The organism is Lactobacillus sp. YT155 (assembly GCF_030504545.1).
In the GTDB taxonomy this organism is placed as follows: Bacteria; Bacillota; Bacilli; order Lactobacillales; family Lactobacillaceae; genus BQUT01.
In genome coordinates this window covers 1-57671 of record NZ_JAUKWP010000004.1, presented here as the reverse complement: position 1 = coordinate 57671, position 57671 = coordinate 1, and the positions used below count along the sequence as shown (strand labels likewise).

Sequence of the window (57671 nt, the reverse complement as noted above, 5' to 3'; positions counted from 1 at the left end):
TTTCTAAAATTAAAAGCGGAGACCGCTTTTTTTTTATGAGTATTATTCAATAATCAAGTGGTAATTATGGTAAAATATTCTTTAATAAAACAATAGGAGTTTTTTCTAAATGACAACTAATATTAAGTACAAACGAGTAATTTTAAAAATATCAGGTGAAGCATTAGCAGGGGACCAAGGATTCGGAATTTATCCTCCAGTAATCGCTTCAATAGCTAATCAAATAAAAGAAATCCATGATATGGGTGTCGAAGTGGCTGTTGTCTGCGGTGGTGGAAATATCTGGCGTGGTAAGACTGGCGCTGAACTTGGTATGGAAAGAGCTCAAGCTGATTATATGGGAATGATGGCTACTGTTATGAACGCTTTGTCACTTCAAGATGCCTTAGAGCATGCTGGAGTTCCTACAAGAGTTCAAACATCTGTTGAAATGAGGCAAATTGCTGAACCTTACATCAGAAGAAAAGCTATTAGACATTTAGAAAAAGGTCGTGTAGTAATCTTTGCTGGTGGAACAGGAAATCCATACTTCTCAACTGATACAACAGCTGTTTTACGTGCTGCAGAAATTGATGCAGATGTAATCTTAATGGCTAAGAATGACGTTGATGGAGTTTACTCAGCTGATCCTAAGTCTGACCCACAAGCTGTGAAGTATGAAGAATTAACTCACTTAGATATCATCAATAAACAACTTGGTGTTATGGATACAACGGCCAGTTCACTATCAATGGATAACAACATTACCTTAGTTGTCTTTAACATGAATGAACCAGAAAACATCAAAAAAGTTATCGAAGGTGAATCTATCGGTACAACAATCAAAGGAGAACTTAACTAATGGCAAATCCTGCAATTGATGAAGCAAAAACAAAAATGAAAAAGTCACAAGAATCTTTCCAAAGTCAATTAGGAAATATTCGTGCGGGAAAAGCGAATGCGTCAATTTTGAACCCGGTGACAGTTGAATATTATGGTGCGCAAGTGCCAATCAATCAAGTGGCTTCAGTGTCTATTCCTGAACCACGTGTTTTATTGATTTCACCATTTGATGAATCAGCTCTTGATGAAATTGAAAGAGCACTTAACATGTCTGACTTAGGATTAACTCCTGCAAATGACGGAAACAATATTCGTTTAGTAATTCCGCAATTAACAACTGAAAGTCGCCATGAATTAGCAAAAAAAGTTGGTCAAGAAGCCGAAAGTACTAAGATTGCTATTCGTAACATCAGACGTGATGCAATGGACAACTTAAAGAAACAAGAAAAAAATGGCGACATTTCTGAAGATGAATTACATACTCTAGAAAAAGATATCCAAAAAGTTACTGATGATGCAGTTAAAGGTGTTGATGCTATTTCTGCTGAAAAAGAAAAAGAAATTACCGAAGGATAAGCTACTTAATCTATATAGGGAGTAATTTTTATGGTGGATACTTTTGATGATAGTGATTATCAGCTATCAATGGATAACATTCCCAAACATATTGCCATCATCATGGATGGTAACGGTAGATGGGCCAAAAAACGCGGTCTTCAGCGAATTGCTGGACATAAGGAAGGCATGAATAACGTCAAAACCATTGCTATTACAGCCAGTGATTTTGGCGTTAAAGTTTTGACACTTTATGCTTTTTCAACCGAGAATTGGGGTCGACCAACTTCAGAAGTCAATTTTTTGATGAGACTTCCAATTGATTTCTTTAGTGTTTTTATGCCTGATTTGATGAAAAATAATATTAAAGTGATCGCTACAGGGTTAATTGAAAAAATTCCTAAGAATACCCGTCAAATCATTCAAAGAGCTATGGATGATACTAAAGACAATACAGGAATGATATTGAACTTTGCTTTTAACTATGGTGGACGTGCCGATATTTTGGAGGCTACTAAAGCATTAGCTCAAAAAGTAAAAGATAATGAATTTTCAGTAGACGCAATTGATGAAAAGATATTTGAAGATAATTTACTTACTAATGTTCTGGGAGAATTAGCTGATCCAGATTTGTTAATCCGCACTAGTGGAGAAACTCGAATTTCTAATTTCATGCTCTGGCAACTTGCTTATACCGAAATGGTCTTTAATGACAATCTGTGGCCAGATTATTCGAGTGAAGACTTGGAACATGATATTATTAAATATCAAAATCGTGATCGTAGATTTGGAAAATTGAATTAACTTGGAGATTTTTGAATATGAGAACAAGAATTATTACCGCAGTGGTTGCACTAGCAATATTTGTTCCAATTTTAATAATGGGTGGCTTGTGGATTGATTTTGCAGCTGCTGCATTGGCTTACGTCGGAATATCAGAAATTTATATTATGCGTAAAAGAATCATTGTTTCGTTTGATTTCTTTTTAACCACTCTTGGGGTTATGGCGTTAACAGTGCCATTGACCTTCTACCATGGTTGGTTGCCTGACACTTTTTCAAGATTAGACATTTTGTACATTTTTGCTGTACTACTTCTATTGTGGACAGTCTTTAGTAAAAACAAATTCAATTTTGAAGATGCTGGTGTATCAATTATTTCAATGGCTTATATTGGTACTGGATTCCATTACTTAGCTGCAATTCGTAATGTTCATGGAACCGACATGTATGGTTTCAAATTACTAATGTTGGCATTGTTGATTGTCTGGATCACGGACAGTGGGGCTTACTTCGTTGGTCGTGCCCTGGGAAAACATAAACTCTTCCCATATATAAGTCCGAATAAGACCTGGGAAGGTTCAATTGGTGGAACTATTATTGCGGTAGTTGTTGCCGTTATTTACGCACAATATTTCTTACCAAGTCTAAGTATGATTGAAGTTTTACCAATCGCTATTGTTTGTTCAATTGCCGGTCAATTAGGTGACTTAGTAGAATCCGCCTATAAGAGATACTATCGTGTAAAAGATTCTGGAAAAATTCTTCCAGGACATGGTGGAATTCTCGATCGTTTTGATAGTATGTTAATTGTTTTACCACTCTTCCATTTATTCGGATTAGTTTAAAAAGAGGTTGATATGTCAGCAATAATAACTTTTATTATCGTTTTTGGGGTAATTGTCACCGTTCACGAATTTGGACATTTTTATATGGCTAAACGATCCGGAATTTTGGTTCGTGAGTTTGCTATTGGAATGGGTCCAAAATTAGTTAATTTTAAGAAGAACGGAACCACCTATACACTCAGACTGTTACCACTTGGTGGTTATGTTCGTATGGCTGGAACTCAAGACGATGACGACGAGATCAAGCCCGGAACTCCTGCAAGTATTGCCATTAATGACCAGAATGTTGTTGAGAGAATTAACATCTCAAAGAAAAATCCCTACGTCAATGACTTGCCGGTTCAAATTGTTAAAGCTGATTTAGTAGACAAGCTAGAAATTGTTGTTTACGAAAATGGTGACGAGTCGCAGGAGAAAACTTACCACGTTGACCATGATGCAACAATTGTTGAAGAAGATGGTACTGAAGTATTGATTGCTCCTCGTGATGTTCAATTTCAATCAGCTAGCTTACTTAATCGGATTCTAACTAACTTTGCTGGTCCGTTTAATAATATGATCTTGTCAATTGTGGCTTACTTATTAGTCGCTTTCATGTTAGGTGGAATTCCTGAAGCGCATACTGATACTAATCAAGTTAATATTGCACCAGATTCAGCGATTCAAAAAGCTGGTGTTAAGCAAAATGATCGTATTTTAGAAGTGAATGGGAAGAAAACTTCAACCTATAATCAGGTTCAAAAAGCGGTTGCTAGTAACAAGAAAAAACAAGTTGAACTAGTAGTTAAACATAAAGATAATGTACGTCAAATTAAAGTAACACCACAAAAACAAAAGAATAGTGATAAGAAACTAATTGGTATTTCTCCCAAAACAACTGTTGATAGAAGTTTTGGTGCTAAACTCAAATACGGCTTTACTCAACCATTTGTGATTGTAGCAACCATTATTGGAATTTTAGGAAACATGTTTACCACCGGTTTTGATCTTAATCAATTTGGAGGTCCTGTGGCGATTTACTCACTGACTTCACAGGTCTCAACACAAGGGATAATCAGCATTATTAGCTTCATTGGAATGCTTTCGATTAACCTTGGCTTCATGAATTTGCTACCGATTCCGGCCTTAGATGGAGGTAAGTTATTACTTAACTTTGTCGAAGGAATTCGTGGTAAGCCAATTTCTGAAGAAAAAGAAGGAATTGTTAATCTAATTGGTGTTGCCATTCTGGTCACACTGATGATTGCTGTTACTTGGAACGATATTCAAAGATTTTTCATTCATTAAAAATAAGAAGGTATATTTATGCAACAATCAAAACTTTTTATCCCAACGTCAAAAGAAGTTCCCGCTGATGCGGAAGCTTTAAGTCATCAAATGATGCTTAGAGCCGGTTATATTAAACAGATTTCTGCCGGTGCCTATGCATATTTGCCGTTGGCTTATAAAGTCGTACAAAACATTGAAAAGATTGTCCAAGAAGAAATGGAAAAGATTAATGCTGTACAGATGGTTGTACCAGCAATTATTCCTGCTGAGCTTTGGAAAGAGTCAGGACGTTTCGACAGTTATGGACAAACTTTATTCAAAGTAAATGACCGTCATGATCGCGAGTTCATTCTTGGTCCAACTCATGAAGAAACAATGACCTTTATTGTACGTGATTTATTGAATAGTTATAAGAAGTTACCAGTAACCTTGTATCAAATTCAAGATAAGTTTAGAGACGAAGACCGTCCTCGTTATGGATTACTTCGTGGTCGTGAATTTATCATGAAAGATGCTTACTCATTCACTTCTAATCAAGAACAATTAGATGAGTCATTTAACGACATGGAGAGAGCTTATCGTAATATTTTTGATCGCTGTGGCTTAGATTATCGTGTAATTCTTGGTGATGCTGGGGCAATGGGTGGTAGTGATTCAAAAGAATTTTCTGCTCCTGCTGCTATTGGCGAAGATACAATTGTTTATACTGAGAATGGTGATTATGCAGCTAACTTAGAAATGGCCGCTAGCCATTTTTCAAAGAATGAAGCTGCTGAAGTTCAAGAATTAGAAGAAGTTGCAACTCCCGATGTGAAGTCAATTAGTGAAGTGGCAAACTTCTTAAATCTGCAACCAAAACAGGTTATTAAAGCAATGGCCTTTATTGCGGATGATGAACCAGTTATGGTCTTGATTCGTGGTGACTATGAAGTTAATGATGTTAAATTGAAGAACTTCTTGGATGCTTCTGAATTAATTGAAGCTACTGACGAAGAAATTGTTGCTAAATTCAATTCAACACCTGGATTTATTGGTCCTAAGGATACTGATGTGAAAGTAATTGCTGACTTAACTGTACAAGGTCTCATTAATGGTGTCATTGGTGCTAATAAAAAAGATACTCACTACATTAATGCTAACCTTGACCGTGATTATCAAGTTGAAGAATTTGTAGATGTCAGGGTTGTTAAAGAAGGTGAAACTGACCTTGATGGCTCAGAACAATTACAATTCACTAAAGGAATTGAAATAGGCCACATCTTCAAGTTGGGAACTAAATATTCCAAGAGCTTGAACGCTAATTTTTTAGATGAAAATGGTCGTCAACAGCCATTAATTATGGGTTGTTATGGAATTGGAATTAGCCGTTTACTCTCAGCAATTTGTGAGCAAAACGCTGATGAAAATGGTCTAGTCTGGAACAAGGCCTTGGCACCATATAATGTTCACGTAGTGCCTGTAAACACTAAAGATGAGACTCAAGTTCAATTAGCTAATGAATTGACCAATGAACTTGAAGATAAGCAATTGTCCGTCTTGATTGATGATCGTGCCGAACGTGCAGGAGTTAAGTTCGCTGAATCAGAATTAATTGGTTTGCCAATTCGTGTTACAGTTGGAAAAAAAGCCGGCGAAGGAATTGTTGAAATCAAAATTCGTAAGACAAATGAAGTAATTGAAGTAAACAAAGAAGAGGCAGCTAATAAAATCCAAGAGCTATTTGAGAATCTTAATTAGCGGATTTTACTAGCCCTTTTTTATAGGTTGGAGTGTAATATGACTGACAAAAGTGAATTGTTTCAAATTCTCTTGAAACAAATAAAAATTGAAGAGGCAATTAAAGCTAATTCCGCGTTTGATAATGGGGTAATTAGTTCTATTGATGTACATGAAGTTAGTCAATCTTGGACTATTAACTTTGAGTTTAACAATGTTTTACCTTATGTAGATTTTCAGATGTTGAATGAAGCTCTAACTGAGTCATTCGAAGACATTGTTGAAGTCGATTTTAATATTGCTACCCGTAATCCAGTTCTTACTCAAAAAGATATTTCTGATTATTGGAAATATGTTCTCACTCATTTAAGTGTGAAGTCACCACTATTATATGAATTGCAAAGCTATGATGGACCCAAGTTCGAGAATGATCAATATTTCTTGAGCGTTCAAAATGAAGTCATTAAAGATGCTTTAAAAAATGGTCTATTGTCTGAAATTCAGAATAAATACAGTGAATTAGGATTTCCTGATTTTACAATTCTTGTAAGTGTAGATGAAACTAGAACTCAGGAAAAAATTGAGGAATTAAGATCAAAAAATAATCAAGTTGAAGAACAACTACAAAAGAAACTTGCCGAAACTCAAAAGAAATCAAATGATAAACCAAGTACAAAGAACTTTGCTATTGGAAAGACAATTTCGGACAAAGCACCAGTTATGCAGATGGCAGATATTGTTGAAGAAGAATCTTCTGTGGTTGTGCAAGGGTATATTTTTGATGTTGATATTCGCAAGTTAAAAACTGGTCGCCAACTATTAATTGTTAAGTTAACTGATTACACATCTTCGTTCACTGCTAAGAAGTTTTCTCGAAATGGTGATGATGAGAAGATGTTCGAGCAGATTAGTAAGGGTAAATGGGCCAAAATTCGTGGTAGTGTTCAAGAAGATACTTATTCACGTGAATTGGCAATTAACGCCTTTGATATTAACCTGGTTAATCATGTCGAACGACAAGATACTGCTGAAGAAAAACGTGTAGAATTACATTTTCACACTAATATGAGTCAGATGGATGCTATTGCTAGTTCGGAAGATATCGTCAAAAGAGCAGCTGATTGGGGTCACTCAGCAGTGGCAGTTACCGATCATGCAACTGCTCAGTCATTTCCGTTTGCCTATAATGCAGGGAAGAAGAATGACGTCAAAATCATTTATGGTGTGGAAGTAAACTTAGTCGATGAAGGTAATCCTATTGCCTATAATCTTCGCGATGAAGTTTTAAAAGATACCGAATATGTAATCTTCGATACCGAAACAACCGGTCTTTCTGCGGTTTATGACACCATTATTGAAATTGGTGCTGTCAAAATGAAAGATGGCCAAGTAATGGCTCGGTTTGACAAGTTCATTAATCCTGGACATGAGTTATCGGAAACAATTGTTAATTTGACTAATATCACTGATGATATGTTAAAAGATGCTGATGATGAAGCTACGGTAATTAAAGAGTTTATGGATTTTGTCGGTGACGATGTCTTGGTTGGGCATAATGTTTCCTTTGATATGGGTTTCATGAATGCAACCCTTAGACGTGCTGGACTCAATGAATTAAGTATGCCGGTTATTGATACACTTGAAATCTCGCGAACGATTCATCCTGAGTACGGGAATCATCGTCTTGATACTTTGTCAAAGAGATATGACATCAAGTTGGAACACCACCATCGGGCTGATTCTGATGCTGAAGCAACTGGTTATGTAATGTACAAAATGTTAGATGAACTGGAAGAAAAATTCAGTTTAACTAACGTTTCACAATTAAATGACCATGTAGGTAATGAGGAATCTTACAAACAAGCTCGTCCAACCCACGCTATGTTATTGGCAAAAACTCAGGATGGTTTGAAGAATCTCTTCAAGGTTGTTTCAACTTCAATGGTTGATTACTTCTATCGTGTGCCACGAGTTCCTAGAAGGGTCTTAGATAAGTATCGTGAAGGTATTTTAGTAGGATCTGCTTGTGCGTCAGGCGAAGTCTTTGTATCAATGATGCAAAAGGGTTATGAAGATGCTCTAAAAAAAGCTCAATACTATGATTATATTGAGGTACTTCCTAAGAGTATGTATGAACCATTAATTGCTTCTGAAATGGTAGCTGATGAAGCTGCCTTAGAAGAAATTATGAATAACCTAGTAAAATTAGGTGATGAATTAGGCAAACCTGTGGTTGCTACTGGTGATGCTCACTACCTTGACTCAAAAGATAGCATCTATCGTGATATTGTTATTCACGCAGTTAAGAGTAATCCATTAATACGTCAAAAATTACCAGATGCTCATTTTAGAACGACTGACGAAATGCTTGAAGAATTTTCCTTTATGGGAGAAGACTTGGCACATAAATTAGTTGTTACCAACTCGAATTTAATTGCTGATGAAATTGCTGATGTTTCTCCGGTTAAGCATGAATTATATACACCTAACATGCCAGGTGCTGAAGACCAGATTAAGGAATTAACCTTGAATAAGGCTCATGAACTATATGGTGAGGAATTACCAGAATTAGTTCAAGAACGTGTTGATAAAGAACTTAGAAGTATTATTGGTAATGGATTCTCAGTAATTTACTTAATTTCTCAAAAATTAGTTGCGAAAAGTAATAAAGATGGATACTTAGTAGGTTCTCGTGGATCCGTTGGATCAAGTTTTGTGGCTACTATGACCGGAATTACTGAAGTTAATCCCTTGCCACCTCATTACAGATGTCCTAAGTGTCACTATTCAGAATTCTTCACAAAAGGTGAATATGGGTCTGGATATGACTTGCCAGCTAAGAAATGTCCTAACTGTGATACAGACTTGGATGCCGATGGACAAGATATTCCGTTCGAAACTTTCCTTGGATTCAAAGGGGATAAGGTTCCGGATATTGATTTGAACTTCTCTGGTGATTATCAACCAGTAGCTCATAACTATACAAAAGTATTATTTGGTGAGGATCACGTTTTCCGTGCGGGAACAATCGGAACTATTGCTGATCGAACTGCTTTTGGGTATGTAAAGAACTACGAAGAAGTTACCGATCAAAAATTCCGTTCAACCGAGATGGAACGTTTAGCGATGGGTGCAACTGGGGTCAAGAGAACCACTGGACAGCATCCGGCTGGAATTATTGTAGTTCCAGAGAACATGGATATTTACGATTTCACACCAATTCAATATCCAGCAGATGACCGAACAGCTTCATGGAAAACAACACATTTTGATTTCCATTCAATCCACGATAATATTTTGAAACTGGATATCCTTGGACATGATGATCCAACGATGATTCGTATGTTGCAAGATTTATCTGGAATAGATCCATTAACTATTCCTACTAACGATGCGGAAGTAATGAAACTATTCTCAGGAACAGAATCATTAGGAGTGACACCAGAACAAATTCAATCTAATGTTGGAACGCTAGGAGTACCAGAGTTTGGTACGAGATTTGTTAGAGGGATGTTGGAACAAACTCATCCATCCACTTATAATGAATTACTCCAAATTTCTGGACTTTCACACGGTACTGATGTGTGGCTTGGTAATGCCGAAGAGTTGATTAAAAACGGTATTACAACCTTGAAGAACGTTATTGGATGTCGTGACAATATCATGACTGACTTGATTCATTGGGAAATGAGTTCTCAAAGTGCGTTTGAAATTATGGAGAACGTTCGTAAAGGAAAAGGTATTCCTGAACATCTTCAAGAAGAAATGCGTGCTAATGAAAAAGTTCCTGATTGGTATATTGATTCTTGTTTGAAGATTAAGTATATGTTCCCGAGAGCTCATGCGACCGCTTATGTCTTGATGGCTTTACGAATTGCTTACTTCAAAGTACATCATCCACTTTATTATTACTGTGCCTACTTTAGTGTGCGTGCTGATGACTTTGACCTTGTTGCAATGTCAAAAGGTAAGAGTGCAGTGAAGAATGCTATGAGTGAAATCAATCAAAAAGGAATGGAAGCTTCTAAAACCGAAAAAGATTTGTTAACTGTGTTAGAGATTGCCAATGAATGTCTAGAGCGTGGTTACGAAATCAAGATGGTTGATATTAACGAATCAGAAGCTTTTGACTTCAAGATTATTGACGACCATACATTATTAGCACCATTTAGAGCAGTTCCTGGTTTGGGAGAAAACGTTGCTAAGCAAATTGTTGCTGCACGTGAAGAAAAACCATTCTTGTCAAAAGAAGATCTTTCTAACCGTGGAAAAGTATCAAAGAAATTGATTGAATATTTAACAGTAAATAATGTTATTTCTGATTTGCCTGATGAAAATCAATTATCGTTATTTTAATTGCAATCTACAGGGATTTACTGTATACTAATATTTAGTTTATAGGATTTACGAACGAGTGAGCAGAAATGCTCGCTCTTTTTATTGAAGAATTTTATAGCATGTTTATTTTGGAGGTTTGACTTGGAAGATGTAACACAAACAATTGAAAAAATGTTACTACCAATTCTTGATGCAGAAGGCTTTGACCTTGTTGATATCGAGTTTGTAAATGAAAGTAACAATTGGTATCTTCGCGTTTTCATTGATAAAGAAGGCGGAATTGATATTGATGAATGTGCCTTAGTAAGTGAGAAATTAAGTGAAAAATTGGATGAAGTTGATCCAATTGAACAAGCATATTTCTTAGAGGTGTCATCACCAGGTGCTGAACGGCCTTTAAAAACTGATCAGGATTTAGAAAAAGCCTTAGGCGAATTCATTCATGTTTCACTTTATAAAAAAATTGAAGGTACCAAGATCTATGAAGGCCATCTAGTTAAAGTGACTAAGGATGGGTTGGAATTAGACTATAAGGTTAAAAACATTAACAAACACATTACTCTACCAAGAGAAGTTATTGCTTCTACTAGATTAGCAATTGAATTTTAGGAAGGACACAAAAAATGAGTAAAGAAATGATTGATGCGTTAGATACGCTTGAAAAAGAAAAGGGTATTGCTAAAAGTACAGTTATCGAGGCGCTTGAAGCTGCTTTGAGTGCTGCTTATAAACGTAATTATGGTCAAGCAGAAAATGTAATCGTCGAATTTGATGATAAAAAAGGTAACATTCATGTTTATGCCGAAAAAGAAATCGTCGAAGAAGTTGCTGATGAAAGATTGGAAGTTTCTTTAGAAGATGCTTTAGAAATTAACAAAGGCTACGAATTAGGCGATCATATCAAATTTGAAGTTACTCCTAAGGACTTCGGACGAATTGCTGCTCAAACTGCTAAACAAGTAATTATGCAACGTGTTCGTGAAGCCGAGAGAAGCAACATTTATGATGAGTATTCACAATATGAAGGCGAAATCATGCAAGGGGTTGTGCAACGTGTTGATAACAAGTTCGTTTATGTGAACTTTGGTCGTATTGAATCAGTAATGGGAAAATCCGATCAAATGCCTAACGAAACCTATAATCCTCAAGATAGAATTAAGGTTTATGTAACTAAGGTAGAAAACACAACCAAAGGCCCACAAGTATTTGTTTCGAGAACCGATCCAGGTTTGGTTAAGAGATTGTTTGAACAAGAAGTCCCAGAAATTTTTGATGGAACCGTTCAAATCGTGTCAATCGCCAGAGAAGCAGGTGACCGTACTAAGATTGCTGTTAAGACTGATAACGAAAACATTGATCCGGTTGGAACTTGTGTCGGACCTAAAGGCTCACGTGTGCAAGCAGTTGTCGATAATCTTAGTGGTGAAAACATTGATATTGTTAAATGGGAAGAAGATCCTACTGATTACATCGCTAATGCACTTAACCCTGCTGAAGTTATCGCGGTGCAATTCGATGAAGATGATGATAAGAAGTGTTTAGTAATCGTTCCTGATTATCACTTATCACTAGCAATTGGAAAACGAGGACAAAATGCTCGTTTAGCTGCAAAATTAACAAGTTATCGAATTGATATCAAACCTGAATCAGAAGTTGAATTCGTTTCTGATGAAGAATTTGATGAAGAAGCAGACGAATAATAACTAAACTTTTTAGGTGGTGATGACAATGGTTAAGCAAAGAAAGATTCCAATGAGAAAAGACTTGCTAACTAACGAAATGTTTCCCAAAAAAGAAATGGTTCGCATTGTTAAGAACAAAGAAGGCGAAGTATCAATCGATCCTACAGGCAAAAAGCCTGGTCGTGGAGCTTATGTTGGTTTAAACTTAGAAGCTGTAAAGAAAGCCAAAGACAAGAAAGTGATTGAGAGAGTCTTTGAAACAGAGCTTGATAGTAGTTTCTATGATGAGCTAATTGATTATGTTGAACATCAAGCAGCGAGAATGGAATTATTTGGAGATATTGGTAAAAAACATTGAACAAACAAAAAATCATTAACTTTTTAGGAATTGCTACAAAAGCCTCTAAGATCATTACTGGTACCGAATTAGTAGGTAACGCTGTTGCCGGTGGCAAGGCTAAGTTAGTCCTAGTTTCGTTAGATATTAGCGAACGGTCTTTAAAAGACATCGTTAACAAAACTGATTATTACCAAGTTCCAATGTATCAAGTTTTAACTGATGAAGAAATCATGTTAGCTACAGGGAAGAATCGTAAATTAATTGCAATTACGGATGTTGGAATAGCAAAGAAATTCAAAGAATTAATTAATTAAGGAGTGTGAATGTATATGGCTAAAAAAAGAATTTATACGATCGCAAAAGAACTAGACGTTGACAACAAAGTGGTTGTTGATGCCGCTGAAAAATTAGGCGTTGATATCAAGAACCACATGTCTTCTGTTGATGAAAATGACGAAGCAAAGATTAAATCTGCTTTGTCAAAGAAAGAAGCACCAGCAAAAACAGAAAAACCAGTTAAGAAAGAAGCTTCAGATGCTAAAAAAGAAGCTCCTAAGAAGACTGAAGCTACTTCTGAGGCCAAAAAAGAAACCAAAGCTGATGATGATAAACCTAAGAAAACAAAGATTAAGGTTACTGCCATCAGACGTCCAGAAGCTAACAAGAAAAGAGTGGGTACCCAAAACAATCGCGGTAACAATAACAACCACTCCAATAACCGCAATAATTCGGACAACAACCGTTCAAATAATAACAGTCGTCCTAATAACAACAACAATCGCTTTAATAATAATCAAAGAACTAATACTTCAGCTCCACAACCAAGAACTGGTGGTGTAGGAGCTAAGCATTTAGCTGCTTTTAAAGAACACAAGGAACAGACTGTACATTCACAAGCTAACAATCAAACTAGTAAACCAAGAAACAATAATCACACTGCTAAACCAACTTCCAAAAAACCTGAAGAAAAGAAAGTTTCCACTCCAATTCCTTCAGCACCAATTCCTGTAGAAGAAAAGAAAAATAACAATAACAACCGTGAAGTAAAACGTGATTTCAACAAGAAGAACTTAGGTAATCCATTCGGTTCAAGAAAGAAGAAGAAGAACAAGAAGAGACAACAAACTCAAAATGTTGTTAAGAAGGAAATGCCACAAAGAAAAGAACGTCCACTTCCAGAAACACTTAACTATACCGTTGGTATGAATGCTCAAGATCTAGGAAAGATTTTGCATCGTGAGCCATCAGAAATCGTTAAGAAACTCTTTATGTTAGGGATTATGGTTAACCAAAACCAATCTCTTGATAAAGATACAATTGAATTGATTGCTGAAGATTACGGTATTCAATCAGAAGAGAAAATTGAAGAAGATATCGCTAACATTGATACATACTTTGATGCTGAAGATATCAATCAAGATGCTCTTGAATCACGTCCTCCAGTTGTTACAATCATGGGACACGTTGATCATGGTAAGACAACTCTATTGGATAACTTACGTAAATCACACGTTACTGAAGGTGAAGCCGGTGGTATTACTCAACATATTGGTGCTTACCAAGTTAAATTAAATGATCGTTTAATTACCTTCTTGGATACTCCAGGACATGCTGCATTTAGTAACATGCGTGCTCGCGGAGCCGACGTAACTGACATTGTTATCCTAGTTGTTGCTGCTGATGACGGAGTTATGCCTCAAACAATTGAAGCTATTAATCATGCTAAAGCTGCTGGTGATCCAATTATCGTTGCTGTTAACAAGATTGATAAACCAGGAGCAAATCCACAACACGTTATTGAACAATTGATGGAATATGAATTAATTCCTGAAAGTTATGGTGGAGAAACAATTTTTGTTAATATCTCTGCTAAAGAAGGTACTGGTGTTGATGAATTGCTAGAAATGGTACTTCTAGAAGCTGATGTGCTTGAACTTACAGCTGATCCAACACACCGTGCTATTGGTACAGTAATTGAAGCTCGTCTTGATAAAGGACGTGGACCAATTGCTTCACTATTAGTACAACAAGGAACACTTAAGACTGGAGATCCAATCGTTGTTGGTAATACCTTCGGTCGTGTTAGAACGATGACTAATGATCGTGGACGTACTGTTAAAGCCGCTGGACCATCAATGCCAGTTGAAATCACTGGTCTAAATGATGTGCCAGAAGCAGCTGATCGTTTCGCAGAGTTTGAAGATGAGAAGACTGCTCGTGCAGCTGGTGAAGAACGTGCTAAGCGTGCCTTGGTCGAAGAAAGAAAACGTACCAACACTGTTACATTGGACAACTTGTTCGATACCATGAAAGAAGGAGAACTTAAGAACGTTGACGTTATTATCAAAGCCGATGTTCAAGGTTCAGTTGAAGCTCTTGCTGGTAGTTTGAAGAAGATTGAAGTTGAAGGCGTCCGTGTTAATATCATTCATCAAGCTGTTGGTGCAATTAACGAAAGTGATATTACTTTAGCATCAGCAAGTAATGCGATAATTATTGGATTCAATGTTCGTCCAACACCACAAGCTAAGATTGAAGCAGAAGAAGAAAATGTCGACATTCGTTTACACCGTGTTATCTATAACGCCATTGACGAAATCGAATTAGCTATGAAGGGTATGCTTGAACCAGTTTACGAAGAAAAAGTTACTGGTACACTTACTGTTCGTGAAACTTACCATGTTTCAAAAGTTGGTACAATTGCTGGATGTATCGTTGACAATGGTTCAATTACCAGAGATTCGGGTGTTCGCTTGATTCGTGATGGAATTGTTATCTATGAAGGAAAACTTGCATCATTGAAACGCTTTAAAGATGATGTTAAAGAAGTTACTTCAGGATTCGAATGTGGTATCACTATTGAAAACTACAACGACATCAAGATTGATGATCAAGTTGAAGCCTTTGTAATGGAAGAAGTTTCTGTTAAATAAGGAGATAATATATGGTCAAACATCGAATCGGTCGAGTTGAACAAGAGATTCAAAAAGAAGTTAATGACATAATTCTCAAACGAGTTCGTGATCCACGAGTTCAAGATGTGACAATCACTGGAGTTCAAATGACTGGTGATTTACAAAATGCAACCATCTTTTTCAGTATCTTATCAGATAAAGCCAGCGAAGCTCAGAAAGCTCAAGAGGGCTTGGATAATGCTACTGGATTGATTAGACGGGAATTAAGTCAAAGATTAACTATGTTCAAAACTCCCGAACTAAAATTCAAGCAAGACGATTCAATCCGTTATGGAGAAAGAATTGATGAATTGATTCGTCAAATGCACGAAAAAGAGAATAAATAATAAAAAGACTACTATTTCAATTATGAAGTAGTAGTCTTTTTTTATACGCAACTATATACTGGGTCAACTATCATTGTATCCGCTTTATTTAGAGGTTATAATGCAACCGAGAGGATGTTGTTATTAGGGGAAAGTATTGATTGAAAATATGCAAACTATTACACTATACGTAAGTTGGCCAAATCCTCTCAAAAAATTGGGAAGTCGCTGTGATATTCTATATCATGGCGATTTTTTTATTCTTGATACTTCTCATAAGATATATTTTTGAAATGTTAGTGTTTATTTAAACGAAAAAAGTAGCGATTACTCGCTACTTTTTTATTATTTGTAATATGAATAAACTTTACCATGTGTTTTCTTTAGAAGTAATTTGGAAATGAAAGGAGATAGAAGACTATCAATTCCTAATACTTTTCCACATCCATCAAGTAATATCAATGAAGCTGGGATAAGCCAAAACAAATAGCCAAATCCGGAAGCTGTCCAGATGATAGAAAGAACAAACAAGATAATTCCACTGAGACTTGTAAGAGTACCGGTAAAAATTGTAATTCCTAATATTAATGCAATAAAACTAAAAGAAATTGAGGTACTAGTTGCAAGGTAAATTAAGTAACCACCAATTAATAGTCGTAACGGCAATGACCATAAAGCATTACCGTGAGTGTCAGTTAATTTTCCAAAAACTGTTCGTTCGTTTTGAGCATCAAAGAATTCGTGTTCAAGGTATTTGAATAAGTAATAAAAAGATGATAACTGAAGGAAAGTTTTGATATTGATCATATGCTTTAATAAAGTTGCCATAAATCCTGACAAATGAATGTTATTAAAAATATTGGCTACCGCATATTTAGAACCAATGCTGACCATAAAGCCTTGATAATTTGGGCTGAACTCGTGTTGCTTAGAATTATTGATTTGGGCTATTACATTTGCGGCTGCAGTTTCTGCACTTTCTTCTGCCGCTTGAACAATTTGTGGTTCGCCTTTACCATCATTGTTAGCACTATAAAGGTTAACATCTCCGATTGCATATAGAAAATCAGAGTCATTAATTTGCATGTACTTATTAACAATTATTCTATCTGCCTTGCCTTGCTCAAATCCCAGCATATTTGCGTCAGAGTTTGCTTTTACTCCTGCAGTCCAGATTAGAGTACTAGTTGGTAACTTACTTCCGTCTTTTAAGTCGATATAGTCTTTATGAACACCTATAACGCCCGTGTTTTTCATGACATTAATATTTTGTTTCTCCATATATCTTTCAGCTTTTATAGCATCTTTAGGGTCCAACATATTCATTATAGTAGGTGCCATTTCAATGAGATTAAGCTTTATTTCATCGGGATCAATCTTGTTTTCTTTTGCTAGAATATGCTTCCATTCAGCAAATTCTCCAATTGTCTCAGTTCCTGTGAAACCTGAGCCAACCACTGAAATCGTAAGGAGAGATTCTCTTTTCTTTGAATCTTGCTCAATTGCACCTTTACGTATAGTAGAAATGATATGCTCTTTAATTTCAATTGCTTGTTCCCATGAACCAAGAGTGAAACCAAATTCTTTTACACCTGGTGTATTAAAGTCATTTGGTTCTGAGCCAATACCAATAATTAAATAGTCGAAATTATATGAGTCATGTTCCCCAATAACTAACTTATTAGACTGATCTACTTTAATTATTTTATCGGTGATTAAGTGTACATTTTTTTGTTTGGAAAAAAGTCTCTGTAGGTCGTACTGAATTGCATCCTCTGGAACTCTGTTGGCAGCTACCTCGTGCAATTCTGTAAGATAAGTAAAGTAAGAATGTTTATCTATCAAAGTTATCTGGACGTCAGAATTTCTTTTAAATTTTCTGGCTAATTTTTTTGCGGTGAAGATACCGGCAAAACCGGCACCAACAATTAGTATATTTTTTTTCTTCATTGTGCATTCCCCTTTGTTAAAAAAATTTCAAACAGTTAGATTATAACGCTTTCAATTGTAAAAATAAAATTATATTTTATCATGCAATTCTTTCTACAAAGGGTTTACAATGCATTCCGGAGTGCTATAATCGACATTGTGAAATAAATATAAAAAGGGGTGCACTATGGACATAATTATTTTACTTATCATGACGTATTTATTCTATTTATTGGCAATAAAGCACGACACATCAAAGAAGATATTCGTACTTTTTAGTGTCGTTCTTGTACTAGTTATTATATTGTTTAAACTACATGCCACAAGTACATTACCAATAAGCTTATAGGAGAAAGGGGAGAATATAAATGCAAAGCACAGCAGAGAATAAAAAATGGGGTAATCTAGGATTTGGATTGGCAATTCTTTTTGTCGTTGGATATTCATTAATGCTAATTGGTTCTGTTGGAACACAATTAGCAATTCACGATTTACCTTGTCCACTATGCGTATTACAACGTTTGTCAATGGCAATGACATCAATAGGACCAATGTACATAATTATACAAACTTTGAACGGTAAAATTGATACTGAAAAATTTGCAACTGGTTATGGATTGTCACTAATCTTTTCAATTTTTGGAATGGTAGCTTGTGTTAGACAATTACTTTTGCACATTGCTCCTAATGACCCAGGATTCGGACCAGCTGTTTTAGGAATTCATTTTTATACATGGTCACTAGTTACATTTATTGTAGTAATTGCATTTTGTGGAGTTAATTTAGCATTTGCTAAGTACTTAACACCTACTAAAGATGCATCAATGCAGAAGTTAGGTGATCTTGCCTTAAAATTAATGTTTTTCATGGTTGTACTAATGTTTGTGTTAATGATCTTCCAAGAAGGATTCAACTTTAAACTTCCTGACGATCCAACACATTATCAACTATTCGATTTATTTAAATAAAAGATGAGAAAATTCTCATCTTTTTTATTTGCATTCGACTCATTAGGAGATATATATGAACTTGAAAATTTTTTTAGAATTGGTAGAAGCCAAAACTAAGTTGGCTAGTATTCTTCCTTTCTTTGTAGGTACTTTCTTTACTTTTGCTTACTTCAATCAATTTGATTTACTAAACTCGGTACTTTTCTTTTTTTCAATGTTAGTTTTTGATATGACAACCACTGCAATCAATAACCTAATGGATTATTTAAAAGCAAAAGACAATAATTATAAATTTAAAGTAAATCTAATTGGTAGAGAAAAAGTCAGTGTGTCCTTGGTGAAAGGAATAATTATTTCAATGTTACTATTTTCAACAATTGTTGGAATAGTTTTGGTTAGGCTCTCGAATTTATCATTATTATACTTAGGGGTTTTATGCTTTATAATTGGAATTTTTTATACATATGGTCCTTTGCCTTTATCTAGGCTTCCATTAGGAGAAGCTTTTTCGGGGATAACTCTAGGATTGGGAATTCCTTTGATTACAGTAATTGTTAATACTCACGAGAATGTATTTCTTGCGTCCGGTAAAGACTGGTTGGCAATTATTCTGGTATGTGTCACTCCAGTTGCCACCATAGCCAATATAATGCTTGCGAATAACTTATCAGATATAGATCAAGATATAAAAAATGAACGAAGGACTTTACCAATTTTGGTTGGGAAGAAATTGTGCATTAAACTGTATCAATTTTTAGCCTATGCTGGATATTTGGCAATTATACTATTGTTAATTTTTAAAATAGCAGAATGGCCTATATTGTTGGGATTTTTATCACTAGTTCCAGTAGTGAAAAATGTGACGATATTCTCAGCTAAACAGAGTAAAGCAAAAACATTTCCAACGTCTATTCAAAATTTGGTATTTGAAAATATATCTTTAGTAATAGCAATTGGAGCTTGGATAATATTGAAATAGAATTAAATATGAGTATTGATAGCGCTTACTTTAAGTGATAACGTAATATGTGAACTAAATAACAAATTGGAGGAATAAAGCATGGCAAAAGTATTAATCATCAAGGCTCACCCTGAGATGGAGAAACAATCGAATTCGATGGCAATGGTAGAGAATTTCAAACAAATCTATCAACAAGGTCATCCAGATGATGAAATCATTGAACACAATGTCTCAGATGGGTTGGATTATCCTTTAAATAGTACGGCTATTTCCATCTATAATAAGAGTATGGCACAACAGGAACTAACACCTGAGGAAAAGACTTTCCAAGAAGGGAGACAGAAGTTAGTTGACGAATTTATGAACGCCGACAAATATGTTTTTGCAAATCCAATGTACAATTTATTTATTCCAGCAGAAATGAAAACATATTTCGATATTGTTATGCAGGTTCCATATACGTTCCACTATACTGAAAATGGTCCAGAAGGATTGCTTGAGAATAAAAAAGCTCTCCATATTCAAGCAACTGGTGGCGTTTATCATGGCGGACCAGTTGATCTCAGCCACTTAGATGTTGGTAATCAATATGTCAAAACAATTCTAGGTATCATGGGAGTGACCGACGTACAATCCGTATTTGCCGGAGGTATGGATTACGATCCTGAACACGCCGATGATATTATGGCAGAAGCAATGGAAAGAATTGCTAAAGTAGCAGAGGAATTTTAATAGCGGGTAACCGCTATTTTTTTGTTATAATAATAGCTATGAATGGAATAATACCTTTAAACAAAGACCTCGGTATGACAAGTGCCGATTGTGTATATAAACTTCGAAAAATACTTCATGAAAGAAAAATTGGTCACACAGGAACACTTGATCCACAAGTTGATGGGGTGTTGCCAATTTGCATTGGACAAGCTACTAAGTTAGTCAATTTGCTGACTAATTCTGGTAAAGAATATCACGGTGAAATCACTCTAGGTTTTTCAACCACGACTGAAGACCGCGAAGGTGACATTGTTGAGCGAGTTAAGTTAGAGCAGACAACTGATGAACAAGAAATTGACAAAATCCTTGAGCAGTTTCAAGGAGAAATTAAACAAATTCCACCAATGTATTCTGCTGTTAAGGTTAATGGGAAAAAGCTGTATGAATATGCTCGAGCTGGAATTGAAGTTGAGCGTCCTGAAAGAATAGTTACAATTAAGAAATTTCAACGAACTTCACCAGTTCAATTTAACGCCGAGAATAATACCGTTAGTTTTGGTTTTGCGGTTGAATGTTCTAAGGGAACTTATGTTAGAACTTTGGCCGTTCAAGTTGGTGAATTACTAGGAATACCGTCACATATGTCACAACTAACACGAGTGAAGAGTGCTGGTATAACTCTTGATCAGACTCTTACTTTAGACGAAATTACCGAGCTTCAAGAACAAGGAAAAACTGACTTTTTGATTTCAATTGATGAGGTACTAAAAGACTTTCCTAGAGTAGATCTAACTGACGAGCAATGGAAAATTGTTCAAAATGGTGGTTTTTTACCGTTAAAAAATAATCAAAAACAAGTCGTTCTGGCATATAATGGGAAAGTTAAAGCAATTTATGAATTAAACCAATTCAATAAATACCAACCGGAAACGATGTTATTAAATAACAATTGAGAGACAAGATGAAAACAATAAATTTAGAATATCCTTTTGATAAAAACAAAATTCCTAATGAACCAATCGCTTTGGCATTGGGTTTTTTTGATGGTGTTCACTTAGGACATCAGGCAGTAGTTAAGACTGCTAAACAGGTTGCTGACAAAGACAATCTTAAGCTTGCTGTGATGACTTTTAATCAATCACCCAGTACAGTCTTTGGCAGTGAGTCTGAAGACAGTTTTCGGTATCTATCAACACTGACTAGAAAAGAAGAATTATTCAGTGACTTGGGAGTCGATTATTTGTACGTGGTTAAGTTTACCGACTCTTTAATTAAGTTAAATGGGCAAGAATTCGTGGATAATTGCATTATTTCCTTGCATGCTCAAGCTGTAATTGCAGGCTTTGATTATACCTATGGTCCTAAGGAAACGGCCAATATGACGACGTTAGTAGACTATGCTAAAGGTCGTTTCAGCATTACTTCAGTTGATGAGATTTTTTACAATCAAGGTAAGTTAGGCACAACATCGATTAAAGCTGCTTTGAGTAATGGTGAAATAACTAATGCTAATGAGCAATTAGGATATAACTATCAGAATACCGGAACGGTAATTCATGGGCTCAAAAGAGGGCGAGAGTTAGGCTTCCCAACTGCTAATCTTGATGTTGATAAGAAAGAGTACCTTCCAGCTGACGGCGTATATATTACCGAAATTCTAATTGATGATATTTGGTATCCATCAATGACATCGGTTGGTTTTAATATTACCTTTGATGATGTTATGGAACTTTCTATCGAAACCTATATATTGAACTTTAACCAAGATATTTATGGAAAAGAAGTTAAATTGAAGTGGGATAAATTCTTGCGTCCAGAGATAAAATTTGCGGGAATTGATGCACTAATTGAACAATTAAAACAAGATGAAAAAGACACTGAAAACTACTTTGAAAAAACCGTCTAAAAAGTAGTTTATTACTTGACACCTAGTGAAGAGATTGGTATATTTTACATTGTTAGCACTTGTGGTATAAGAGTGCTAAAGGAGGTGTTGAGATGCTGACCGACAGGCAAAATTTGATTTTAAAAGAGATTTTTAGAATCTTTACAGAAACAAGCCAACCAGTTGGTTCCAAGACTTTAATGGAAACACTGCCTATTAAAGTAAGCTCAGCAACGATTAGAAATGAAATGGCGGTTTTAGAAGAAAAAGGATTAATTGATAAAACTCATTTATCGTCTGGACGTGTTCCTTCGGTAGAGGGTTATCGTTATTATCTTGATAATCTAGTTCAGCCAACCAAAGTTTCTAATCAAACATCGAAAGTAATCGAACAGAATTTTGATCATCACTATCATCAGATTGATGACATTATTCAGCAATCCGCTAAGATATTGTCTGATTTAACGAGTTATACGGCAATCACATTATTGCCGGAGAATCGTTCTACATACTTAACTGGATTTCGAATAGTTCCAATTACTAATCGCCAGTTCATGGCTGTTCTAGTCACTAATCAAGGAACAGTTCAAAGCCAAGTCTATACAATTTCGGCTGATGTTAGTGCGGAAGTAATTGAAAAAATCGTCAATATTATGAATGATGAATTAGTTGGATTGCCGCTAGATGTCGTGATTCAGAAGTTGCATACGGATATTCCGATTATCTTGTCGAAATACCTGCACTCAGCTAATGGATTCCTAGAATTGTTTGATGAAGTATTTCAAAAAGCAGCAAGAAACAAATTTTTTGTTGATGGTCAATTGAACTTGTTAAATTATGCTGATAAAGATGATATGCAGCAGATTCAAAGTTTATATTCGACGATTGAACAAAATGATGATTTACTTGCACTTTTGGATAATGAGTTAGATAGTTCAAAGATTAATGTTAGATTGGGTCCAGAAATAGGTAATGATGCTTTCAAGAACTACAGTATAATTACCGCACGATATGATACCGGAAATCATGGTGAAGGCTTAATAGCACTGTTAGGACCGACAAGTATGCCATACTCAAAAATGATTGGTTTGTTAGGACTATTCCGTGAGGAATTAGCGAATAAACTAATTGAATACTACAAAGATCTTAATGATGACTAGGAGGATTCACTTGAATAAAAAAATGGATTCATCGCAATTTCCTTCTGAAGAAGATATGCCTGAAAAAGAAACAGTCTTGAAAAAAGAAGCAAAAAAAGATGATAAAAAGCCAGAAGAAGTAAAAAATACTTCTCAAGAAACTGACGAGAATCAAGCACAGATTGAGGAATTAACTCAACAAAGAGATGATTTTGAAGATAAGTACTTGCGTTCTCAAGCAGAAATTCAAAATATGCGACAAAGATACGAAAAGCAAGAACAACAATTACTCAAATATGATGGCCAAAAATTAGCTAAGGAAATTCTGCCAGCTATTGATAATATTGAACGAGCATTGGCTGTCGAAGTTGATGATGAAAAAGGTCAACAATTGAAGAAGGGGATTGAAATAACCCTTGCAAGTCTACAAGAAGCTTTGAAAGACAATAATGTCACTGAAATTGAAGCTCTAGGACAAACATTTGATCCTAATATTCATCAGGCCATTCAAACCGTTCCAGCTGATGACGATCATCCAGTTGATACTGTTACTGCAGTACTCCAAAAAGGATATATGTTAAAAGATCGTGTTCTACGACCATCAATGGTAGTTGTTGCTAATTAAAAACAAATAACAAGGAGATAATATTTATGTCAAAAATTATTGGTATTGACTTAGGTACAACTAATTCCGCTGTTGCGGTTATGGAAGGTGGCAAACCTAAGATTATTACAAACCCTGAAGGTGGAAGAACTACTCCTTCAGTAGTAGCTTTTAAAGATGGCGAAATTCAAGTTGGTGAAGTTGCCAAAAGACAAGCAATCACAAACCCTGATACTGTTTCATCAATTAAGAGACATATCGGTGAGGCTGGTTACAAAGTTTCTGTGGCTGGTAAAGAATACACACCACAAGAAATTTCAGCTATGATCCTACAACACATCAAGAAATTCTCAGAAGATTATCTTGGTGAAGAAGTAACAGAAGCTGTTATTACCGTTCCTGCTTACTTTAATGACTCACAAAGACAAGCTACTAAAGATGCTGGTAAAATTGCCGGTCTTGATGTAAAACGTATCATTAACGAACCAACTGCTTCTTCATTGGCATATGGTTTGGACAAAGATGAACAAGATGAAAAAGTCTTAGTATATGACCTTGGTGGTGGTACTTTTGACGTTTCTATTCTTGAATTAGGTGACGGTGTCTTTGAAGTATTGTCAACTAATGGTGATACTGCACTTGGTGGTGATGACTTCGATAATGCCATCATGGATTGGTTAGTAGCACAATTCAAGGCTGCTAACGGTGTTGATTTGGCCCAAGACAAGATGGCTATGCAACGTCTAAAAGATGCTGCTGAAAAAGCTAAGAAAGATTTATCAGGTGTTACTCAAACACAAATCAGCTTGCCATTTATTTCTCAAAGTGACGCAGGACCTCTTCACTTAGAGGAGACTTTAACTCGTGCTAAGTTTGAAGAATTAACTGACAGTTTGGTTCAAAAGACTAAGATTCCTGTTGAAAATGCTCTAAAAGATGCTGGATTGAGTAATTCAGATATCGACAAAGTTATTTTAAATGGTGGTTCAACACGTATTCCTGCTGTTCAAGAAGCTGTTAAGAAGTGGACTGGCAAGGAACCTGATCACTCAATTAACCCTGATGAAGCTGTTGCTTTAGGTGCCGCAGTTCAAGCTGGTGTTATCACTGGTGATGTTAAAGACGTTGTTTTACTTGACGTTACACCATTGTCATTAGGTATTGAAACAATGGGTGGAGTCTTCACAAAACTTATTGATAGAAATACCACAATTCCTACAAGCAAATCACAAGTATTCTCAACTGCTGCTGACAATCAACCAGCTGTAGATATTCATGTTCTTCAAGGTGAACGTCCAATGGCTGCTGATGACAAGACTTTAGGAAGATTCCAATTGACAGATATTCCTGCTGCACCTCGTGGAATTCCTCAAATCGAAGTTAAATTTGATATTGATAAGAACGGTATCGTTAATGTATCTGCTAAAGATATGGGTACTGGTAAATCACAAAATATCACTATCAAGAGTTCTTCAGGTCTTTCAGATGAAGAAATCGAAAAGATGAAGAATGAAGCTAAAGAAAACGAAGAAGCAGATAACAAACGTAAAGAAGAAGTTGATTTAAGAAATGATGTAGATCAATTACTATTTACTACTGATAAGACTCTTGAAGAAATTAAAGGCAAGGTTTCAGATGATGAAATCAAGAAAGCCCAAGATGCAAAAGATGCATTGAAGAAAGCTCAAGAAGACAATAATCTTGAAGAAATGAAAACAAAACGTGATGATTTAAACAAGATTATTCAAGATTTATCTGTTAAGTTATATCAAGAAGCACAAAACGCTCAACCAAATGGTGAAGCTGGTGCAACCGATCAAAAGACTGATGATAAATCTGGCGATGACAAGACTGTCGATGCAGATTTTGAAGAGGTTGATCCTGACGACAAAAAATAACAGGAAGGAAGTTTCTTAATGAATCCATATGACGTTTTAGGTGTTTCTCAAGATGCCAGTGATGCTGAAATAAAAAAAGCCTATCGTAGTCTTTCTAAAAAGTATCATCCTGATTTGAATAAGGAACCCGGAGCTGATGAGAAATTCAAGGAAGTTAATGAAGCTTTTGAAATATTAAAAGATCCTCAAAAACGTCAGAGATATGACCAATACGGAACTACTGATGACAATGCCTATAGCAATGGTGCTGGCGGCTTCGGTGGATTCGATCAATCATTTGGTGGCGGTGGATTTGAAGATATTTTCAGTTCTTTCTTCGGTGGTGGAGCTCGTCAAACTGACCCAACTGCACCAACTCAAGGAAATGATTTACAATACCGAATGGATCTTACTTTTGAAGAAGCTATTTTTGGTAAAGAAACAACCATTTCCTATAATCGTCAAGAACAATGTGCTACTTGTAATGGTAGTGCTGCTAAACCTGGAACTTCTCCAGAGACTTGTAGCAAGTGTCATGGGGCAGGTCGTATCCAAGTTGAACGTCAAACTCCATTTGGTAACATGAGAACTACTGAAACATGTGATGTATGTAATGGAACTGGTAAGGAAATCAAAGAGAAATGTCCTACTTGTGGTGGCGATGGTCATACAGTTGAACGACATTCTGTTAAAGTTAAAGTACCTGCTGGAATTGAAGATGGACAACAAATCCGTCTAGAAGGACAAGGCGAATCCGGTACGAATAATGGACCTTACGGTGATTTATATATTGTCTTCCATGTTTCACCAAGTAAAGAATTCTCACGTCGTGGTTCAACAGTTTATTCTGATCGCTCAATTAGTTTCCCTCAAGCAGCATTAGGAGACGAAATTAAGGTTAAAACTGTCCACGGTGATGTTAAATTAAAAATTCCTAGTGGAACTCAAACCGGAACAACCTTTAAGTTGAAAGGTAAGGGTTCACCTAAGCTTAATAGCAGTGGCACTGGTGATCATTTGGTAACAGTGCATGTGATTACACCTAAGAAATTAACCGAAGACCAGAAGAAGGCATTACATGATTATGCTGATGCTGGTGGTGATAAGATTACCGAACAAGACAGTGGTAATTTCTTTGATAAAATGCGAGATGCTTTTAAATAAACATTAGACACTCCATAGGAGTGTCTTTTTTGGTATAATCTAAAGAGGTTTAAAGGAGTTTAGTGAATGAACATTGATGAAATGAAAGAACGTCAAAAAAGAATTCGTAATTTTTCAATCGTGGCTCATATCGATCATGGTAAGTCGACGATTGCCGATCGAATTCTTGAATTGACAGATACAGTTGCCGAACGTGACATGAAGGATCAAATCTTGGATGATATGGATCTTGAACGTGAACGTGGGATAACTATCAAACTAAATGCTGTGGAATTGCACTATCAAGCAAAAGATGGACAGACTTACATCTTTCACTTAATTGATACACCAGGGCATGTTGATTTCACATATGAAGTTTCAAGAAGTTTAGCAGCCTGTGAGGGTGCTTTATTAGTTGTGGATGCAGCTCAAGGTGTAGAAGCACAAACTCTTGCCAACACGTATTTAGCGATCGACAATGATTTAGAAATTCTACCTGTCATAAATAAAATTGACTTACCTAGTGCTGAACCAGAAAAAGTAAAGGCAGAAATCGAAGATATGATTGGAATTGATGCCAGTGAAGCAGTTGAAGTAAGTGCCAAAAAAGGAATTGGAATTCCAGAATTACTAGAAAGAATTGTTAGTGATATTCCTGCTCCAGAAGATGATATTGAAGCTCCTTTAAAAGCTTTAATTTTTGATTCAGTATATGACAGTTATCGTGGTGTAGTTTTAAGTGTGCGTGTTAAAGAGGGTATGGTTAAAGCTGGCGATACTATCGAGATTATGAGTAATCAAAAGAAATTTGAAGTAACCGAAGTAGGGGTAATGTCACCTAAGGCAGTGGCTAAAGATTATTTAATGGCGGGTGATGTTGGTTACATTACCGCAAGTATTAAGTCAGTAAAAGAAACTCGAGTTGGTGATACAGTTACACTCGCAAACAATCCAACCGCCGAACAATTTGAAGGATACCGTCAGATTCAACCGATGGTATATTCAGGTATGTATCCTGTTGATAATGCAAAATATGAAGATCTTCGTGAAGCATTGGAGAAATTGCAATTAAATGATGCTGCTTTAGAATTCGAGCCTGAATCATCACAAGCCTTAGGTTTTGGGTTCCGTTGTGGATTCTTAGGACTCTTACACATGGACGTGGTTCAGGAACGACTTGAACGTGAATTTAATTTAGATTTAATCATGACTGCACCTTCAGTTAATTATCATGTTAAGACTACCGATGGAAATACTCTCGTAATTGACAACCCATCTGAAATGCCTGACTCTTCAGAAATTTCTGCTATTGAGGAACCGTTTGTAAAAGCTGAAATAATGGTACCAGAAGAGTATGTTGGGGCAGTGATGGAACTATCGCAAAAGAAACGTGGATCTTTTATTACCATGGACTATTTAGATAAATATCGCGTAAATGTGGTCTACAAATTACCTTTATCCGAAATTATCTTTAATTTCTTTGATGACTTGAAATCAAGTACAAAGGGATATGCATCACTTGATTACAAAATTGAAGGTTATGAGGTTAGTGATTTAGTTAAAATGGATATCTTGTTGAATGCTGACAAGGTTGATGCTTTGAGTTTTATTGTTCATAAAGATTTTGCCTACGACCGTGGTCGTGAAATTACCGCTAAATTAAAGACAATTATTCCTCGACAAAACTTTGAAATTCCAATTCAAGCTGCAATTGGAACTAAGATTGTAGCGCGTGCTACTGTCAAAGCATACCGTAAAGATGTTACTGCTAAAATTCATACTGGTGACCCTGATCGAAGAGCAAAACTGTTAGATAAACAAAAACGTGGAAAGAAACGAATGAAGTCAGTTGGACGAGTTGAAGTTCCGCAAGAAGCATTTATGTCTGTTTTAAAAATGCATGAAGAGAATTAAAAAAGCCCTATCGGGCTTTTTTATTTTGGATAAATACAAGTGAATTCTTCACACAAAAGGGGAAGGGATTCATCGAATTCTAAATTGTAGTCTGCTAGAGCTTCTTGGAAATATCGAACGTGAACATCTCGCCAATAGTCAAATGAGCGATCTCCTTCACCTTCCATATAGGCGTGTTTATCAGTAATGTTTGAAAATTTTTCAACATAAACTTTAGTGTTTTCGATGATACAGAGCGGTTGATTTGAACTATCAGTAACTAAGGTTATCGTTCCCACTTCCGGCGCTGCTTCGTTATCTATTTCGTATAGAGGGTAGGCACTACAAGTTGCAGTTTTGATATGGGACTTTATTAGATTGCCTAATTTTGTGGCGTCATCTTTTGTTCCAAAGTAATCAACAACGTAAGTGGAATTGCGATATTGGGAATTCTCATTAATAAAATCATCCCAAAATTTTTCTATTGAATTCATAAGTAACTCCTTTAAAGGAATATAACAAAAAAAGGACTTAGGGGAAAGTCCTTTTTAATTCTTATCGTATATTCGTGCCCAGATGTCACCTTCACATCCAGGGGTACTACATTCAGGTATTGGTTGGCCTTTTTTCAAAAATATATCTTCCTTACAAGTAAGACATTCAAACGTTCCACCTTTACCAGGTTGGTCTCCTGTTCTAAACATATTCCTGCCTCCATCCTCACGAAAATTATATTCAGTTACTAAATTACTAAATATATTATACAACGAAAATTATAAAATAACGCCATAATTATAATATTTTTTTCAACAAATTATAAAATAATTTATAGAAGACTTTTATCGTTGATAAAGATTTTACTTTTGTTATTATGGAATATAGTTCGGGTAAACACAGTTGAAGAAGGACAACTTTAATAAACCTTGGGTTAGGTCGAGGGGATTCTAAATGTGAGGGAGATTTAGAGAAATGCAGAATTCATCAAAATATTATGACGAAACGTCATTTACACGTGTGTTTAGTTGGCATTGGTACAAAGACCAAATGTCTGGCTGGACCACAGCAAGTTATATTTTATTAACCATTGGTATTTTGTTCCAATTATATATTGGAGTTATCAATGGATTGGTACAAGGACATGGCATTGATGCTTTAGCAATAACTTCAACCGTTGCCGGTATTATCGGTTTCAGTTGTACAGTTTCTATCACCAATGGTCGTCCTATTAATGGTATTCTAGGCTTTGTTTCAGCAGTTATGTTGATTTACGTAGCTCTAGTTACCAAGAATTTTTCTGATATTATTATGCAAGGTGCATATATTATCTTATTGGATATTCCAATTTTGCTTCAAAAGAAATGGTCAAATCATGAACCTCGTAAAATGACAGGGACAGACATTTGGCAAACAGCACTAATTTTCTTAGTATTTTTAGCAGCAACTTATATCTTAGATACAGTTATCTTAGATAGTCCACAAGCTTTACTAGATGCTATTAGTGCAACTATCGGATTAACAGGTGCTATTTTAACTGTTAGAAGATTCAGATCAAGTTATTACTTCTGGACAGCACAAGGAATCATGAGTGTGGCTCTCTGGATCCAAACAGCGATGAATGGTCATCCAGTATGGGTGCTTATGATTACTTACATGCTATATCTAGCAAACGATGTGGTTGCCTTTACTGATAGTAAATGGTTCCGCAAAAACAGATAATATTTTATTCCCGAACAATAAAATAAGTCGAAAAAGCATATTTCATCTGAAATATGTTTTTTTATTTTGTATAATAGACGAGTTAGAGGTAATTATGAAAACAAAAAGTTTGGTTCAATCTGCCATTGTGGCAGCACTATATATTGCAGTTTCACTAATTTCAATCCCTTTCGGACTGGCTTATGGTCCAATTCAATTTCGAATTGGTGAAATGTTCAATCATTTTGCGATATTTGATAAAAAGTATATTCTTTCTTTGACCATTGGATGTCTGATTGTTAATTTCTTTTCACCAACCGGAGTTATAGACATGGTTTTTGGTACTTTAGGAACACTTTTAATGACTTCTATCAGTTATTTTGTGGGAAGATATATTAAATCAGTTAAAATGAAATTGGTGATTTCAACAATCATTTGTACTGTATCAATGTGGACAGTAGCTCTGGAATTACATATTGTGTCTAAAATACCATTTTGGATGACATATCTAACTGTAGCTATTGGTGAGTTGGTAACATTAATAATTGGCGCAATAATTATTTATTTAATTAGTAAAAGAATTGATATTGAAAGGATGTTAAAATAATGAATTTTGAAGAAGCCTTAAAAGAAATGAAAAATGGGAAAAAAATCACCCGTGATGGTTGGCAGTCTGGTGAGGTAGGGATTTTTATAGTTAATAATTCTCAATATCAAGGTGATGATATTGGAGAATACATTTTGATTGAAACCAACGAACAACCTAAATATTACATGTTCCAACCAACATCTTGTGATGTTCTTGCAGATGATTGGAGAATTGTTAAGTAATGGATTTGAATTTAGAACAAAAAAAGGTACTTGTAACTGGAGTTGCTAGTGGAATTGGATACGAACAAGCAAAGCTGTTTCTAGAAAATGGTGCCAGTGTAATTGGGATTGATAAGGATGAATGCGATCTTCAAAATCAAAATTTTTCTTTCTATCAAACTGACGTTACTAATGTCGATGCTCTAAAGCAAGTTTTGAATGAAATTACTACCATTGATATTGTTTGTAACACTGCTGGAATTTTGGATGCATATCATTCGATAAGTCAAACTTCTTTTGAAGAATGGAATCAAGTTATTAACACTAACCTGACCAGTCAATTTGTAATTGCAAAAGAGTTATTGCCTTTGATGATTAAACAACAATCTGGTGTTTTTATTAATATGGCATCAATTGCTGGAAAAATTGCTGGCGGTGGTGGAGCTGCCTACACAGCTTCTAAACATGCTGTGATTGGTTTTACGAAACAATTGAACTTCGACTATGCTAAAAATGGAATTAGAGCTAATTGTATTGCACCTGGCGCAGTGATGACTAACATGAACAGTTCTGATTTTAATAATGGAGGTGAGATTGCTGAAATGGTTAAGCAATCTACGCCAGCACAAAGATACGCTACGGCTAAAGAAATTGCTGAATTAACACTATTCTTAGCTAGTGATAAGGCTCAATATATTTATGGTGAAACAATTACTATTGATGGTGGTTGGTCAATTGATAAGATAATATAATCTGAGTAGGTTATATTTTAGTTAAAAGTATGGTAAAGTGAATGAAGCTATAAAAGCCAACAGCAATTGCTGCTGGCTTTTATTTTGAACAATAGTTAAAGTGAGGAATTTTCATGATAACAGTTAATGATATGAGTTTGACAATTGGCGGTAAGAAGCTCTATGAAGACGTCAATTTGAAATTCACTACTGGTAATTGCTATGGAATTATTGGAGCAAATGGTGCCGGTAAATCTACCTTTTTAAAAATGCTTGAAGGAGAAATTTCGCCAACTTCAGGTACAATTTCAATTGATAAAAATGAACGTATTTCTAGTTTAAATCAAGACCATTATGCCTTTGAAGATTTTGAAGTACTCGATACTGTCATTCAAGGACATCAGGAATTGCACGAAGTAATGCAGGAAAAAGATGCGCTTTATGCTAAACCGGATTTTGGTGACGAAGATGGGGTTAAGGCTGCAGAACTTGAGGGACGTTTTGCTGAATTAGATGGATGGAATGCTGAAGTTGAGGCTACCCAATTACTTCAAGAATTAGGGATTGATGAAAGTTTACATCATGTCAAAATGAGCGAGCTAACAGAAGGTCAAAAGATTAAAGTCTTACTTGGACAAGCTTTATTTGGAAAACCCGATATTTTATTACTTGATGAGCCGACTAATGGATTGGATATGCAATCAGAAATTTGGCTAGAGAATTTCTTAGCTGATTTTCCTAATATCGTGATTGTCGTATCTCATGACCGTCATTTCTTAAATCAAGTATGTACAACTATGTGTGATGTCGACTTTGGTAAAATCACTTTATTTGTTGGAAATTACGACTTCTGGTTGGAATCAAGCCAATTAGCTGCTAAATTACAAGCTAATCAAAATGCCAAAAAAGAAGAACAAATTAAAGAATTACAAGATTTTATTGCAAGATTTTCAGCTAATGCTTCAAAATCCAAGCAAGCTACTTCTCGTAAGAAACAATTAGAAAAAATCACCCTAGATGATATCAAGCCATCTTCAAGAAAATATCCTTATATCAAATTCAACTTTGAACGTGAACTTGGTAATGACTTGTTAAGAGTCGAAAATGTTTCTAAAACAATTGATGGAGTGAAGGTTTTAGATAATATTAGTTTTACTGTCAAGCCTGATGAAAAGGCAGTTATTACTTCTCGTAGTGATTTAGCTTCAACTACTTTAATGCAAATAATTGCCGGAGAAGTGCAACCTGATAGTGGAACAGTCACTTGGGGTGTTACTAGTACTCAATCTTATTTACCAAAGGATACAAACTCAGCATTTGAAAATGATCAATTAACAATTTTAGATTGGTTACGACAATTCGCTAGCAAGGAAGAAGACGACAATACTTTCTTGAGAGGATTCTTAGGAAAAATGCTATTCTCAGGCGATGATGTTGAAAAACAAATTAAAGTTCTCTCTGGTGGAGAAAAGGTTCGTTGTATTCTTTCAAAAATCATGTTACAAAAATCCAATACGTTAATTCTAGATGATCCAACTAATCATCTGGACTTAGAGTCAATTACTTCATTAAATGAAGGATTAATTGATTTTAAAGGGGCAGTTGTTTTCACTTCTCATGACCACCAATTTATTCAAACTGTTGCTAATCATGTGATTGAAGTTTCTGCTAAAGGGGTTGTCGAAAGAGCTGATACCAACTTCGATGAATTTTTAAACCACCCCGAATTACAGCAACAAGTTCAAGCACTATACTAAAAAACGTCTAGAAATAGGCGTTTTTATTTTTATCTTTAAATATACCTTGACACACACAGTAGTGTGTTATAAATTATACTTGTAATCAACGGGAGGTCGACATGAAATCAATATCAAAAGATATTATCCGTGGAAATACGGAGATGATTATATTAAGCATATTGAATCAAGGTGATAGCTATGGCTATCAAGTTTCCAAGACTGTTCAAGAGTTGACGGATGGACAATATGAGCTTAATGAAGCGACATTATATACTGTGTTTCGTCGCTTAGAAAAAAATGACGCAATTCAAAGCTATTGGGGTGACGAGAGTCTTGGATCGCGTAGAAAGTACTACAAAATTACTCAAAAAGGTATCGAGCAACTTGATGCTAACTTAATCGAATGGGATTATGCAAAAAAAATAATTGACCAAATTATTAAAGGGAGACTTTAAATATGAATGCAATCGAAACGAAAATCAGAACTAGAATTGATAAAATGTTTGTTAATTACACACCTTCAGATGATTTAACTGAACTAAAGGAAGAATTGATTGCTGATTTAACCGAAATAGCTATTGATAAGCAAAACGAAGGCTTAGAAGAAGCTGAAGCAATTGACGAATCATTTAAAAGATTGGGTGATATGGATGAGCTTATGGAAGAATTCCAAAAGGTCACCCAAGATGAAAAAGAAGAAAAAACTCACGACGTTGATGATAGCATTGTAAAAATTGGTAAATTTGCGATCAAAGACGACAAAATAACTTATGGTGACAAAGTAATCGCTGATGAGGACAAAGTTGATTTAGGCAGTTTTCTAAAGATTGAAAATGGTAGTGTTGATATGGGCGATGGATTCTTCCGTGTTGACGACGACGGTGTTTCCTTAGGGAGAGATAATACTGGCAACATTTTTACCAATATGGATTTGGTAAATTCTGCAAAATTTGATCTCGAAAAAATTGACGACTTGGTAATCAACTACAGCAATGACCCGGTTTATATTCGTCAGTCCGCAACTGATGAATTAATAATTAATGAATATATGAGTCGCGACAATCCACGTTATTACTTGAGATCTACAGAAATTGGCGACAATCAACTTTATATTAAACAAGGTGATCGTCCAATCATGTGGTATGTGAAAACTAAGATTGAAATTAGAATTCCTGCTAACTACGCTCACAAGTTTTCATTAATGAACAAAAATGGCCATGTCTGGATTGATAATCTTAATTCAAAATCCGAATTGTCCATCACTGCAAGTAATGGTGCAACAAAGATTGAAAATGCTGAAATTGATAAATTAAATGTTTTCTGCGCTAATGGAAGCATGAAACTCAATCGAGTAGCAACCAAAGAAGCTAAGTTAATTTCTAACAACGGCGCAATTGTTGTTGATAGAATAAAAGGTGACTTAGAAGTTCGTTCAAAAAATGGTTCAATGAAAATCAGTAACATTACTGGAAGTGGTGAGTTCAAAAATAATAATGGCTCAATCAAATTAGATTTTGAAGAAGTCTTAGGGAATATCACTACTTCAAGTAATAATGGCTCAACAAAAGTTTCCGTGCCTAAAGATTTGGAAGCAGAATTTGTTTTACAAAGTAAAATAGGTGGTGTTTCTAACAAGATGGATTTTGTTAACTATAAATATCAAAGCCGTAGTTTCACACAAGGGTTCCTTAATAATGCAACTGATCCAAAATATACAATTAATTGTAAGAGCAATCATGGCTCGATTAAATTGCAATAAAAAAAACCTCTCGATTGAGAGGCTTTTTTATTTATCTTCATAACCGTTTGGATGGGTTGTTTCCCAATTCCAAGCATCTTCAATAATTTTTGAAATACTATCATATTGAGGTTGCCAATTTAATACTGTTTTTGCTTTGGTACTATCAGCAATCAAGGTGCTAGGATCGCCAGGACGGCGATCACCGATTTCTAAAGGTACATCTTTGCCGGTAACTTCTTTAACTGCTTCGACAATTTCTAGATTAGAGAAACCAGTAGAAGAGCCAAGATTAAAGTTATTACTTTCGTTTCCTGATTGAAGATATTCAAATGCTAATCGATGAGCTTCAGCTAGATCCATTACATGAACATAATCACGAACGTTGGTGCCGTCTTTGGTATCATAGTCGTCACCGAAAATAGTTAATTTGTCACGCTGTCCACGAGCGACCTCTAGGACAATCGGGATTAAATGAGTCTCAGGATGGTGATCTTCACCAATTTCACCAGTTGGCTTTGCACCACCAACATTGAAATATCTCAAAGCGACAAATTTAATGCCATAAGCCAAGTCAGCCCAGTGCATCATTTTTTCCATAGCTAGTTTGGTTTCACCATACGGATTAGTAGGAATTTGTTCATCAGTTTCGGTAATTGGAATATGTTTAGCTTCTCCGAAGGTAGCGGCAGTTGATGAGAAGACAATTTTATCAACATTATTTTCATGCATAACTTCTAATAGCACGTTCATTCCATAGACATTATTATCATAGTATTTTAAAGGTGACTTCATAGATTCTGGAACAATAGAGAAGGCGGCAAAATGAATTACACCATCTATGTTCTCTGATTGGAAGACATTATTTAAGAATTCGCGGTCTCGTAAATCACCTTCATAAAATTTTGCTTTTTGATTAATTGCTTTTTGATGACCGGTTGAAAGATTATCGACCACGACAACCTCATAATTGTTATCAATCAACCAATCAACTGTATGTGAGCCAATGTATCCAGCACCACCAACTACAAGAATAGACATATAAATTACCTCCTAAATATGTCTTAAATCGTATACTTAAACTTAAGTTTTGACAACATTTGAGATACAATTTTGTTAATTTCGTAAGAATTGTGGTAAATTGATACTTGAAATTCGACGGGGGATTTAAAAGATATGAAGAAATTTTTTACTAATCTATTTATAGTACTTTTGGTACTTGTAGGTTTAGCACTTGTTTTTAATAAACAAATTGAACATTTCATTATTGATAAAATGAGTGAAAATAAAGTTGAAAATTTATCCAGAGCGGATGTTTTGAAGAATCAGACAGCGTCGGCTGAATTTGATTTCTCAAAAGTGGGTTCTTTAGGACCTGGTGAAATCTACAACGGAATGATTGGTGATGCGCACGTCATTGGAAAAATGGCTGTACCAAGTGTGAAAGTTGCCTTGCCAATTTCTAAAGGCTTAAGCGATGCTGCCTTGTCTTCTGGTGGTGGAACTATGAAGAAAGACGAGGTTATGGGTGAAGGTAATTATGCGATCGCTGGTCACTATTTGACTCATAAAGCCTATAAGAAAAATAGTAGTCAAGAAATTGACTGGACACCTTTATTTTCTAATTTACCATCAGCGCCAATTGGTGAAAAAATATATTTAACCGATATGAGTAAGGTCTATGTTTACAAGATTTATTCTAAGAAGGTTATTGCACCAACCGAAACCCAAGTAATTGATGATGTTCCAGGTAAGAAGATGGTTACGTTAATCACTTGTGCCGACTCTGGTACTAATCGTTGGTCAATTCAAGGAAATTTAGTTTCTGTAGAAAAAGCAACGAAGAAGAATTTGAAGGTCTTCAGTAAGACTAAGACAGTTGTAAAGAAAAAAGACGCTAAAAACGATAGTGATTCCATTGGATTAGCTATCTATATGCATGTAAAGATGCCAGATTAATCTGGTTTCTTTTTTTTGTTTTGAAAAGGTATAATAAGTTCTATGAATAAAACAAATTGGCAACTCCGTAAAGAACTTAATAGTGAACAAGAAAAACAGCTGAGTGAAGAGGTCAACCTACCACTTATAACTACACAATTACTGGTAAGTCGTGGCTTTGACACTCAGGAATCAATAACTGATTTTTTAGATACATCAATAACTAAAATTGATAATCCCTTTAAGTTAAATGACATGCAGATAGCTGTCGAAAGAATTGAACAAGCGTTAGATAATGATGAAAAAATTATTATTTATGGTGATTATGATAGTGATGGGTTAACTAGTACTTCGATTTTGAAAGAAGCGATTGAAATCATTGGTGGAAACGTCGATACCTATATACCTGATAGATTTCAAGATGGCTATGGGCCCAATATTGATGTCTACAAAAGATTAATCGAACAAGGGTACCAATTAATTATTACGGTTGATAATGGCGTTAGTGGGTTTGAAGCAGTTCAATATGCTAAAGAACAAGGCGTTGATGTAGTTATAACTGATCATCATACTTTGCCAGAAGAATTACCTCCGGCGGTTGGGATTGTTCATCCTCGAATTATTGGTCACGAGTATACTTGTCAAAACCTTTCAGGAGCTGGTGTAGCATTTAAAGTTGCCAGTGCATTGTTACAAGAAACCCCAATTGATTTAATGGATTTGGCGGCTATTGGCTCCATCTCTGATGTAGTGGAATTACAAGGAGAAAATCGGGCAATTGTTGCTAATGGACTCAAACAAATTCAAACTGGAAGCCGATTAGGATTGAACGCTTTGTTTTCAGTTGCAAAACTAGACATCAAAAACGTTGATGAAGAGATAATTGGTTTTCAAATTGCTCCTCGATTAAATGCGCTAGGTAGAATTGAAAATGCCAACATCGGAGTCGACTTGTTGACCGCTAGTGATTCTGAGATTGCTAAACAAATTGCTTCAAAAATTGATGAAACTAATAAGTTACGTCGTCAATACTCTGACGAAGTTTACTTAAATGCTCAAGCTCAATTAGAGGATAAAAATGAAGGCTTTCAGATTTTATACGGCGAAGATTGGTATGAAGGGGTTTTAGGCATTGCCGCTGGTAAAATTGCTGATGAGACCAACAAACCAACAATAGTCTTAACTCGAGATGGAGATGTCTATAAGGGCTCAGGAAGAGCTCCTGCTAACTTCAATCTATATGATGCTTTAGACAAGTATCGTGAGTTCTTTACTAGTTTTGGTGGACATGCTCAAGCTTGTGGAGTTTCCATAAAAGCCGATCAAATCGAAAATTTCGTTCGTGAAATCCAAAAAGAATTAAGTATACAAAATTTTGACAGTGATGAACCAAAGAAAAGGTTGTATGACCTTGAAGTTTCGGTAAAAGATTTGAGTTTTTCAATGATGAACGATATCAAAATTTTAGCACCATTTGGTGAAGGCAACCCTAAGCCAATTTTCAAATCTAGTGAAATTGAAATTGTTAATGAAAAAAATATTGGTAGTGACAAGAGCCATTTAAAAGGTAAGTTAAAACAAAACAATAGTACTGTTGATTTTATCGCATTCAGCTTTTCAAAGAACTTTGATTTAATCAAAGATATTCCGCTTTATAATGCATATTATCAAGTTGGTGACAATGAGTGGATGGGTAAGAAGAGTCTGCAATTGATGATTTGTGATATTCAAGGGGACCGATTAAGCACTAAGTATGTTGATTGGCGTGATAGTCAAATTGATATCAGTGAAGTAGACGCTAGTATTGCGATTATCTTTTTCAATAAAACATATTTCGACTTATTCAATCAAAAAAATAGTGTGCAAAAAGCTTACATGTGGAATAACCCACAAGTGGCGGAGTTAACGGAAGTACTAGTTTTTGACCGCCCTCATGATATTAATAATTTTAAGCAGTTTATTAAACAACAAAATGCTGAAAAAATTTATCTTTTATTTTATTCGCGATTGAAATATACCTATCAGTTACAACCAAATCAAAAAGAACTTCATGATACTTTGAAATACTTCTTAACTCATTCAGAAATTAAAGAAGAAGATTATTCGGTTATTGCAAAATATCTTAATATTGATTTAAACAACCTAAAATTCTATATTAATGTGTTTTTTGAGCTTGGTTTTGTTAAAATTGAAAATGGAGTTGTCATTAATCAACCAATAGACAAAAACAAAAAACTGGAATCTTCAGTTTTTTACCAAAAACGATTGAAGCGTAATGAAGTAGGAAACTTGTTAGTAAATGTAAGTTATCAAGAACTACTAAATTGGCTTAATCAACAATAATTGGAGTAAAGAATGGATTATAAAAAATATATAGCTGATGTTCCGGATTTTCCAGAACCAGGGGTTTTGTTTCGTGATATTTCACCATTAATGCTTGACGGCGAAGCTTACCATTGTGCTACTGACGACATTGCAGAATATGCAAAAAGTCGTGGAGCCGAAGTGATTTGTGGACCGGAAGCTCGTGGATTCATCGTTGGATGTCCAGTAGCGAATAAATTGAATATTGGCTTTGCACCAGCTAGAAAAAAAGGCAAATTACCTAGAGAAACAGTAAGTGTTACTTATGATTTGGAATATGGACAAGGGTCACTTTATATGCAAAAAGATGCGGTAAAGCCGGGACAAAAAGTCTTAGTAGTTGATGATTTAATGGCTACCGGTGGAACCTTAAAAGCGACAATCGACTTGGTTGAAAAACTCGGTGGAATTGTTGTGGGAACGGCTTTTATCATTGAATTAACCGACTTAAACGGTCGCGACAAAATTAAAGACTATGATATGTTCACTTTAACTCAATACTAGTATTGAGTTTTAATTATGGAGAGTTGGCAGAGTGGTAATGCAGCGGACTCGAAATCCGCCGAACCGGTTAATACCGGCGCGCAGGTTCAAATCCTGTACTCTCCTTAACTTCAAATCAAATAAAGGCACTCTGTTACTTATTCGAGTAAGAGGGTGCTTTTATTATTTATCGAAATTAGATTATAATAATTGCTTTTTGTATTATTTTCTGGTTAAAATATTTATTAAACAAAAATACGGGGACAGAGCTTATGAGTAGAAGTACAAAGCGTTCTATTTACATTTTAATATTTGGAAACTTTCTTGTTTGCTTGGCAATCGGATTAGTTATTCCAGTTACACCATTTATTAAAAACACCTATGGATATACAACCACACAAATGGGACTCATGAGTTCCTTATTTGCTTTTGCTCAATTTATTGCATCACCAATTGTGGGACGTATTTCGGATAAAATTGGTCGTAAACCCGTGATGGTGACCGGTTTAGCCTTATTCATGGTTTCTGAAATTATTTTTGCTTTAGCTAATCATTTATTCTGGTTCGACGTATCTCGAATTATCGGTGGACTTTCGGCGGCTATGTTTGTTCCAACCTCAATGGCCATGGCAGCTGACCTAACGAATTCATTGCAACGTGCAAAAGTAATTGGCTGGATTTCAGCTGCGTTTAGTGGGGGATTGATCTTGGGTCCTGGAATTGGTGGAATGTTGGCAAGTATTACTTATAAAACACCATTTTGGGTAGCAGCTTCTTTAGGACTAGCAAGTACAATTTTTACATTAATTTTCTTACCTAATGTGGTTCCTAAGAAAGATGATGAAGAAGAGTATGCTAGTCACAAGAAAGCAAAGATTAGCTCTATTCTGACATTCCCGATGGTTATCTTATTCTTTATGATTTTAGTTTCAGCATTCGGACTACAAGGATTTGAAAGCATTTATAGTATTTATGTAAATCAAGTATTCAAATTTACATTAAATACGATTGCCTTGGTCTTGACATTAAATGGAATAATCTCATTATTCTTACAGGTTATCTTATTTGATCGACTGGTAAGAAAAATTGGTGAGGTGAATTTGATTGCTGTTTGCTTCCTGTTATCCGCTCTTTGTGTAGGATGGATTACGATAGCACAAACTCAAATTGAGGTCATTGTTGCGACCTTAGTTATCTTCTCAGCTTTTGACTTATTAAGACCCGCAATAACCACGCTCTTAACCAAGTTTGGTAAGACTAATCAGGGATTAATCAATGGATTAAATATGTCGTTGACCAGTGTTGGTAATGTTATTGGGCCAATCATGTCAGGTATGTTAATGGATATGAATACACATTATCCATACCAGATAGCTGCGATTATCCTATTAATATCATTCTTGATTACACTTTTTGTCAGAAAAGTTATTCACACAGAGGAATTGGCAAATTAAAAAAGACACCTTTCGGTGTCTTTTTATTCTTCTTTGACGGCAAAATCTCCAAATTCAGCTTTGACTGATTTTGCTAAATCACGAGGATTAATAATGATTGAATGACCAATTTTTCCGGCAGAAACAGTAATTGTTTGTTGTTTTAGAGCTGTATTATCAATATAAATTGGGTAATTGTGAAGAGATCTAATTCCAACTGGCGAATTGGCACCATGCTCAAAACCACTAGTTTTAACTAAGTCTTTCAACGGAACCATTCCAATTTTTTTATTTCCCGATAGTTTGGCTAATTTCTTATAGCTAAGGTGCATATCTAACGGTACGACACCAACTACTGGACCAGTTTTATTGCCAATTGTAACTAGAGTTTTATAAATGTTGTGACGGTCTTTTTCATCTTCATTATCAAGTTCAAACGTTACTGACTCGTATTTAATATTTTGTTTGTCGAGAATTTTCTCAACTAAAGTTTTTTGAATTTTATTCTTTGACATAGTCCACCTTTTTCTAAGAGTAATGATAGCAAAAATATTTCTATTTTTAAAATTGAAGATTCTATGAATTTTAAATAATCAACATTGAATTATGCAGATCATCATGTAAAATATATATTACGAGAAACATAATATTGTAGTATTGGAGATGATTACATGTCTAAGCACCTCGATTCAGATATTACAAATGAAGTTATTGATTTCACCAATCGCTTCATGTTTTATGATTTGATTTTCAATGAATACATTGAATTAGCAACGAAAGTCCACGAAGGTAAGAACTTCGTAGTTGATAACTTGCACTTACTAAGTCGTAGTTATCGCAAGAATGTCCAACTTTTTGCCAATGAATCAATTGAAATGGTAAAGGGAATGGAAGAAACTGTTGATACTAGTTTAACAACTAGAATCAATCAACGGTTGAATCATTACATCAAGGCGTTAAATAAGGTTTTCACCTTTATGGATTTAGAAGAAAATGATTATCATGACCAGGTGAAAGTTGCCAACGATTTAAGGGCCGCCAAAAAAGATCTTTATTTATCGTTACAAACAGCATTTTAGATTTAATTTTAGAAAGACGGTATTCCGTCTTTTTTTATTTTGAAAACTTTAGTAATCTATTGTATATGAGGTATTGCCATGAAGTGGACAAAGTTAACAATTAAGGTTGCTAAAAATGATTTTCTGGAAGTCGCCAGTACAGTTCTGATTAATAATCAGGCCCAAGGTGTTGAAATAGATGATACGAAGAATTTAACAGTTTCAAGTTATTTCTCACCAGAAATAGTTACCGAAGAATATATAAAAACAATTCATTCAGAAATGCTTGATTATCGTCTGTCAGGTGTAAATATCAGCGCCGATGATTTTATTATCACACAAGAACTAATTGATGATGAGTCTTGGAAGAACGAATGGAAGAAATACTATCATCCGACAAGAATTAGTCGTTATCTAGTTATTCTACCTAAGTGGGAAAGTGATTACATACCAAAGAAGGACGAAAATGTTATTTTAATGGATCCCGGTGAGTCTTTTGGAACTGGAACTCATCCAACGACATTCTCATGTCTACAGGCCTTAGAAATGGTGATTAATGATCAAGAAAGCATGTTTGATGTTGGAACTGGATCGGGCATTCTCTCGATTGCTGCTCGTAAAATGGGGATTAAGAGAATCAAAGCATACGATAATGATCAGATTGCTGTTGATGCCTCAATTGACAATTTGCAATTAAATGATGATTGTCGTGATATCGAAGTTAAGAAAAATTCATTATTAAGTGGAATTACCGAAAAAGTTGATATAATAGTAGCTAATATTCTAACTGAGATTTTATTGGATTTTATTCCAGTAATGTCAAAGAATCTTAATCCCAACGGAACGGTCGTTCTTTCGGGTATCTTGAATGAACAAGAAGAATTGATTACCAATGAGTTAGGTAAAATTGGATTTTCAGTAATTAGCATCATTAAAAAAGATAGTTGGTCTACTTTTATTACCAAAAAAACAGAAAGTGATGAAGTCTAATGCAGCAATATTTCGTTGAAGAAGTAATTGATAGTAATGCTTCAATCTTTATTCTTCATGATTCTCAATTACGACATCATTTAATCAAAGTCTTGCGGATGCATGAGAATGAACAATGTTTGCTTGTTGATCAAGCAGCCAATACTTTTTTAGCTACATTAAAGTCAACTGATGAAGAAATAACTTTTGAAATTTCTTTGAAAGAAGATGTTATTGATGTTGAATTTCCAGTTGAATCGGTGATTGCTTGTTCACTTTCAAAAAAAGATAAATTAGAATGGATTGCGCAAAAAAGTACCGAATTAGGTGCAAAGAGAATTTTGTTTTTTAATTCCAAGTATTCAGTAAAAAAATGGGATTCAAAAATAGCTACTAAGAAGATTAGTAGGATCCAAGAAATAGTCAAAAATGCGGCACAACAATCTCATCGACAAATGATTCCTCAAGTTGAATACTTGGAATCGCTGCCAGAGCTTATTAAAAAAACTGCTGATTATTCAGTGAAGTTAGTTGCTTATGAAGAAGTCGCTAAAGCTGGTCAACCAAGTAACTTAGCTAGTGCAATTAATCAAGTTGCAACTAATCAGAAAGTTGTTTGTTTATTTGGACCAGAGGGTGGATTTGATAAGTTTGAAATTGAATTATTAAATGAAAACGGCTTTCTAAGTGTTGGTTTAGGACCTAGAATTTTGAGAGCTGAAACAGCACCACTATATTTTCTTAGTACACTTTCGTACAAATTTGATTTAATGTAGGAGCATAGATTTGAAAGATAAAATTGTTGAAATAAGTAAAAAACCAGCCTTCAAGTTGTTATTATTATCAATTTGCTGGATTATGATTATAATTCCTTTATTAAGTACTTTTCATTTATTAAACAAAACCTTTCGAGTAAGTTTGGTATTCTTAGTAATTAATAATCTGCTAGCAATGTACATTGGACGTTACATTAAGTTGCATAATTTAAATTCATATCTAATGTTTATTTTTCCAGCTGTCTTTATGATTCAAGTAATTGCTCGATATGGTAGATATGGTTATCTATACGGTATTATTTATTTGTTAGTATCATTTTTGGCATATATTATGACAAAAAAATAGAAAAGAGGTGAGAGTATGGCTCAAGAAAAAATATATAGTCCGGAAGAAGTGTTAGATCTTTGTCGGAAATATATGAATCAAGAACATGTTGATTTTGTTAATAAGGCTTATGAAGCTGCTAAATATGTTCACAATGATCAAAAGAGAAATTCCGGTGAGCCATACATTGTTCATCCAACTCAAGTTGCTGCAATTTTAGCTGAATTGATGATGGATCCCGATACCGTAGCTGCCGGGTATTTACATGATGTTGTTGAAGATACTAAATTGACTTTAGGCGATATTCACGAACTCTTCGGTGAAGATGTCGCTACGATTGTTGACGGGGTAACCAAACTTTCTAAATTCAAATATAAATCACATCAAGAATTACTAGCTGAAAATCATCGTAAGATGCTCTTAGCCATGTCTAAAGACTTACGGGTAATTATGGTTAAGTTAGCCGATAGATTGCATAATATGCGCACTTTGAAGCATCTACGTCCGGATAAACAACGCCGAATTGCTAACGAAACCCTGGAAATCTATGCACCACTAGCCGATCGTTTAGGTATCAGCAAAATTAAGTGGGAACTAGAAGATTTGTCGCTTCATTATTTGAATCCTCAGCAATATTACCGAATTGTTCATTTGATGAAGTCCAAACGTGAACAAAGAATCAGTGACATTGAAGAAGCGATTACTGAAATAAAAAAATCTTTAGTTGATTTAGATATTAGATACGATATCTACGGACGTCCAAAACATATTTATTCAATCTATAAAAAAATGCACGACAAACATAAGCAGTTTTCGGAACTGTATGACTTGTCGGCTATTCGAATTATCGTCGATTCCGTTAAAGATTGTTATGCTGTTTTAGGTGAGATTCATACCAAATGGAAACCAATGCCGGGACGATTCAAAGATTATATTGCTATGCCCAAAGCTAACGGCTATCAATCATTGCACACGACTGTTATTGGACCAAGTGGTAAGCCCTTGGAAGTACAGATAAGAACCGAACAAATGCACGAAGTTGCTGAATACGGTATTGCTGCTCATTGGGCTTATAAAGAAGGGATGACTAACGGAATTGATCTTGATAAAGACGATCAAAAGATTGATGTCTTTCGTGAAATTCTTGAAATTCAAAACGAATCGCAAGACGCAACCGACTTTATGAATAACGTTAAGGGTGATATCTTTAGTGATCGCGTTTATGTATTTACACCTGAAGGTGAAGTATTGGAATTGCCAAAAGGATCAATCACTTTAGATTTTGCCTTTCAAGTTCATACCGAAGTAGGAAGTCACTCCGTTGGTGCAAAGGTGAACGGCAAAATTGTCCCACTTAACTACCAACTAAAAAATGGTGATATTGTCGAAATGATGACTTCATCTACTGCCAAACCTAATCGTGATTGGCTCAATCTGGTTCATACTTCAAAAGCTAAGAACAAAATTCGAAGAGCCATTAAGGACCAAGAAAAATCAGAAAATGAACAACTCGGTCGCGAAATGGTGGAAAAACTTCTTGAAGAACGTGGATTTGTTCCTAAAAACATTCTCGTTAAAGAAAATGTTGCTAAAGTCGTTAAGAAATACGATTTCAAAGACGAAAGAGAACTCTTTAGTGCGGTTGGCTACGGTAAGCCTTCAACAGAAAGTGTTGTCAATAAGTTAACTTTTGATGAAGTCGCTGCACAAAAAGCCCATGAAAAAAGTGAATTAGAGACCAAAATTCTTAATGGGGGAATCGAGAATAATAATGTCGATTCGGTTCACAGCAAAATTTCTAAAGATGATGAGGCTGTTAACGTTGACGATTCAGAAAACCTCTTAATTAGATTGGCAAAATGCTGTAATCCAATTCCTGGTGATGGAATTGTAGGCTACATCACCAAAGGTCGTGGAGTGACCATTCATCGTGACGACTGTCCTAATATTTTAGATCCCGAAGCACAAAAGCGTTTGATAGATGTTAGTTGGAATGATGTTGCTAAAGACAATCGCTATGTTTCTGAGATTGAAGTATATGGCTACAATCGCAATGGTTTGTTAAATGATGTTCTTCAAATCTTGAATTCCAATACTAATACTTTAAATAATGTTTCTGGGAAAATTGATAATGATAAAACAGCACATATCAGTGTTAGTATCGGAGTTAAAACTCTCGAACATTTAAATGGAATTTTGGATAAATTACGTAGTATTCAAGATGTTTACGAAGTTAAAAGAAAGATGTAAAACCATGAAATTAGTAATCCAAAGAGTCACATCAGCTCAAGTAAACGTTGATAATGAAACTGTCGGTTCAATTAGCCAAGGGCTTTGTGTTTTTGTCGGAATTAAAGAGGGCGACTCTTTAATGACAGTAAAGAAAATGGCAAAAAAAGTTGCTAAGTTAAGAATTTTTAGTGACACTGAGGGAAAGATGAATCTCTCGGTTAATGACGTTGATGGCGAAATTTTGTCGGTATCACAGTTCACTTTGTACGGCGCTACTAAAAAAGGGAATCGTCCTAGTTTCATTGAGGCCGCTGCTCCTGAAGTGGCTAATGATTTATATGAGGCGTTTAATTCGCAACTTAGAAGTGAAGGCTTAACAGTTGCTACTGGTAAATTCCAAACCGACATGAAGGTTTCAATTGAAAATGATGGGCCGGTAACAATCGTTATGGAGATGACAGAGTGATTTTTAAAAAAGCAAGATTAGTAAAAAAATATATTATATTTTCTGTGTAAAATAAAAAGAACTTCATTCATTTGAAGTTCTTTTTTATTTGAAATAATTTATCAGTCCGTTGTAGATTCCATCGACAACTTTAGCACGATATTTTTTAGAACGAATTTGTTTTAAATCGTCACTTGAATTAATGTATCCCAGTTCCAAAAGAACAGAAGGGCGATCATTTTCTCTCAAGACATAGTAGTCACCAAAGTCAGTTCCACGATTTTCTAATGGCAAATCTTTTAGTGATGAACTAATGCTTGTTGCCAGTTTGTTATCTCTTTCTTTGTCGTAGTAATAAGTTGTTAAACCAGAAGCACTATTTTTGGAGTCGCTAGAGTCAAAGTGAATACTGATGAAAGCATCTGCTTTCTTTTTATTTGACATACGAGCTCTTGGACCTAAAGCAACATTTTTATTTGAGTTACGAGTAAGAATTACGTTGGCACCTGCTTGTTCGAGCTTGGTCTTTAAGGCATTAATAAACTTAGTAGTATAAGTTGATTCATGATATTTGCCGTTACTTGATTCAGCACCGACATCTTTTCCACCATGACCAGGGTCAAGGACAATTGTTGAACCGGCAAGTCGAGTTGCCTTTATCTTAACTGGAGTGGTTCGATCAGAGATGGTAACCAGCCAACTAGCAACCCAACCGGTCGTGCCGCCTTTAGTTTTAACTTTATACCAATCTCCTTGTTGACTTAAGAAGGTCATTTTCTCATCAGCAGGAAGAATAGTTAGAACATCACCAGATGTACTAGCAGTTCCACGCAACTTAGTATCGCCAGAAATAGTTGTGACAACTTTGATATTATCTTCTTTAAGTTTGTGACCGGTGTTATTTCTCGAATTAGGATTTGTATTGTGATGCTTATTCAGTGCTTCAGCTTGTTTACCAGTGGTTTTAACATTGGCATTCAAAACCCAACCAACACTTTGTCCATAGATTATTTGATTCCAGCCTTCTTCTTGGTAAACAATGTTTACTTTTTTACCCGACTGAAGTTGCCCTAAAACTTTACTGGTATCGTCATCAGTGGCATAAACATTAGCGCCACTTTCGGTAATGATTCCATAGTGATTGGTATTGGAGGAGATTTCATTATCTTTAATTAACCAGCTGGCAACCCAACCAACTTTGTCGCCTGAAAGTCGGACCTGCCACCAAGATTTCTTCTTGTCAACTACAGTAAGTTTGTCGCCTTTTTTTGCCTTAGCAAAAGAATTATAGGAGAGACCAGGGCCAACTCGAATATTAACAACTTCTGATTTAACAGTAACAGTTGAGAGTTTTGCCAAAGAGACAGTTGTAGTGGCTGAAATAATTAACAAAACCGCTATTAATAAGAAGACCCCATATTTAGCTAAGAAGATTAATATCGGGTGAGTATTTTTTTTCATTTTGAATACCACCTAAAGAGTTATACATATAAGATTATAATATATTTGTATTAACTTGTATTGCTCAATTCAAAATTAATTATTAGCTCCATCAATACTTGACAAATAAAGGAAAAATAAGTAGTTTATTACCATAAGGTCGATGAAGGAAAAAGATATATCAGATTAATTAGAGAGATAACGGTCGCTGCAAGTTATCATTGATAGAAAAGACATTCCTGAGATCAATCGTTTGGCAGGCGTTAACTGTAGCACACACTAAGGTGGTACCGTGTAGATATTTATACACCCTTATTCTATATCAGAATAGGGGTGTTTTTTGTTGGAGGAAAAAAATGCGTTATCAAAAACCAAAAGGAACCGCAGATATTTTGCCAGAGGAATCATTAATTTGGCAATTCATTGAAAAGACAGCTCAAGAAGTCTTTTCAACTTACCGTTTTTCAGAAATCAGAACCCCAATTTTTGAACAATACGAGTTATTTCAAAGAAGCTCTGGTGAGACTTCAGATATTGTCTCAAAAGAAATGTATGATTTCGTTGATAAAGGCGATCGTAAGATGGCGTTACGTCCAGAAGGGACAGCGGGAGTAGTTAGGGCTTACGTTGAAAATAAATTATTTGCTCCTGAGTACGTCAAACCTTACAAAGTTTGGTACAAAGGTCCGATGTTTAGATATGAACGACCTCAATCAGGGAGACAACGACAATTTCATCAAATAGGTGTGGAGGCTTTTGGTTCGAATAGTCCGGAGCTAGATGCTGATGTAATTGCTATGGCGATTAACTTTTTGGCAAAATTTGAAATTACTAATTACAAATTAGCTATTAACTCTCTTGGCGATAAACAAACCAGAGAAGCATATCATCAAGCTCTAGTTGATTACCTTACACCTTTTGAAGACAGCTTAAGCGATGATTCAAAAAGAAGATTACACGAGAATCCACTACGTATTCTTGACAGTAAAGATCCTGATGATCAAAAAATCGTTGCCGGTGCTCCGTCCATACTTGATTACTTAACTGATGATTCTAAGGAACATTTTGATCGAGTTATTAAGTCTCTAGATGACTTGAATATCAACTATGAAATAGATTCAAATATGGTTCGTGGTTTAGATTATTATAACCACACAATATTTGAAGTTATGGTTAGTGATCCAGCATTTGGTAATAAGGAAACAACAGTTATTGCCGGTGGAAGATATAACGGATTAGTTGAAGAACTAGGCGGACCCGAAACTCCAGGATTTGGTTTTGGGATGGGAATTGAACGTCTGATTCTGCTAATTAATCAACAAATTAAAGAAGAAATTGCTGATGACGGTCTAGATGTATTTGTAACAACAATAGGACAATCAGCAAGTGAGAAGTCACTAGTGATTCTTAATCAACTACGTCAAGCTGGATTAAAGGCCGACCGTGACTACTTGGATAAGAAAGTTAAAGGTCAATTCAAAATGGCTGACAACCTACAAGCTAAATTCGTCGTAACAATCGGCGAAGATGAATTAGTGAATCAACAAGTTCAACTAAAGAATATGGCAACTGGCGAGCAAATGCATGTTTCATTTGATGAGTTAGTAAGCAAAGTTCTGGAATTAAAAAGAGGGTAATAAAAATGGAAATGAGAACTGATTATTGTGGTAATATCACCACAACTTATGTAGACCAAAATGTGACCTTGGTTGGCTGGGTCCAGAAAAGAAGAAGCCTTGGAAATCTGATTTTTGTTAGCTTGCGAGATAAAAAAGGTATCGTGCAAGTTGTTTTCAGTAGTGAATTCGGTGAAGAAGCTTTGAAAGTGGCTAATGACATGCGCTCAGAATACGTCATTCAAGTTGAAGGAAAAGTTGTCAAAAGACAAGAAAATGCCATCAATTCAGATATGAAAACTGGCGAAGTTGAAGTTGAAGCTAGTAAGGTAACTATTCTTAACAAATCAAAAGTTCCTCCATTTGAAATTAAAGATGACATTGAAGTTTCTGAAGAAACAAAACTAAAATACCGTTATTTAGACTTACGTCGTCCTAGTATGGCTCATGGAATCGAGGTTCGTTCAAAAGTTAAACAATCGGTTAATCAATATCTATACGACAATGAATTTGTGGATATCGAAACACCTAATCTAACTAAGTCAACACCAGAAGGTGCTAGAGATTATTTAGTACCTTCAAGAGTTTACCCAGGTTCATTTTATGCATTGCCACAATCCCCACAATTGTTTAAGCAATTGTTAATGGTAGGTGGTTTTGACCGTTACTTCCAAATTGCACATTGCTTTAGGGATGAAGATTTACGTGGTGATCGTCAACCAGAATTTACACAAATTGATATTGAAACTAGTTTTATGACAGCAGATGAAATCCAAGAAATGACTGAAGGATTAATTAAGAAGGTTATGAAGGATGTCTTAAATGTTGAAGTAAAAACTCCATTTCCTAAGTTAACTTGGGATGAATCCATGGCTCGTTACGGAACTGATAAACCAGATGTTCGTTTTGGTATGGAACTTCAAGATTTATCTGATTTGTTCAAGGATAGTGAGTTCAAAGTCTTTAGTGGTGCTATCGCAAATGATGGCCAAGTGAAGGCAATTGTTGTCAAAAATGCGGCAGATAAGTATTCAAGAAAAGATATTGAAAACCAACAAGAATATATCAAACGTTACCATGCTAAAGGACTTGCTTGGTTAAAAGTTACTGATGGACAATTAACAGGACCTGTTTCTAAATTCATTACTGAACAAAGTGATGAATTGATGACAACTCTTGAATTAACTGACAATGACTTAGTATTATTTGTGGCCGATTCTAAAAAAGTAGTGGCTGATTCACTTGGATATTTACGTAATCACTTTGCTAAAGATTTACATCTTTATAATGAGAATGATTTCGCCTATACCTGGGTGGTTAACTGGCCACTATTTGAATATGACGAAGGGCTAGAAAGATTTGTTTCTGCTCATCATCCATTCACCATGCCTAATGTAGAAGATGTTCATTTCTTAGATGAGGACCCAACAAAAGCGTATGCACAAAGTTATGATATTGTTTTGAACGGCTTTGAACTGGGTGGTGGCTCAATTCGTATTCATGATCGTGAAGTTCAAGAAAAAATGCTTAAGGCATTAGGATTTAGTAAAGAAAGTGCTCAAGAACAATTCGGCTTCCTACTAGATTCACTCGACTACGGATGTCCTCCACTAGGTGGAATTGCTTTGGGATTAGATAGATTCGTTATGTTACTAACTCAAAAAGACAATATTCGTGATGTCATTGCCTTTCCTAAGAACTCCAACGCTACTGAACCAATGACAGAAGCACCAGCACCAGTCGATGAGAAACAATTATCGGAACTTGGTATTAAAACACAAAAATAAGCTAAATTTAGTGACACTTCCTTTTGCATATGTATACTATTAGTAAATGCAATAAAGGAAGTGCTTTTATATGGCAAAAAATAAAGAAGAATTGAAGAAAAAACTCACTGAAGAGCAATATGATGTAACGCAAAATTCTGCTACAGAAATGCCTTTTTCAGGTGAATATGATGATTTTTATCAAGAAGGAATCTACGTTGACATTGTAGATGGTACACCGCTATTCAGTTCAAAAGATAAATATGATGCGGGTTGTGGTTGGCCATCATTTTCTAAGCCAATTGAAAAATTAGTTGAAAAAGAAGACAACTCTTTAGCAAGGCAAAGAACCGAAGTACGTAGTAAAAATGCCGATTCACATTTAGGACATGTTTTTGAAGATGGACCAGAAGCAGAAGGTGGATTAAGATATTGCATTAATTCAGCGGCTTTGAAATTCATTCCAGTTGATAAATTGGATGAAAACAATTTAGGTGAATATAAGCGTTTATTTTCATAAAAAAATCGTTTGGTATTTTTGATTTATGTTAAGATGTTTTTATTAAAAGAAATCATCCGAGGTACGAGGTTCTAATGGAAGAAATTGATCGAATAATGCGCCGGCATCAAACTGTTTCAAAGTTATCGGTAGCAGTGATATACGCAATTTGTGTTTCAATTGCGGTTAACTTGTTTTGGAATGCTGGACATACCTACGGTTCAGGAATAACAGGTTTTGCTCAAATATCAACGACTTTTTCTGAAAAATTCTTACCATTCACTTTACCAACATCGGTAATGATTTTTGTATTGAATGCGCCTTTGTTCATTATTTCATATCGAAAAATTGGAAAGAAGTTTACCTTTTTCACCGCGGTAGCAGTTATTGCTTCATCAATCATGTTGGCTTCTATCAAGCCAATTGTTATCACTCATGATCCATTAATCTGCGCAATTTTTGGTGCAGCGATTAATGGATTTGGAACTGGGTTTGCCTTGAAGAATGGTCTTTCAACTGGTGGATTAGACATCATTGGAATCATTTTGATGCAAAAAACCGGTAAGAGTGTTGGAACTATCAATATTTACTTTAATATTGCCATTGTTATGGCAGCCGGACTTTTATACGGTTGGCCAAATGCTTTGTACTCAGCTGTTGGTATCTTTGTTAACGGTCGTGTAATTGACATGATTTATACGAAGAATCAAAAACTTCAAGTGATGATTGTTACCTCTGAACCGGATGCAGTTATTGACGAAATTCAAAATACCATGCGTCGTGGTATTACGGTGTTGCACGGTGCAGAAGGGGCTTATCGTCATGAGGACAAAACCATTTTATTTACCGTAATTGCCCGTTATGAAATGGAATTACTTAAGGCTTCAATGAAAAAGTCTGATCCCTATGCTTTTGTAAGTATTACAGATTCGGTGAAAATTCTTGGTAATTTTTATCAATCAACGATTTATTAGTGAGGAGAAATTATGCTTAAAATTGGTTCACACGTTGGAATGAAATCACCTGACATGCTCGCTGGTTCCGCTAAAGAAGCACATAGTTACGATGCTAATGCGATGATGATTTTTACTGGAGCGCCTCAAAATACTAAACGTAAAGATGTTTCAGAAATGAATATTCCGGAAGGTGAGAAACTAATCTCTGAATATGGGATAAATGATGTGATTGGTCATGCTCCATATATTGTCAACTTAGGTAACACAACCAAACCAGAGAGTTTTGGGTTTGGTGTGGACTTTATGGCTCAAGAAATTAAACGTTGCGATGCCTTGGGGATACAAGCTCTTAGTTTTCATCCTGGAGCCCATGTAGGGGCTGGCCCTGAAGCCGCGCTAAATCAAATTGCCAAAGGCTTGAATGAAGTTTTAACTGCAGACCAAAATGTGAAAATTGCGATTGAAACTATGGCTGGCAAAGGAACAGAAGTTGGAATTACTTTTGAGCAACTAGCAACAATTCTTGACCAAATTAAGTTAACTGATAAAGTTGCTATCACTTTTGACACCTGTCATACCAGTGATGCTGGTTACAATATCAAAGATGATTTCGATGGAGTCTTGAATGAATTTGATCATATTATCGGAATTGACAGAATTGCATCAATTCATTTGAATGATTCAAAAAATCCGCAAGGTTCTCACAAAGATCGCCACGAAAATATTGGTTTTGGTGAAATTGGCTTTGAAACACTAAACTATGTTGCGCATCATCCTCAATTAGAAGAGGTTCCTAAGATTATGGAAACTCCATATGTAAAAAAAGATGATCAGGACAAAGTTGGTGTAGCACCTTATAAAGCAGAAATTGCGATGATTAGAGCTCAGAAATTCGATCCAGACATGAAAGAAAAATTGCTAAAAAAATAAGCTACTAAATTAGTAGCTTATTTTTTTGCACTGAAATGTCCTAAGTTAAGTTTTTCCATGATAATCGAAGCAGTCTCTTCAATCGAACGATCAGCAGTATTGATAACTAGACAGCCAAGTTTATCATAAAGTTTTTCGGAGTAGTCTAGTTCTTCTTTGAGCTCCGATTCGTCTGAATAGACAGTATCAGGATTGAGTCCATAAGCAATCATTCTTTGACGACGAATTTTCTTTAAGACATTCAAATCTGTGGTTAAGCCAACGATTCGTTTTGGATCAACGTCCCAGAGTTCTTCAGGTATTTGGGCCTTAGGAACTAAGGGGAGATTAGCAACTTTGATATTGCTATTGGCAAGAAATAATGAAAGTGGAGTCTTAGAAGTTCTTGAAACACCTAATAGAACCACGTCAGCTTCTTTAAATCCAGCCGGATGTTGGCCATCATCATTTAATAGCGCAAATTCAACAGCAGAAATCATGTCGAAGTAGCCACTATCTAACTGGTGAACGGCACCAATTTTATGACTAGGGGACAACTTAGTATTCTTTTCAATTACTGACAAAATAGGACTCATGATGTCATAAGCACAAATGCCATTGGTGTTACAAAAATCAACTACATATTGAGCATCTTTTGGAGAAACAATTGTAAAAAATAGAATTGCGTTATCTTTGTTCTCATTTACTTTATTCAAAACAGCGGCTACTTTATCAGAATTATTAATGAAAGGGTAGCGTTGATAGTTAACCTCTAGGTCATCAAATTCTGATAGTGCAGCTTTTGCAACATTAAATGCGGTGTCTCCTGCAGAGTCGGAAACAATGTAAACATCTCTTTTTGTTTTCATCTAATTCACCTCATAATCAAATTTTAACATTTTATTATTGTTAATATAAAAAAACTTTTGACGTGAGAACTCTTTTTGGTATAATGTTTTAGGTAAGCGTGAGACGGTTACTAATGCTATAAGTCGAAAGGAGTGATATCATGGCAAAGACTGTTGTTCGCGAGAACGAATCGCTAGATGACGCTCTTAGACGCTTTAAGCGTTCTGTTTCTAAAGCAGGTACACTTCAAGAGTTCCGTAAAAGAGAGTATTACGAAAAACCAAGTGTTAAACGTAAATTAAAATCTGAAGCTGCACGTAAACGCAACAAGAAAAAACGTCGTGGCTAGTATAAAAAACTAAAGCTGATGCTTTAGTTTTTTTGTTTGTCTAAAACTAGTTAAATGGTCTATTTATAAGTGGTGATTGACACAGTACAATAATACTTATAAAATTAATAAGTAAAGTATATATACTATATTAGAGAGTTCGGGGAAGAACCTATGAAAAGAAGAAGTTCTATTTTACTTATTACTGTTACAGTTTTAGGGCTTATAGCGCCATCAGTTAGCACTTTTGCTATCGATGAATCAGCTTCTACAAGTAATACTGAAACAAACGATTCGAAAGTAGTTTCTGATGATCAAACAACTTCAGATGTTGATTCAAAAGAAAAGACTGTAACATCTGAAAAGAAAACAAAGGATGTTGTTACACCTAAGGTCACTGCGACTGGTCAAGTAACGGTTAACACTCCTCAAGAGTTGACTGATGCTGTCTCGCAAGCAACTACTGATACGACAATTTCCTTGTCAGCAAGTTTTCCAACTACGATTACTGCTACTAATTTTGTCACGATTAACACTGCAGGTATCAATATAACCATTGATGGTGGAAACAAACAAATCAATATGGCTAACCCCAATAATAAGGGTGCCTTTATTGAATTAACTAACAATACTAATAGTTCATTCACATTGAAGAACTTTAATTTTGTAAACGGCGACACTAGTTTACTCAATAGTACAGCTCTTAGAGTGCTTTCAAACCAAGGAACAATTAATGTTGATAACTCTAGCTTCAAAGATCTTACTATGGGAAATGGCGATGGTGGAGCTCTATATATTGCAGGTAATACAAACATTACTAATTGTTCATTCACAAACAATAATATTACCGGTGTAGGACATGCCGGTGGTGCTATTGGTAGTCGCAATTACAATGGTAATTTAACCGTTTCAAATTCTAGTTTTACTGGAAATGAAACAATCTTTAAGGGTGCACCAGGACAGGGTGGCGCATTATTTATTGCCGAACCAACTGCTAATTCAACATTTAACTTTAAAAATAACTACTTTGCTAACAACCAAGCTTCGGTTGATGTTCCTGATGGTGCCGGAGCCAAAATGGCTGACGGTGGAGCCGTTACTTTATTTAATGTAGTAAGTGGTAACCAAGTCAATTTTACCGGCAATACGTTTAGTAAAAATGTTGCCGGTGATGATGGTGGAGCACTATTGATTCAAACTAATTCCACAATAACTGACGGTATTTCATTTAATAATAATACCTTTGTTGATAATCGCGCATATGGTAAAAGCCTTTCAACTAATAACGGAGGAGCTATCCAAATTTATGCCAATGGCGCTAGATCTGATAGTAGAACTTCATTAATTAATTACACTAACAATACTTTTGTCGGTAATGTTGCTAGTTACTATGGTGGTGCTGTTGGAAGTCACGGCTATTGGCTAAACAAATCTGCTGGAGCTTACAAGGGCAATTTATTTGTTAATAACACTTCAAAAATGGCAACCAAGAACAATATCGCTGACATGGCTGGAGTTACCGGTTCTGGTGATTTAGGAAACAACATCGGTTATGATAATGGAACGGCTAACACAGTCGATCCTGTGACTGTCTTTGGACAATTCGCACCTGCATTAGTTCCTAACTATTCAGGAATTAAAGCTGGAACATCAAAAGATGCGCAAGTAATTCCAACAATTCCTGTTGTACCAGCTAAAGATGCTGACAACAAGATTACTGGTGTTTTAACTTCAGTTAGTGACCACAGATCATTTGGTAGAGCATTACCATCAGATATTGGTGCTACAGAAAACAAATGGGTTAAATATGACAGTAATGGTGGTACTTTTGAATTAGGAGCAGATTT

At 35.4% G+C, this 57671-nt stretch carries 53 protein-coding genes, 1 tRNA gene and 2 pseudogenes; 49 read left to right on the top strand and 7 right to left on the bottom strand.

The features are described from left to right. The first annotated feature begins 109 nt into the window (after positions 1–109). The 13 genes and pseudogenes from pyrH (at position 110) to rbfA (ending at position 15651) form a co-directional block, all read left to right on the top strand. A complete protein-coding gene (gene pyrH / locus Q2T76_RS05525) occupies positions 110–841 on the top strand; it encodes a UMP kinase (protein WP_302084534.1) in 732 nt (243 codons plus the stop codon). Continuing rightward, complete coding sequence (gene frr / locus Q2T76_RS05520) at positions 841–1398, top strand: ribosome recycling factor (protein ID WP_302084533.1); 558 nt, start codon at positions 841–843, stop codon at positions 1396–1398. Before pyrH ends, frr begins: the two co-directional genes overlap by 1 nt. A 30-nt stretch (positions 1399–1428) precedes the next feature. After that, on the top strand, positions 1429–2181 hold the full coding sequence (locus Q2T76_RS05515) for an isoprenyl transferase (RefSeq protein WP_302084532.1): 753 nt from the start codon (positions 1429–1431) through the stop codon (positions 2179–2181). A 17-nt stretch (positions 2182–2198) separates the two neighbouring features. Beyond that, positions 2199–3005, top strand: coding sequence for a phosphatidate cytidylyltransferase (locus tag Q2T76_RS05510; protein ID WP_302084531.1), 807 nt, complete (start codon positions 2199–2201; stop codon positions 3003–3005). Between the two features lie 12 nt (positions 3006–3017). Then, positions 3018–4292 (top strand): RIP metalloprotease RseP, encoded by a 1275-nt coding sequence (gene rseP / locus Q2T76_RS05505; protein WP_302084530.1) that lies wholly within the window; start codon positions 3018–3020, stop codon positions 4290–4292. Between the two features lie 18 nt (positions 4293–4310). Further along, positions 4311–6011: a proline--tRNA ligase gene (locus Q2T76_RS05500; protein ID WP_302084529.1), complete on the top strand. Its 1701-nt coding sequence runs from the start codon at positions 4311–4313 to the stop codon at positions 6009–6011. A gap of 39 nt (positions 6012–6050) precedes the next feature. Next, on the top strand, positions 6051–10346 hold the full coding sequence (locus Q2T76_RS05495; RefSeq protein ID WP_302084528.1) for a PolC-type DNA polymerase III: 4296 nt from the start codon (positions 6051–6053) through the stop codon (positions 10344–10346). A gap of 123 nt (positions 10347–10469) precedes the next feature. After that, the gene (gene rimP, locus Q2T76_RS05490) at positions 10470–10937 is read left to right on the top strand and encodes a ribosome maturation factor RimP (RefSeq protein ID WP_302084527.1); all 468 of its coding nucleotides are present in this window, start codon (positions 10470–10472) and stop codon (positions 10935–10937) included. A 14-nt stretch (positions 10938–10951) separates the two neighbouring features. Further along, positions 10952–12004: pseudogene (nusA, locus tag Q2T76_RS05485) on the top strand (transcription termination factor NusA); the annotation flags it as partial. A gap of 52 nt (positions 12005–12056) precedes the next feature. Beyond that, a complete protein-coding gene (locus Q2T76_RS05480; protein ID WP_302084526.1) occupies positions 12057–12368 on the top strand; it encodes a YlxR family protein in 312 nt (103 codons plus the stop codon). Beyond that, entirely contained in the window at positions 12365–12664 is a 300-nt protein-coding gene (locus Q2T76_RS05475) for a ribosomal L7Ae/L30e/S12e/Gadd45 family protein (RefSeq protein WP_302084525.1), read from the top strand. Before Q2T76_RS05480 ends, Q2T76_RS05475 begins: the two co-directional genes overlap by 4 nt. A gap of 15 nt (positions 12665–12679) precedes the next feature. Next, a complete protein-coding gene (infB, locus tag Q2T76_RS05470; protein WP_302084524.1) occupies positions 12680–15283 on the top strand; it encodes a translation initiation factor IF-2 in 2604 nt (867 codons plus the stop codon). Between the two features lie 11 nt (positions 15284–15294). After that, entirely contained in the window at positions 15295–15651 is a 357-nt protein-coding gene (gene rbfA, locus Q2T76_RS05465; RefSeq protein WP_302084523.1) for a 30S ribosome-binding factor RbfA, read from the top strand. A gap of 324 nt (positions 15652–15975) precedes the next feature. Here the strand turns inward: rbfA and Q2T76_RS05460 are convergent, their stop codons facing one another. Next, on the bottom strand, positions 15976–17580 hold the full coding sequence (locus Q2T76_RS05460) for an NAD(P)/FAD-dependent oxidoreductase (RefSeq protein ID WP_302084522.1): 1605 nt from the start codon (positions 17578–17580) through the stop codon (positions 15976–15978). 166 nt (positions 17581–17746) lie between these two features. On the opposite strand from Q2T76_RS05460, the gene Q2T76_RS07925 reads away from it, so the two are divergent. The 11 genes from Q2T76_RS07925 to lepA all read left to right on the top strand — a co-directional run bounded on the left by Q2T76_RS07925 (position 17747) and on the right by lepA (position 28746). Continuing rightward, positions 17747–17908, top strand: a complete 162-nt coding sequence (locus Q2T76_RS07925; protein ID WP_367881613.1) for a hypothetical protein — start codon at positions 17747–17749, stop codon at positions 17906–17908. A 19-nt stretch (positions 17909–17927) separates the two neighbouring features. Continuing rightward, entirely contained in the window at positions 17928–18527 is a 600-nt protein-coding gene (locus Q2T76_RS05455) for a disulfide bond formation protein B (protein ID WP_302084521.1), read from the top strand. A 55-nt stretch (positions 18528–18582) separates the two neighbouring features. Further along, entirely contained in the window at positions 18583–19488 is a 906-nt protein-coding gene (locus Q2T76_RS05450) for a 1,4-dihydroxy-2-naphthoate polyprenyltransferase (RefSeq protein WP_302084520.1), read from the top strand. A gap of 81 nt (positions 19489–19569) precedes the next feature. Continuing rightward, positions 19570–20202, top strand: coding sequence for an FMN-dependent NADH-azoreductase (locus tag Q2T76_RS05445; RefSeq protein WP_302084519.1), 633 nt, complete (start codon positions 19570–19572; stop codon positions 20200–20202). 38 nt (positions 20203–20240) lie between these two features. After that, positions 20241–21137, top strand: coding sequence for a tRNA pseudouridine(55) synthase TruB (gene truB / locus Q2T76_RS05440; protein ID WP_302084518.1), 897 nt, complete (start codon positions 20241–20243; stop codon positions 21135–21137). Positions 21138–21145: 8 nt separating this feature from the next. Beyond that, complete coding sequence (ribF, locus tag Q2T76_RS05435) at positions 21146–22090, top strand: riboflavin biosynthesis protein RibF (RefSeq protein WP_302084517.1); 945 nt, start codon at positions 21146–21148, stop codon at positions 22088–22090. A 92-nt stretch (positions 22091–22182) separates the two neighbouring features. Further along, on the top strand, positions 22183–23229 hold the full coding sequence (hrcA, locus tag Q2T76_RS05430) for a heat-inducible transcriptional repressor HrcA (RefSeq protein WP_302084516.1): 1047 nt from the start codon (positions 22183–22185) through the stop codon (positions 23227–23229). A gap of 22 nt (positions 23230–23251) precedes the next feature. Then, entirely contained in the window at positions 23252–23833 is a 582-nt protein-coding gene (grpE, locus tag Q2T76_RS05425; RefSeq protein ID WP_302084684.1) for a nucleotide exchange factor GrpE, read from the top strand. A gap of 26 nt (positions 23834–23859) precedes the next feature. Further along, positions 23860–25710, top strand: a complete 1851-nt coding sequence (gene dnaK / locus Q2T76_RS05420) for a molecular chaperone DnaK (protein ID WP_302084515.1) — start codon at positions 23860–23862, stop codon at positions 25708–25710. An 18-nt stretch (positions 25711–25728) separates the two neighbouring features. Next, positions 25729–26853 carry a molecular chaperone DnaJ gene (gene dnaJ, locus Q2T76_RS05415; RefSeq protein WP_302084514.1) on the top strand — a complete coding sequence of 375 codons (1125 nt, stop codon included), beginning with the start codon at positions 25729–25731 and terminating at the stop codon, positions 26851–26853. Positions 26854–26919: 66 nt separating this feature from the next. Continuing rightward, positions 26920–28746 (top strand): translation elongation factor 4, encoded by a 1827-nt coding sequence (gene lepA / locus Q2T76_RS05410; protein ID WP_302084513.1) that lies wholly within the window; start codon positions 26920–26922, stop codon positions 28744–28746. 20 nt (positions 28747–28766) lie between these two features. Here lepA and Q2T76_RS05405 read toward each other — a convergent pair whose 3' ends face one another. Both Q2T76_RS05405 and Q2T76_RS05400 read right to left on the bottom strand, forming a co-directional pair. Further along, complete coding sequence (locus Q2T76_RS05405) at positions 28767–29219, bottom strand: ASCH domain-containing protein (protein WP_302084512.1); 453 nt, start codon at positions 29217–29219, stop codon at positions 28767–28769. 54 nt (positions 29220–29273) lie between these two features. Next, complete coding sequence (locus Q2T76_RS05400) at positions 29274–29429, bottom strand: hypothetical protein (protein ID WP_302084511.1); 156 nt, start codon at positions 29427–29429, stop codon at positions 29274–29276. A gap of 265 nt (positions 29430–29694) precedes the next feature. Between Q2T76_RS05400 and pnuC the strand changes: the two genes are divergently transcribed. From pnuC to Q2T76_RS05365, 7 genes are all read left to right on the top strand, one after another. Further along, positions 29695–30441, top strand: coding sequence for a nicotinamide riboside transporter PnuC (gene pnuC / locus Q2T76_RS05395; RefSeq protein WP_302084510.1), 747 nt, complete (start codon positions 29695–29697; stop codon positions 30439–30441). A 94-nt stretch (positions 30442–30535) separates the two neighbouring features. After that, positions 30536–31027, top strand: coding sequence for a QueT transporter family protein (locus tag Q2T76_RS05390; RefSeq protein ID WP_302084509.1), 492 nt, complete (start codon positions 30536–30538; stop codon positions 31025–31027). After that, positions 31027–31251 (top strand): DUF2829 domain-containing protein, encoded by a 225-nt coding sequence (locus tag Q2T76_RS05385; RefSeq protein WP_302084508.1) that lies wholly within the window; start codon positions 31027–31029, stop codon positions 31249–31251. Before Q2T76_RS05390 ends, Q2T76_RS05385 begins: the two co-directional genes overlap by 1 nt. After that, the gene (locus tag Q2T76_RS05380; RefSeq protein ID WP_302084507.1) at positions 31251–31982 is read left to right on the top strand and encodes a 3-oxoacyl-ACP reductase; all 732 of its coding nucleotides are present in this window, start codon (positions 31251–31253) and stop codon (positions 31980–31982) included. Before Q2T76_RS05385 ends, Q2T76_RS05380 begins: the two co-directional genes overlap by 1 nt. A 113-nt stretch (positions 31983–32095) precedes the next feature. Beyond that, entirely contained in the window at positions 32096–33718 is a 1623-nt protein-coding gene (locus Q2T76_RS05375; protein ID WP_302084506.1) for an ABC-F family ATP-binding cassette domain-containing protein, read from the top strand. Between the two features lie 101 nt (positions 33719–33819). After that, positions 33820–34155: a PadR family transcriptional regulator gene (locus Q2T76_RS05370; protein ID WP_302084505.1), complete on the top strand. Its 336-nt coding sequence runs from the start codon at positions 33820–33822 to the stop codon at positions 34153–34155. A 2-nt stretch (positions 34156–34157) separates the two neighbouring features. After that, on the top strand, positions 34158–35459 hold the full coding sequence (locus Q2T76_RS05365) for a DUF4097 family beta strand repeat-containing protein (protein WP_302084504.1): 1302 nt from the start codon (positions 34158–34160) through the stop codon (positions 35457–35459). Positions 35460–35486: 27 nt separating this feature from the next. Here Q2T76_RS05365 and galE read toward each other — a convergent pair whose 3' ends face one another. After that, the gene (gene galE, locus Q2T76_RS05360; protein WP_302084503.1) at positions 35487–36479 is read right to left on the bottom strand and encodes a UDP-glucose 4-epimerase GalE; all 993 of its coding nucleotides are present in this window, start codon (positions 36477–36479) and stop codon (positions 35487–35489) included. Positions 36480–36614: 135 nt separating this feature from the next. Here galE and Q2T76_RS05355 point away from each other — a divergent pair, with 135 nt between their 5' ends. The 5 genes from Q2T76_RS05355 to Q2T76_RS05335 all read left to right on the top strand — a co-directional run bounded on the left by Q2T76_RS05355 (position 36615) and on the right by Q2T76_RS05335 (position 41677). Further along, on the top strand, positions 36615–37397 hold the full coding sequence (locus Q2T76_RS05355; RefSeq protein WP_302084502.1) for a class A sortase: 783 nt from the start codon (positions 36615–36617) through the stop codon (positions 37395–37397). A 42-nt stretch (positions 37398–37439) separates the two neighbouring features. Continuing rightward, the gene (gene recJ / locus Q2T76_RS05350) at positions 37440–39719 is read left to right on the top strand and encodes a single-stranded-DNA-specific exonuclease RecJ (RefSeq protein WP_302084501.1); all 2280 of its coding nucleotides are present in this window, start codon (positions 37440–37442) and stop codon (positions 39717–39719) included. A gap of 12 nt (positions 39720–39731) precedes the next feature. Then, positions 39732–40244 (top strand): adenine phosphoribosyltransferase, encoded by a 513-nt coding sequence (locus Q2T76_RS05345; protein WP_302084500.1) that lies wholly within the window; start codon positions 39732–39734, stop codon positions 40242–40244. A gap of 17 nt (positions 40245–40261) precedes the next feature. Beyond that, positions 40262–40349 (top strand) — tRNA-Ser (locus tag Q2T76_RS05340). Between the two features lie 146 nt (positions 40350–40495). Further along, positions 40496–41677, top strand: coding sequence for an MFS transporter (locus Q2T76_RS05335; protein ID WP_302084499.1), 1182 nt, complete (start codon positions 40496–40498; stop codon positions 41675–41677). 23 nt (positions 41678–41700) lie between these two features. Here the strand turns inward: Q2T76_RS05335 and Q2T76_RS05330 are convergent, their stop codons facing one another. After that, complete coding sequence (locus Q2T76_RS05330) at positions 41701–42171, bottom strand: aminoacyl-tRNA deacylase (RefSeq protein WP_302084498.1); 471 nt, start codon at positions 42169–42171, stop codon at positions 41701–41703. 156 nt (positions 42172–42327) lie between these two features. On the opposite strand from Q2T76_RS05330, the gene Q2T76_RS05325 reads away from it, so the two are divergent. From Q2T76_RS05325 to dtd, 6 genes are all read left to right on the top strand, one after another. Beyond that, entirely contained in the window at positions 42328–42735 is a 408-nt protein-coding gene (locus Q2T76_RS05325) for a hypothetical protein (protein ID WP_302084497.1), read from the top strand. Between the two features lie 78 nt (positions 42736–42813). Then, complete coding sequence (prmA, locus tag Q2T76_RS05320; RefSeq protein WP_302084496.1) at positions 42814–43704, top strand: 50S ribosomal protein L11 methyltransferase; 891 nt, start codon at positions 42814–42816, stop codon at positions 43702–43704. Beyond that, entirely contained in the window at positions 43704–44459 is a 756-nt protein-coding gene (locus tag Q2T76_RS05315; RefSeq protein ID WP_302084495.1) for a 16S rRNA (uracil(1498)-N(3))-methyltransferase, read from the top strand. The genes prmA and Q2T76_RS05315 overlap by 1 nt, the downstream gene beginning before the upstream one ends. A gap of 10 nt (positions 44460–44469) precedes the next feature. Further along, positions 44470–44805 (top strand): hypothetical protein, encoded by a 336-nt coding sequence (locus Q2T76_RS05310; protein WP_302084494.1) that lies wholly within the window; start codon positions 44470–44472, stop codon positions 44803–44805. A gap of 15 nt (positions 44806–44820) precedes the next feature. Beyond that, entirely contained in the window at positions 44821–47034 is a 2214-nt protein-coding gene (locus Q2T76_RS05305) for a bifunctional (p)ppGpp synthetase/guanosine-3',5'-bis(diphosphate) 3'-pyrophosphohydrolase (protein WP_302084493.1), read from the top strand. Positions 47035–47038: 4 nt separating this feature from the next. After that, the gene (gene dtd, locus Q2T76_RS05300) at positions 47039–47482 is read left to right on the top strand and encodes a D-aminoacyl-tRNA deacylase (RefSeq protein WP_302084492.1); all 444 of its coding nucleotides are present in this window, start codon (positions 47039–47041) and stop codon (positions 47480–47482) included. An 84-nt stretch (positions 47483–47566) separates the two neighbouring features. On the opposite strand, the gene Q2T76_RS05295 is transcribed toward dtd, so the two are convergent. Then, positions 47567–48922, bottom strand: a complete 1356-nt coding sequence (locus Q2T76_RS05295; RefSeq protein ID WP_302084491.1) for an N-acetylmuramoyl-L-alanine amidase — start codon at positions 48920–48922, stop codon at positions 47567–47569. Positions 48923–49257: 335 nt separating this feature from the next. Between Q2T76_RS05295 and hisS the strand changes: the two genes are divergently transcribed. From hisS to Q2T76_RS05270, 5 genes are all read left to right on the top strand, one after another. Further along, entirely contained in the window at positions 49258–50538 is a 1281-nt protein-coding gene (gene hisS / locus Q2T76_RS05290; RefSeq protein WP_302084490.1) for a histidine--tRNA ligase, read from the top strand. A gap of 5 nt (positions 50539–50543) precedes the next feature. Beyond that, the gene (aspS, locus tag Q2T76_RS05285; protein ID WP_302084489.1) at positions 50544–52304 is read left to right on the top strand and encodes an aspartate--tRNA ligase; all 1761 of its coding nucleotides are present in this window, start codon (positions 50544–50546) and stop codon (positions 52302–52304) included. Positions 52305–52374: 70 nt separating this feature from the next. Next, on the top strand, positions 52375–52803 hold the full coding sequence (gene msrB / locus Q2T76_RS05280; protein ID WP_302084488.1) for a peptide-methionine (R)-S-oxide reductase MsrB: 429 nt from the start codon (positions 52375–52377) through the stop codon (positions 52801–52803). Between the two features lie 74 nt (positions 52804–52877). Continuing rightward, a complete protein-coding gene (locus Q2T76_RS05275; protein WP_302084487.1) occupies positions 52878–53756 on the top strand; it encodes a YitT family protein in 879 nt (292 codons plus the stop codon). Positions 53757–53768: 12 nt separating this feature from the next. After that, on the top strand, positions 53769–54668 hold the full coding sequence (locus tag Q2T76_RS05270; RefSeq protein WP_302084486.1) for a deoxyribonuclease IV: 900 nt from the start codon (positions 53769–53771) through the stop codon (positions 54666–54668). 17 nt (positions 54669–54685) lie between these two features. On the opposite strand, the gene Q2T76_RS05265 is transcribed toward Q2T76_RS05270, so the two are convergent. Continuing rightward, positions 54686–55516 carry a pyruvate, water dikinase regulatory protein gene (locus Q2T76_RS05265; RefSeq protein WP_302084485.1) on the bottom strand — a complete coding sequence of 277 codons (831 nt, stop codon included), beginning with the start codon at positions 55514–55516 and terminating at the stop codon, positions 54686–54688. Between the two features lie 140 nt (positions 55517–55656). Between Q2T76_RS05265 and rpsU the strand changes: the two genes are divergently transcribed. Together rpsU and Q2T76_RS05255 are read left to right on the top strand one after the other, a co-directional pair. Next, on the top strand, positions 55657–55845 hold the full coding sequence (rpsU, locus tag Q2T76_RS05260) for a 30S ribosomal protein S21 (protein ID WP_302084484.1): 189 nt from the start codon (positions 55657–55659) through the stop codon (positions 55843–55845). A 153-nt stretch (positions 55846–55998) separates the two neighbouring features. Beyond that, a pseudogene (locus tag Q2T76_RS05255) lies at positions 55999–57671 on the top strand (hypothetical protein); the annotation flags it as partial.

Coding starts and splice junctions, on each gene's coding strand:
- pyrH (WP_302084534.1), top strand. CDS start 110: ATGACAACTAATATTAAGTACAAACGAGTAATTTTAAAAATATCAGGT.
- frr (WP_302084533.1), top strand. CDS start 841: ATGGCAAATCCTGCAATTGATGAAGCAAAAACAAAAATGAAAAAGTCA.
- Q2T76_RS05515 (WP_302084532.1), top strand. CDS start 1,429: ATGGTGGATACTTTTGATGATAGTGATTATCAGCTATCAATGGATAAC.
- Q2T76_RS05510 (WP_302084531.1), top strand. CDS start 2,199: ATGAGAACAAGAATTATTACCGCAGTGGTTGCACTAGCAATATTTGTT.
- rseP (WP_302084530.1), top strand. CDS start 3,018: ATGTCAGCAATAATAACTTTTATTATCGTTTTTGGGGTAATTGTCACC.
- Q2T76_RS05500 (WP_302084529.1), top strand. CDS start 4,311: ATGCAACAATCAAAACTTTTTATCCCAACGTCAAAAGAAGTTCCCGCT.
- Q2T76_RS05495 (WP_302084528.1), top strand. CDS start 6,051: ATGACTGACAAAAGTGAATTGTTTCAAATTCTCTTGAAACAAATAAAA.
- Q2T76_RS05480 (WP_302084526.1), top strand. CDS start 12,057: ATGGTTAAGCAAAGAAAGATTCCAATGAGAAAAGACTTGCTAACTAAC.
- infB (WP_302084524.1), top strand. CDS start 12,680: ATGGCTAAAAAAAGAATTTATACGATCGCAAAAGAACTAGACGTTGAC.
- rbfA (WP_302084523.1), top strand. CDS start 15,295: ATGGTCAAACATCGAATCGGTCGAGTTGAACAAGAGATTCAAAAAGAA.
- Q2T76_RS05460 (WP_302084522.1), bottom strand. CDS start 17,580: ATGAAGAAAAAAAATATACTAATTGTTGGTGCCGGTTTTGCCGGTATC.
- Q2T76_RS07925 (WP_367881613.1), top strand. CDS start 17,747: ATGGACATAATTATTTTACTTATCATGACGTATTTATTCTATTTATTG.
- Q2T76_RS05455 (WP_302084521.1), top strand. CDS start 17,928: ATGCAAAGCACAGCAGAGAATAAAAAATGGGGTAATCTAGGATTTGGA.
- Q2T76_RS05450 (WP_302084520.1), top strand. CDS start 18,583: ATGAACTTGAAAATTTTTTTAGAATTGGTAGAAGCCAAAACTAAGTTG.
- Q2T76_RS05445 (WP_302084519.1), top strand. CDS start 19,570: ATGGCAAAAGTATTAATCATCAAGGCTCACCCTGAGATGGAGAAACAA.
- truB (WP_302084518.1), top strand. CDS start 20,241: ATGAATGGAATAATACCTTTAAACAAAGACCTCGGTATGACAAGTGCC.
- ribF (WP_302084517.1), top strand. CDS start 21,146: ATGAAAACAATAAATTTAGAATATCCTTTTGATAAAAACAAAATTCCT.
- hrcA (WP_302084516.1), top strand. CDS start 22,183: ATGCTGACCGACAGGCAAAATTTGATTTTAAAAGAGATTTTTAGAATC.
- grpE (WP_302084684.1), top strand. CDS start 23,252: ATGGATTCATCGCAATTTCCTTCTGAAGAAGATATGCCTGAAAAAGAA.
- dnaK (WP_302084515.1), top strand. CDS start 23,860: ATGTCAAAAATTATTGGTATTGACTTAGGTACAACTAATTCCGCTGTT.
- dnaJ (WP_302084514.1), top strand. CDS start 25,729: ATGAATCCATATGACGTTTTAGGTGTTTCTCAAGATGCCAGTGATGCT.
- lepA (WP_302084513.1), top strand. CDS start 26,920: ATGAACATTGATGAAATGAAAGAACGTCAAAAAAGAATTCGTAATTTT.
- Q2T76_RS05405 (WP_302084512.1), bottom strand. CDS start 29,219: ATGAATTCAATAGAAAAATTTTGGGATGATTTTATTAATGAGAATTCC.
- Q2T76_RS05400 (WP_302084511.1), bottom strand. CDS start 29,429: ATGTTTAGAACAGGAGACCAACCTGGTAAAGGTGGAACGTTTGAATGT.
- pnuC (WP_302084510.1), top strand. CDS start 29,695: ATGCAGAATTCATCAAAATATTATGACGAAACGTCATTTACACGTGTG.
- Q2T76_RS05390 (WP_302084509.1), top strand. CDS start 30,536: ATGAAAACAAAAAGTTTGGTTCAATCTGCCATTGTGGCAGCACTATAT.
- Q2T76_RS05385 (WP_302084508.1), top strand. CDS start 31,027: ATGAATTTTGAAGAAGCCTTAAAAGAAATGAAAAATGGGAAAAAAATC.
- Q2T76_RS05380 (WP_302084507.1), top strand. CDS start 31,251: ATGGATTTGAATTTAGAACAAAAAAAGGTACTTGTAACTGGAGTTGCT.
- Q2T76_RS05375 (WP_302084506.1), top strand. CDS start 32,096: ATGATAACAGTTAATGATATGAGTTTGACAATTGGCGGTAAGAAGCTC.
- Q2T76_RS05370 (WP_302084505.1), top strand. CDS start 33,820: ATGAAATCAATATCAAAAGATATTATCCGTGGAAATACGGAGATGATT.
- Q2T76_RS05365 (WP_302084504.1), top strand. CDS start 34,158: ATGAATGCAATCGAAACGAAAATCAGAACTAGAATTGATAAAATGTTT.
- galE (WP_302084503.1), bottom strand. CDS start 36,479: ATGTCTATTCTTGTAGTTGGTGGTGCTGGATACATTGGCTCACATACA.
- Q2T76_RS05355 (WP_302084502.1), top strand. CDS start 36,615: ATGAAGAAATTTTTTACTAATCTATTTATAGTACTTTTGGTACTTGTA.
- recJ (WP_302084501.1), top strand. CDS start 37,440: ATGAATAAAACAAATTGGCAACTCCGTAAAGAACTTAATAGTGAACAA.
- Q2T76_RS05345 (WP_302084500.1), top strand. CDS start 39,732: ATGGATTATAAAAAATATATAGCTGATGTTCCGGATTTTCCAGAACCA.
- Q2T76_RS05335 (WP_302084499.1), top strand. CDS start 40,496: ATGAGTAGAAGTACAAAGCGTTCTATTTACATTTTAATATTTGGAAAC.
- Q2T76_RS05330 (WP_302084498.1), bottom strand. CDS start 42,171: ATGTCAAAGAATAAAATTCAAAAAACTTTAGTTGAGAAAATTCTCGAC.
- Q2T76_RS05325 (WP_302084497.1), top strand. CDS start 42,328: ATGTCTAAGCACCTCGATTCAGATATTACAAATGAAGTTATTGATTTC.
- prmA (WP_302084496.1), top strand. CDS start 42,814: ATGAAGTGGACAAAGTTAACAATTAAGGTTGCTAAAAATGATTTTCTG.
- Q2T76_RS05315 (WP_302084495.1), top strand. CDS start 43,704: ATGCAGCAATATTTCGTTGAAGAAGTAATTGATAGTAATGCTTCAATC.
- Q2T76_RS05305 (WP_302084493.1), top strand. CDS start 44,821: ATGGCTCAAGAAAAAATATATAGTCCGGAAGAAGTGTTAGATCTTTGT.
- dtd (WP_302084492.1), top strand. CDS start 47,039: ATGAAATTAGTAATCCAAAGAGTCACATCAGCTCAAGTAAACGTTGAT.
- Q2T76_RS05295 (WP_302084491.1), bottom strand. CDS start 48,922: ATGAAAAAAAATACTCACCCGATATTAATCTTCTTAGCTAAATATGGG.
- hisS (WP_302084490.1), top strand. CDS start 49,258: ATGCGTTATCAAAAACCAAAAGGAACCGCAGATATTTTGCCAGAGGAA.
- aspS (WP_302084489.1), top strand. CDS start 50,544: ATGGAAATGAGAACTGATTATTGTGGTAATATCACCACAACTTATGTA.
- msrB (WP_302084488.1), top strand. CDS start 52,375: ATGGCAAAAAATAAAGAAGAATTGAAGAAAAAACTCACTGAAGAGCAA.
- Q2T76_RS05275 (WP_302084487.1), top strand. CDS start 52,878: ATGGAAGAAATTGATCGAATAATGCGCCGGCATCAAACTGTTTCAAAG.
- Q2T76_RS05270 (WP_302084486.1), top strand. CDS start 53,769: ATGCTTAAAATTGGTTCACACGTTGGAATGAAATCACCTGACATGCTC.
- Q2T76_RS05265 (WP_302084485.1), bottom strand. CDS start 55,516: ATGAAAACAAAAAGAGATGTTTACATTGTTTCCGACTCTGCAGGAGAC.
- rpsU (WP_302084484.1), top strand. CDS start 55,657: ATGGCAAAGACTGTTGTTCGCGAGAACGAATCGCTAGATGACGCTCTT.